The 56,525-nt window shown below is 67.1% G+C and carries 54 protein-coding genes and 1 tRNA gene (1 of these 55 cut by a window edge); 29 read left to right on the top strand and 26 right to left on the bottom strand.

Going from position 1 to position 56,525, the window contains the following annotated elements:
* Positions 1-214: 214 nt before the first annotated feature.
* The gene (locus tag VMT65_RS21390; RefSeq protein ID WP_326310075.1) at positions 215-1,369 is read right to left on the bottom strand and encodes an MFS transporter; all 1,155 of its coding nucleotides are present in this window, start codon (positions 1,367-1,369) and stop codon (positions 215-217) included.
* Positions 1,370-1,496: 127 nt separating this feature from the next.
* Between VMT65_RS21390 and VMT65_RS21385 the strand changes: the two genes are divergently transcribed.
* Complete coding sequence (locus VMT65_RS21385; protein WP_326310074.1) at positions 1,497-3,098, top strand: PKD domain-containing protein; 1,602 nt, start codon at positions 1,497-1,499, stop codon at positions 3,096-3,098.
* A gap of 130 nt (positions 3,099-3,228) precedes the next feature.
* Here VMT65_RS21385 and VMT65_RS21380 read toward each other — a convergent pair whose 3' ends face one another.
* A complete protein-coding gene (locus VMT65_RS21380; RefSeq protein WP_326310073.1) occupies positions 3,229-4,854 on the bottom strand; it encodes a GMC family oxidoreductase in 1,626 nt (541 codons plus the stop codon).
* Between the two features lie 195 nt (positions 4,855-5,049).
* On the opposite strand from VMT65_RS21380, the gene VMT65_RS21375 reads away from it, so the two are divergent.
* Together VMT65_RS21375 and VMT65_RS21370 are read left to right on the top strand one after the other, a co-directional pair.
* Positions 5,050-6,282, top strand: coding sequence for a cytochrome P450 (locus tag VMT65_RS21375; protein WP_326310072.1), 1,233 nt, complete (start codon positions 5,050-5,052; stop codon positions 6,280-6,282).
* A 39-nt stretch (positions 6,283-6,321) separates the two neighbouring features.
* Entirely contained in the window at positions 6,322-6,810 is a 489-nt protein-coding gene (locus tag VMT65_RS21370; protein ID WP_326310071.1) for a glutathione peroxidase, read from the top strand.
* Positions 6,811-6,829: 19 nt separating this feature from the next.
* Here the strand turns inward: VMT65_RS21370 and VMT65_RS21365 are convergent, their stop codons facing one another.
* Together VMT65_RS21365 and VMT65_RS21360 are read right to left on the bottom strand one after the other, a co-directional pair.
* A complete protein-coding gene (locus tag VMT65_RS21365) occupies positions 6,830-8,194 on the bottom strand; it encodes a cytochrome P450 (protein ID WP_326310070.1) in 1,365 nt (454 codons plus the stop codon).
* Positions 8,195-8,293: 99 nt separating this feature from the next.
* Positions 8,294-8,857 carry a TetR/AcrR family transcriptional regulator gene (locus VMT65_RS21360; protein WP_326310328.1) on the bottom strand — a complete coding sequence of 188 codons (564 nt, stop codon included), beginning with the start codon at positions 8,855-8,857 and terminating at the stop codon, positions 8,294-8,296.
* 119 nt (positions 8,858-8,976) lie between these two features.
* Here VMT65_RS21360 and VMT65_RS21355 point away from each other — a divergent pair, with 119 nt between their 5' ends.
* Entirely contained in the window at positions 8,977-9,360 is a 384-nt protein-coding gene (locus VMT65_RS21355) for a hypothetical protein (protein WP_326310069.1), read from the top strand.
* Between the two features lie 22 nt (positions 9,361-9,382).
* Here the strand turns inward: VMT65_RS21355 and VMT65_RS21350 are convergent, their stop codons facing one another.
* On the bottom strand, positions 9,383-10,279 hold the full coding sequence (locus tag VMT65_RS21350; RefSeq protein ID WP_326310068.1) for a hypothetical protein: 897 nt from the start codon (positions 10,277-10,279) through the stop codon (positions 9,383-9,385).
* Between the two features lie 433 nt (positions 10,280-10,712).
* Between VMT65_RS21350 and VMT65_RS21345 the strand changes: the two genes are divergently transcribed.
* A complete protein-coding gene (locus tag VMT65_RS21345; RefSeq protein ID WP_326310067.1) occupies positions 10,713-12,170 on the top strand; it encodes an HNH endonuclease signature motif containing protein in 1,458 nt (485 codons plus the stop codon).
* Positions 12,171-12,352: 182 nt separating this feature from the next.
* Here VMT65_RS21345 and VMT65_RS21340 read toward each other — a convergent pair whose 3' ends face one another.
* The 6 genes from VMT65_RS21340 to VMT65_RS21315 are packed head-to-tail and all read right to left on the bottom strand — an operon-like array spanning position 12,353 to position 18,221.
* A complete protein-coding gene (locus VMT65_RS21340; protein WP_326310066.1) occupies positions 12,353-13,213 on the bottom strand; it encodes an LLM class F420-dependent oxidoreductase in 861 nt (286 codons plus the stop codon).
* Between the two features lie 14 nt (positions 13,214-13,227).
* A complete protein-coding gene (locus VMT65_RS21335) occupies positions 13,228-14,700 on the bottom strand; it encodes an FAD-dependent oxidoreductase (RefSeq protein ID WP_326310065.1) in 1,473 nt (490 codons plus the stop codon).
* 29 nt (positions 14,701-14,729) lie between these two features.
* Positions 14,730-15,110 carry a carboxymuconolactone decarboxylase family protein gene (locus VMT65_RS21330; protein ID WP_326310064.1) on the bottom strand — a complete coding sequence of 127 codons (381 nt, stop codon included), beginning with the start codon at positions 15,108-15,110 and terminating at the stop codon, positions 14,730-14,732.
* Complete coding sequence (locus tag VMT65_RS21325) at positions 15,107-15,991, bottom strand: NAD(P)-dependent oxidoreductase (RefSeq protein ID WP_326310063.1); 885 nt, start codon at positions 15,989-15,991, stop codon at positions 15,107-15,109. Before VMT65_RS21325 ends, VMT65_RS21330 begins: the two co-directional genes overlap by 4 nt.
* Positions 15,988-16,740 carry an SDR family oxidoreductase gene (locus VMT65_RS21320; protein WP_326310062.1) on the bottom strand — a complete coding sequence of 251 codons (753 nt, stop codon included), beginning with the start codon at positions 16,738-16,740 and terminating at the stop codon, positions 15,988-15,990. The genes VMT65_RS21325 and VMT65_RS21320 overlap by 4 nt, the downstream gene beginning before the upstream one ends.
* Before the next feature lie 11 nt (positions 16,741-16,751).
* Positions 16,752-18,221: an aldehyde dehydrogenase gene (locus VMT65_RS21315; RefSeq protein WP_326310061.1), complete on the bottom strand. Its 1,470-nt coding sequence runs from the start codon at positions 18,219-18,221 to the stop codon at positions 16,752-16,754.
* 232 nt (positions 18,222-18,453) lie between these two features.
* Between VMT65_RS21315 and VMT65_RS21310 the strand changes: the two genes are divergently transcribed.
* The 9 genes from VMT65_RS21310 (at position 18,454) to VMT65_RS21270 (ending at position 27,555) form a co-directional block, all read left to right on the top strand.
* A complete protein-coding gene (locus VMT65_RS21310) occupies positions 18,454-19,659 on the top strand; it encodes a cytochrome P450 (protein WP_326310060.1) in 1,206 nt (401 codons plus the stop codon).
* The gene (locus VMT65_RS21305; RefSeq protein ID WP_326310059.1) at positions 19,660-20,460 is read left to right on the top strand and encodes an SDR family oxidoreductase; all 801 of its coding nucleotides are present in this window, start codon (positions 19,660-19,662) and stop codon (positions 20,458-20,460) included.
* Positions 20,460-20,663: a ferredoxin gene (locus tag VMT65_RS21300; RefSeq protein WP_326310058.1), complete on the top strand. Its 204-nt coding sequence runs from the start codon at positions 20,460-20,462 to the stop codon at positions 20,661-20,663. The genes VMT65_RS21305 and VMT65_RS21300 overlap by 1 nt, the downstream gene beginning before the upstream one ends.
* Before the next feature lie 29 nt (positions 20,664-20,692).
* The gene (locus VMT65_RS21295; protein WP_326310057.1) at positions 20,693-21,241 is read left to right on the top strand and encodes a nuclear transport factor 2 family protein; all 549 of its coding nucleotides are present in this window, start codon (positions 20,693-20,695) and stop codon (positions 21,239-21,241) included.
* Positions 21,238-22,491 (top strand): hypothetical protein, encoded by a 1,254-nt coding sequence (locus VMT65_RS21290; RefSeq protein ID WP_326310056.1) that lies wholly within the window; start codon positions 21,238-21,240, stop codon positions 22,489-22,491. The genes VMT65_RS21295 and VMT65_RS21290 overlap by 4 nt, the downstream gene beginning before the upstream one ends.
* Positions 22,492-22,515: 24 nt before the next feature.
* On the top strand, positions 22,516-24,126 hold the full coding sequence (locus VMT65_RS21285; RefSeq protein WP_326310055.1) for an acyl-CoA synthetase: 1,611 nt from the start codon (positions 22,516-22,518) through the stop codon (positions 24,124-24,126).
* Between the two features lie 58 nt (positions 24,127-24,184).
* Positions 24,185-24,895 (top strand): acetoacetate decarboxylase family protein, encoded by a 711-nt coding sequence (locus VMT65_RS21280; protein ID WP_326310054.1) that lies wholly within the window; start codon positions 24,185-24,187, stop codon positions 24,893-24,895.
* Entirely contained in the window at positions 24,892-25,662 is a 771-nt protein-coding gene (locus tag VMT65_RS21275) for an SDR family NAD(P)-dependent oxidoreductase (RefSeq protein ID WP_326310053.1), read from the top strand. The genes VMT65_RS21280 and VMT65_RS21275 overlap by 4 nt, the downstream gene beginning before the upstream one ends.
* Before the next feature lie 111 nt (positions 25,663-25,773).
* Entirely contained in the window at positions 25,774-27,555 is a 1,782-nt protein-coding gene (locus VMT65_RS21270) for an ABC transporter ATP-binding protein (RefSeq protein WP_326310052.1), read from the top strand.
* A gap of 146 nt (positions 27,556-27,701) precedes the next feature.
* Here the strand turns inward: VMT65_RS21270 and VMT65_RS21265 are convergent, their stop codons facing one another.
* A complete protein-coding gene (locus VMT65_RS21265) occupies positions 27,702-28,523 on the bottom strand; it encodes a crotonase/enoyl-CoA hydratase family protein (protein WP_326310051.1) in 822 nt (273 codons plus the stop codon).
* A gap of 136 nt (positions 28,524-28,659) precedes the next feature.
* Here VMT65_RS21265 and VMT65_RS21260 point away from each other — a divergent pair, with 136 nt between their 5' ends.
* Positions 28,660-30,249 (top strand): succinic semialdehyde dehydrogenase, encoded by a 1,590-nt coding sequence (locus VMT65_RS21260; RefSeq protein ID WP_326310050.1) that lies wholly within the window; start codon positions 28,660-28,662, stop codon positions 30,247-30,249.
* 6 nt (positions 30,250-30,255) lie between these two features.
* Here VMT65_RS21260 and VMT65_RS21255 read toward each other — a convergent pair whose 3' ends face one another.
* Positions 30,256-30,861 (bottom strand): YbhB/YbcL family Raf kinase inhibitor-like protein, encoded by a 606-nt coding sequence (locus VMT65_RS21255; RefSeq protein WP_326310049.1) that lies wholly within the window; start codon positions 30,859-30,861, stop codon positions 30,256-30,258.
* Between the two features lie 120 nt (positions 30,862-30,981).
* On the opposite strand from VMT65_RS21255, the gene VMT65_RS21250 reads away from it, so the two are divergent.
* Positions 30,982-31,839, top strand: coding sequence for a helix-turn-helix transcriptional regulator (locus VMT65_RS21250; RefSeq protein ID WP_326310048.1), 858 nt, complete (start codon positions 30,982-30,984; stop codon positions 31,837-31,839).
* Positions 31,840-31,910: 71 nt separating this feature from the next.
* Here VMT65_RS21250 and VMT65_RS21245 read toward each other — a convergent pair.
* The 4 genes from VMT65_RS21245 to VMT65_RS21230 form a co-directional block, all read right to left on the bottom strand.
* A tRNA-Pro gene (locus VMT65_RS21245) sits at positions 31,911-31,984 on the bottom strand.
* A gap of 65 nt (positions 31,985-32,049) precedes the next feature.
* Positions 32,050-33,051 (bottom strand): hypothetical protein, encoded by a 1,002-nt coding sequence (locus VMT65_RS21240; RefSeq protein WP_326310047.1) that lies wholly within the window; start codon positions 33,049-33,051, stop codon positions 32,050-32,052.
* Between the two features lie 37 nt (positions 33,052-33,088).
* The gene (locus tag VMT65_RS21235) at positions 33,089-34,111 is read right to left on the bottom strand and encodes a hypothetical protein (RefSeq protein ID WP_326310046.1); all 1,023 of its coding nucleotides are present in this window, start codon (positions 34,109-34,111) and stop codon (positions 33,089-33,091) included.
* Positions 34,112-34,163: 52 nt separating this feature from the next.
* Positions 34,164-35,126: a metallophosphoesterase gene (locus VMT65_RS21230; RefSeq protein ID WP_326310045.1), complete on the bottom strand. Its 963-nt coding sequence runs from the start codon at positions 35,124-35,126 to the stop codon at positions 34,164-34,166.
* Between the two features lie 83 nt (positions 35,127-35,209).
* Here VMT65_RS21230 and VMT65_RS21225 point away from each other — a divergent pair, with 83 nt between their 5' ends.
* Positions 35,210-35,674, top strand: coding sequence for a GatB/YqeY domain-containing protein (locus VMT65_RS21225; RefSeq protein WP_326310044.1), 465 nt, complete (start codon positions 35,210-35,212; stop codon positions 35,672-35,674).
* Between the two features lie 58 nt (positions 35,675-35,732).
* Here the strand turns inward: VMT65_RS21225 and VMT65_RS21220 are convergent, their stop codons facing one another.
* On the bottom strand, positions 35,733-38,096 hold the full coding sequence (locus VMT65_RS21220) for a penicillin-binding protein (protein ID WP_326310043.1): 2,364 nt from the start codon (positions 38,094-38,096) through the stop codon (positions 35,733-35,735).
* A gap of 300 nt (positions 38,097-38,396) precedes the next feature.
* Here VMT65_RS21220 and VMT65_RS21215 point away from each other — a divergent pair, with 300 nt between their 5' ends.
* Positions 38,397-38,720, top strand: coding sequence for a WhiB family transcriptional regulator (locus tag VMT65_RS21215; RefSeq protein WP_033089817.1), 324 nt, complete (start codon positions 38,397-38,399; stop codon positions 38,718-38,720).
* A 124-nt stretch (positions 38,721-38,844) separates the two neighbouring features.
* Here the strand turns inward: VMT65_RS21215 and VMT65_RS21210 are convergent, their stop codons facing one another.
* Positions 38,845-40,026 (bottom strand): ArsA family ATPase, encoded by a 1,182-nt coding sequence (locus tag VMT65_RS21210; RefSeq protein WP_326310042.1) that lies wholly within the window; start codon positions 40,024-40,026, stop codon positions 38,845-38,847.
* Between the two features lie 2 nt (positions 40,027-40,028).
* Complete coding sequence (locus tag VMT65_RS21205; RefSeq protein WP_326310041.1) at positions 40,029-41,051, bottom strand: ArsA-related P-loop ATPase; 1,023 nt, start codon at positions 41,049-41,051, stop codon at positions 40,029-40,031.
* Positions 41,052-41,218: 167 nt separating this feature from the next.
* Between VMT65_RS21205 and VMT65_RS21200 the strand changes: the two genes are divergently transcribed.
* The 3 genes from VMT65_RS21200 to VMT65_RS21190 all read left to right on the top strand — a co-directional run bounded on the left by VMT65_RS21200 (position 41,219) and on the right by VMT65_RS21190 (position 42,724).
* On the top strand, positions 41,219-41,380 hold the full coding sequence (locus VMT65_RS21200; protein WP_086007868.1) for a DUF4177 domain-containing protein: 162 nt from the start codon (positions 41,219-41,221) through the stop codon (positions 41,378-41,380).
* Between the two features lie 3 nt (positions 41,381-41,383).
* Positions 41,384-41,839 (top strand): RidA family protein, encoded by a 456-nt coding sequence (locus tag VMT65_RS21195; RefSeq protein WP_326310040.1) that lies wholly within the window; start codon positions 41,384-41,386, stop codon positions 41,837-41,839.
* Between the two features lie 78 nt (positions 41,840-41,917).
* Positions 41,918-42,724 carry an MBL fold metallo-hydrolase gene (locus tag VMT65_RS21190; protein ID WP_326310039.1) on the top strand — a complete coding sequence of 269 codons (807 nt, stop codon included), beginning with the start codon at positions 41,918-41,920 and terminating at the stop codon, positions 42,722-42,724.
* Positions 42,725-42,840: 116 nt separating this feature from the next.
* On the opposite strand, the gene VMT65_RS21185 is transcribed toward VMT65_RS21190, so the two are convergent.
* Positions 42,841-43,515: a Crp/Fnr family transcriptional regulator gene (locus VMT65_RS21185; RefSeq protein WP_019044571.1), complete on the bottom strand. Its 675-nt coding sequence runs from the start codon at positions 43,513-43,515 to the stop codon at positions 42,841-42,843.
* A 273-nt stretch (positions 43,516-43,788) separates the two neighbouring features.
* The gene (locus tag VMT65_RS21180; RefSeq protein WP_033089361.1) at positions 43,789-44,031 is read right to left on the bottom strand and encodes a hypothetical protein; all 243 of its coding nucleotides are present in this window, start codon (positions 44,029-44,031) and stop codon (positions 43,789-43,791) included.
* 271 nt (positions 44,032-44,302) lie between these two features.
* On the opposite strand from VMT65_RS21180, the gene nth reads away from it, so the two are divergent.
* From nth to VMT65_RS21160, 4 genes are read left to right on the top strand one after another with little or no spacing between them, the layout of a single operon-like run.
* Positions 44,303-44,983, top strand: a complete 681-nt coding sequence (gene nth, locus VMT65_RS21175; RefSeq protein ID WP_326310327.1) for an endonuclease III — start codon at positions 44,303-44,305, stop codon at positions 44,981-44,983.
* Positions 44,980-45,639, top strand: coding sequence for a TlpA family protein disulfide reductase (locus VMT65_RS21170; protein ID WP_326310038.1), 660 nt, complete (start codon positions 44,980-44,982; stop codon positions 45,637-45,639). The genes nth and VMT65_RS21170 overlap by 4 nt, the downstream gene beginning before the upstream one ends.
* 34 nt (positions 45,640-45,673) lie before the next feature.
* A complete protein-coding gene (locus tag VMT65_RS21165; RefSeq protein WP_326310037.1) occupies positions 45,674-46,402 on the top strand; it encodes an NUDIX hydrolase in 729 nt (242 codons plus the stop codon).
* On the top strand, positions 46,399-47,592 hold the full coding sequence (locus VMT65_RS21160) for a MarP family serine protease (RefSeq protein ID WP_326310036.1): 1,194 nt from the start codon (positions 46,399-46,401) through the stop codon (positions 47,590-47,592). Before VMT65_RS21165 ends, VMT65_RS21160 begins: the two co-directional genes overlap by 4 nt.
* Positions 47,593-47,656: 64 nt before the next feature.
* On the opposite strand, the gene VMT65_RS21155 is transcribed toward VMT65_RS21160, so the two are convergent.
* The 4 genes from VMT65_RS21155 to acs form a co-directional block, all read right to left on the bottom strand.
* Positions 47,657-48,610, bottom strand: a complete 954-nt coding sequence (locus tag VMT65_RS21155; protein ID WP_326310035.1) for an alpha/beta fold hydrolase — start codon at positions 48,608-48,610, stop codon at positions 47,657-47,659.
* Positions 48,611-48,633: 23 nt separating this feature from the next.
* Positions 48,634-49,149, bottom strand: a complete 516-nt coding sequence (locus VMT65_RS21150; RefSeq protein WP_326310034.1) for a phage holin family protein — start codon at positions 49,147-49,149, stop codon at positions 48,634-48,636.
* Between the two features lie 41 nt (positions 49,150-49,190).
* Entirely contained in the window at positions 49,191-50,414 is a 1,224-nt protein-coding gene (gene nhaA / locus VMT65_RS21145; RefSeq protein WP_326310326.1) for a Na+/H+ antiporter NhaA, read from the bottom strand.
* 205 nt (positions 50,415-50,619) lie between these two features.
* Positions 50,620-52,569 carry an acetate--CoA ligase gene (gene acs / locus VMT65_RS21140; RefSeq protein WP_326310033.1) on the bottom strand — a complete coding sequence of 650 codons (1,950 nt, stop codon included), beginning with the start codon at positions 52,567-52,569 and terminating at the stop codon, positions 50,620-50,622.
* A 382-nt stretch (positions 52,570-52,951) separates the two neighbouring features.
* Here acs and VMT65_RS21135 point away from each other — a divergent pair, with 382 nt between their 5' ends.
* The 4 genes in view from VMT65_RS21135 to VMT65_RS21120 are tightly spaced (at most 60 nt apart) and all read left to right on the top strand, a layout consistent with a single transcriptional unit that may run on beyond the window.
* On the top strand, positions 52,952-54,541 hold the full coding sequence (locus VMT65_RS21135) for a peptide ABC transporter substrate-binding protein (RefSeq protein ID WP_326310032.1): 1,590 nt from the start codon (positions 52,952-52,954) through the stop codon (positions 54,539-54,541).
* Between the two features lie 60 nt (positions 54,542-54,601).
* Positions 54,602-55,528 carry an ABC transporter permease gene (locus VMT65_RS21130; protein WP_326310031.1) on the top strand — a complete coding sequence of 309 codons (927 nt, stop codon included), beginning with the start codon at positions 54,602-54,604 and terminating at the stop codon, positions 55,526-55,528.
* The gene (locus VMT65_RS21125; protein ID WP_326310030.1) at positions 55,521-56,495 is read left to right on the top strand and encodes an ABC transporter permease; all 975 of its coding nucleotides are present in this window, start codon (positions 55,521-55,523) and stop codon (positions 56,493-56,495) included. Before VMT65_RS21130 ends, VMT65_RS21125 begins: the two co-directional genes overlap by 8 nt.
* Positions 56,496-56,499: 4 nt before the next feature.
* Positions 56,500-56,525 carry the beginning of an ABC transporter ATP-binding protein gene (locus VMT65_RS21120; protein WP_326310029.1) on the top strand. It continues 1,663 nt past the right edge of the window, so 26 of the gene's 1,689 nt are visible here — the first part of the coding sequence; the start codon lies at positions 56,500-56,502; its stop codon lies off the right edge, out of view.

The raw sequence follows: 56,525 nt of genomic DNA, 5'->3' as shown, positions 1-56,525 counted from the left end.
ATCGAGAACCGATTGGTTGGTTTGCTGTGGTCGACCCGCCACCCCTCGTAGGTGGGTCGACCCCAGCGTCCCCACCCCCGGTGGTGGCTCGTCGGGTCCGCCGGTGTGCTCCGGCGTTGACACAAACGATGCCCAGCCGCGCTTGGCGCGGCCTTAACAAGATCTTGTATTCATGAAAAGCCCTGGAAAATGGCTATTTTCGAGATCGAGAAGGTCAATTGCGAAGCTCGCGACCGAGTCTCAGGGTGTAGAGCAGCACGGCCACCGCGGTCAGGGCGAGCAGCAGGTAGCCGATGGTGTATTCGTCGGTCGCGCTGTAGACCGCTCCCATGACCAAGGGCGGGAAGTAGCCGCCGAGTCCGCCCGCCGCGCCGACCAGACCGGTCACCGTGCCGACCCGGGCGGGTTCCACCAGCCGGGCGATGAGGGCGAACACGCCGCCGGTGCCGAGGCCGAGGAAGAAGGCCATGAGCACCAGGCTGACTCCGGCCGGAATCTCGGGTGCCGGTTGGAAAGCCAGCACAATGGCCATCACGGCCGCGCCCGCGAACGAGATGACCAACACCTTGATCGGTCCCAGCTTGTCCGACAGCGTGCCGCCCAGCGGTCGCGCGAGCACGCCCGCGATGGAGAAGCCCGCGGTGCGCAGCCCGGCCTCGGACTGGGAGAACTCGTAGACGTTCTTGAGCACGGTGGGCAGATAGGTGGAGAAGGCCACGAATCCGCCGAAGGCCAGCGCGTAGAGGATCGAGCCCTGCCAGGTGGCCTTGAGCTTCAACGCGTCCATGATCCGGGGCAGCGCGGGTTCCGTGGCCGGTTTCCACTGTGGCGAGTTGCGGCTGAACAGCCACATGATCGCGCCGAGCACGGCCAGTGCGACGGCCATCAGCACGTGGGTCTGGGCCCGGCCGAGGTGGTCGACCAGGCGCGGGGTGAACAGCGCCGAGAGCGCCGTACCGCCCATGCCGAGGCCGAACATGCCGGTGGCGAAGCCGCGCCGGGCCGGTTCGAACCAGGAGTTGACGAACGGGATGCCCACCGCGAACGAGGTGCCCGGGATGCCCAGGAAGAATCCCCAGATGATCAGTGCCACAAAGGAATTCGACCAGCCGACCAGCAGCACCGGGATGATCGAGACGAAGGCGATGACGGTGAACATGACTCGCCCGCCGAACTTGTCGGTGAGCACGCCGATGGGAATGCGTCCCAGTGACCCGACCAGGACCGGGGTCGCCACGAGCAGTGACTGCTGGCCCGGCGAGAGGCCCAGCTGCTTGGTGTAGCTGCTCGATAGCGGACCAATTAGATTCCACGCCCAGAAGGTGAGGGCGAAGGCCAGTGTTGCGAGTGTCAGATTTCTCGCGTTCATCCCCTTTGTCTAACAGAAATGCAGGTAGAACGGACTAAATTCGGCCATCTCGGCGCGCCTCACCATCCCGTCCCGACCGGTCCGCACCATGTCTGCTGTCAGATTGCGGAACTCTCAGGAGGAGCATGTGAAGTTGTGGCGATCCCGGCAAGGCCGCGCAGCGCTGCTGCCGACCTTGACGGGTGTGCTCGCGGTGGCCGGAACCATCACCCAGGCCGGCGCACCGGCCGTGGCCGACCCCCTACTATCGGACCTACCCCTGATACTCGACGTCAGCACCCCGCACGACGGGCCCTGTGACGGCCCGCTGCACGGCACCACCGCCGTCTACTTCCCACCGGGCGTGCCCGCCCACGCCGAGGTGGAATGGCGAATCCTGGGCGGTGGCCAGCCGATTCGCACCGGCATCGCGGTGGTGCAGAACGATGTGATGACCGTCGGCTTCGACATCCGCCGCGACGAGCTGCCCCCCGACGGCCTGCTCCGCGTGGACGCCCGCGCCCGCGTCCCCGGCGGTGAGGTGAGCGGCTACGGCAAGCCGTGGAACTTCCGGGTGAACACCGAATGCCGTCCGCTGCACGTGATTTCGGTCGGCGACTCGGTGCTGTGGGGGCAGGGGCTGGATCGCGATCGCACCTTCGCGGATCTGTTCGCGCAGGCGCTGGGCACCCGCACCGGCCGCACCGCGCAACTGCACGACTACACCGCCTCCGGCGCGACCCTCGACTCCCCGGCCCAGCACGTCGACGGCTGCCCCCAAGGCGATGACGCCACCCTCGATGTCTTCTGCCAGCTCGAACAGGCCGCGGCCGAGGCCGCCGCGAACGGCTATCGGATCGACCTGGTCCTCATGGACGGCTGCCTCAACGACCTGGACCCCTTCTTCGGCATTCCCGTCGGCGTCACCCCCGGCACCCAGGATCTGGCCGCCGCGGTGCGTCGCGAATGCGGCGGCGTGGGCGCGGAAGCGGTGAATCCGGCCGCCGATCTCCCGTACTTCAGCGGCGCCAAACTCGGCTACGGCGGGCGCGGCATCCGCGAGGCCATGCAGGTCGCCCATCAGCTGCCCGGCGCGCCGAAGGTGTTGGTGGGCGATTACTTTCACGGCTACGACGCGGGCCGGGTACCGCAGGGCCTGACCCAGCGCTGGTCGGAATTCGTGCGACTGTCCTCGGAGGTGTTCCGGCAGGCCGCGGCCGACGCGAACACGGCCGCCGGTGAGACCTTCGCGGCCGCCGCGGACGGCCTGTTCACCCAGGACGCCGTGCCGACGGGGGACCGCAGGCCGGCCATGAACCCGCTCGGCGACGAGGCGATCTCGCTGCGCCAATTGGCCTGTGCCCAGCCCGGACTGCCGCAGTGTCTGACCGTGCCGGTCGCGGCGACGGCGGCCGACGCCGACGGCGCGCGCAAATACGCCGAGGCATTCCTGCTGAATCCGCGCGTCAACGAATGGTTCGGCGGCGGTGGACAACTCGGCGACGGCTTCACCGCCTCCCTGCACAGCACGACCCCCGGCACCCCGGTCGCCTTCGACGCGGCCAAGGCGGGCAGCGCGATCCGCCAATACGACTGGTACTTCGGCGACGGCTCGCACGAGACCACCACCGAGGCCACCACCTCCCACACCTACAACGGCCGCGGCCCGAACCTGCCGCGCCTGGTGGTCACCGACATGACCGGCCACCGCACCCTGTTCGAACTCGACCGTCCGGTCATGGTCGACTGAGCCGGTAGCAATACGACAGCCCCGGGCCGAGAGGAAGAAGGCCCGGGGCTGTCGGGTCATCGGCGGTCGTAAGTCCGATGACCGTGCGAGGAGCCACCAGGGAAGTAGCAGCACTCCTCGCAGTCTCTGGTTATCCGATGAACTCCGCGGCCTTCTCACCGATCATGTAGCTCGGCGCATTGGTGTTCCCGCCCGTGATGCTCGGCATGATCGACGCGTCCGCCACCCGCAGCCCCTCGATGCCGCGCACCTTGAGCGTCGGATCCACCACGGCCCGCTCGTCCACGCCCATGCGGCAGGTGCCGACCGGGTGGTAGATCGAGTGCACGCGGTTGGGCAGTTCGCGCCGCAGCGCGGTCTCGTCCATCAGCGCGGGCCCGGGGGCCAGCTCCTCGGTCCAGTCGCTCGCAATGCTCTTGTGCGCCATGATCTCCCGGATCATCCGGATGCCCTCGACGAGGAATTCGGTGTCGCGGGGGTCGCTCAGGTAGCCCGGGTCGATCAGCGGCGAGGCGAACGGATCGGCGGAGGCCAGCTTCATCTCACCGCGGCTCTTCGGGTAGATGAGGCTGGGGAAGATGGTGAAGCCGGGGCGGCGGTCGACCAGGTGCAGCTTGTCCTCGTCCTGGTTGGGGATCGGGTAGCTCCACGGCAGGGTGTGGATCTGCATGTCCGGGTAGTCGCCCTCGGCGAACTTGGTCTTCACGAAGCCGCACGCCTCGAAGACCGTGCGCCCCATCCACGAGCTGCCCGGGCGGCGCAGCTCCTGCAGGATGCCGCTCGCGAAGTGGGTCGGAATGCCGCGGTGGATGGCCTTCTTGGAGATGAAGGTCATGGGGACGAACAGGTGGTCGTGCAGGTTCTGGCCGACGGGCAGGTCGGCCACCACCTCGATGCCGAGTTCGCGCAGATGCGCGGCCGGGCCGATGCCCGAGAGCATGAGGATCTGCGGCGAGCCGATGACACCGCCGGAGACGATGACCTCCTTGCCCGCCCGAATGACCCGGCGGGTGCCGTTGCGCTCCACGATCTCGACGCCGGTGGCGCGCCCGTTCTCGATCACCACGCGGGTGACGTGCGCGTGTGTGATCACGGTCAGGTTCTCGTTCGGCATATCGGTGATGAAGCCGCGAGAGGAGCTGTAGCGCAGGCCGTTTCGCACGGACTGCTGGAAGATCGAGATGCCCTCCTGCGATTCGCCGTTGTAGTCCTCGATGATCGGCGCGCCGAGGGTGTCGGCGGCGGCGGTCATGAACTCCTGGGCGATCGGGGTGAGGTCCTGCTGCCGGGTGACCTCGATGGGTCCGCCGGTGGCACGGTAGTCGTTGTCGCCGTCCTGCCAGTTCTCCAGGCGCTTGTAGGCGGGCAGCACGTCCTCGTAGCTCCAGCCGGTATTGCCCTCGGCGGCCCAGGAATCGAAGTTGGCCCGGTTGCCGCGCACGTAGAGCATGCCGTTGACGGAGCTGGAACCGCCGAGCACCTTGCCGCGGGTCATCGGGATCCGACGGTCGTTGGCGTGCTTCTGCGGGATGGAGAACTGCTTCCACGTCACGCGCTTCTTCAGCTGGGGAACGGTGTGCACCATGCTGATCGCACCCGGCATGGTGACCATGCGGGTGTTGTCCTTGCGTCCGGCCTCCAGCAGGATGACCCGCGCGCCGCGCTCGGCGAGACGTCCCGCCACGACGGCACCGGCGCTACCCGCGCCTACGACGACGTAATCGGCCTCGTTCGTGGAGCCCGGGGAAGCGGTCATATCAGTTACCTCATCTTCGAGTGCGCCTGGCATCACTGTAGAACAAGTTCTAGTATCTAGGCCCGCCGGACGCAATGTCCAGTAGCAAGATCAACTGGCCGGAAACGCCGCCCTGGCGCAGGTCGACGTGGTTGAATCGGTGTGAAACACGTTCCAATTTCGTGATCATAGCGGCACCTTGCCCGAGGAGGAACAGTGTCTGTTCCGTCATTACCGGCCGGATTCGACTTCACCGATCCCGCGCTGTGGGCCGACCATAGCCCCGCCGAGGAGTTCGCGCTGCTGCGGCGTACCGCACCGGTCTGGTGGAATGCGCAGACCCCCGCGCAGGCGGCGCCCATGGACGACGACGGCTATTGGGTGATTACCCGCCACGAGGACGTCAAGGAGATATCCCGGAAACCGGAACTCTGGTCCTCGAATCGCAAGGGTTCCATCATCAGAATGCCGGCCGACTCCCAACCCGAACAGTTGGAGTTGGGGCGCGAGGCGCTGCTGGTGAATATGGATCCGCCCAAGCACACCAAGATTCGGCGCATTGTCTCCAAGGGCTTCACGCCCCGCGCCATCGAGGGCCTGCGGGCCGCGCTCACCGCCCGCGCGGAAAAGATTGTGCGGGAGGCGAAGGCGAGCGGCGGCGGCGATTTCGTCGCGCAGGTGGCTTGCGAACTGCCGCTGCAGGCGATCGCGGAACTGCTGGGCGTGCCGCAGGACGACCGGCACAAGCTGTTCACCTGGTCGAATCAGCTGCTCAACTACGACGATCCGGAATTCGCGGGCCAGAACATGACCGCCAACGCCGAACTGCTCGGGTACGCCTACAACATGGCCGAACAACGCAAGTCCTGTCCGGCCGAGGACATCGTCAGCCAATTGGTGACCGCGGATGTGGACGGCGAGGCGCTGGGCTCCGACGAATTCGGATTCTTCGTCATCCTGCTGTCGGTGGCGGGCAACGAGACCACCCGCAATGCCATCGCGCACGGCATGAAAGCCTTTGTGGACAACCCGGAACAGTGGGAGCTGTACCGGGAGCAGCGCCCGCGCACCGCGCCCGACGAAATCGTGCGCTGGGCGACCCCGGTGACGGCATTCCAGCGCACCGCCACGCAGGACACCGAACTCGGCGGGCAGAAGATCCTGGAGGGTCAGCGGGTCGGATTGTTCTACAGTTCGGCCAATTTCGACGAGGAGGTCTTCGACGATCCCTTCTCGTTCAATGTGCTGCGCGACCCGAATCCGCACGTCGGATTCGGCGGCACCGGAAACCATTTCTGTGTGGGCGCGAACCTGGCGCGGCTCGAAATCGATCTCATGTTCAATGCCCTTGCCGACGCCATGCCGGGGATCGCCGAGGTCGCGCCGCCGCAGCGGCTGCGGTCGGGCTGGATCAACGGCATCAAACACTGGCAGGTGCGCTACTCCTGAACCGCGCACCCCGCCGAACCCGTTCTAGGATCGGTATTCGTGACCAATCTTCGCGAGATTTCGCTGCGCACCCTGACCGATAAGCCCACGACGCTCGCCGAACTGGCGGGCGACAAGGTCGTGCTGCTGGTCAATGTCGCCTCCAAGTGCGGGCTCACCCCGCAGTACACCGGCCTGGTCGAACTGCAGCAGACCTACGGGCCGCAGGGTTTCACCGTGGTCGGCGTGCCGTGCAATCAGTTCATGGGCCAGGAGCCGGGCACGGCGGAGGAGATCGCCGAATTCTGTTCCACCACTTACGGAGTGGATTTCCCGCTGTTGGAGAAGTCCGACGTGAACGGCGAGGGCCGGATTCCGCTGTACCAGGCCCTCACCACCGTCGCCGACGCCTCGGGTGAGGCCGGGGATATTCAGTGGAACTTCGAGAAGTTCCTGATCGGACGTGACGGAACCGTGCTGGGTCGGTTCCGGCCGCGCACCGAGCCGAAGGATCCGGCGGTGGTCTCCGCCATCGAGGCGGCCCTCTGAGACCGAGGTGGCACTGTAGTCAGCTTGCCGACGGCCGTACGCGGCGGCGGTACCGCACCGCGCACGGCTGTTGCAGCTGGACCACCATCTTCGAGTGGTCGTTGCGGTAGCTGTCCGACGGCTGGGCCAACTCGAATTCCCAGTCCCGCAACAGGATCGAGAAGATCGCCTTGAGCTGCATGAGCGCGAAGGCCGCGCCGACGCAGCGGTGCCGTCCCGCGCCGAAGGGGATCCAGGTCCAGCGATTGGCCAGATCCTCTTGATTGGGATCGATGTAGCGGCCCGGGTCGAAGCGCTCCGGATTCGGGAATGCCTCCGGAATCCGGTTGGAGACAGCGGGACTCGCGGCCACCAGGTCACCGGGATCGATGCGGTGACCGCAGACCTCGAACTCCTCGCGGGCGACGCGCATGAGGATGATGAGCGGCGGGTGTAGGCGTAGCGCCTCCTTGAGCACCGCCTCCAGCGTCGGAATCTGGCGCAGGGCATGGAAACTCACGTCCTTGCCGTCGGCGTAGAGGTCGTCGAGTTCGGTGACGACGCGCTCCAGGACATCCGGGTGCCTGAGCAATTCGATGATCGTCCAGGCGGCCGTTCCGGATGTCGTGTGGTGGCCCGCGAACATCATCGAGATGAAGATGCCGGTGATCTCGCTGGCCGAGAACCGCGGCCGCCCTTGCTCGTCGGGGATGGAGACCAGCACGTCGAGCATGTCCCGGTCGTCCTTGCCCCGCGGCGGGTTCGCGAGCCGCCCGGCCATGATGTGCCGCACCAGTTTCACCAGCTCCCAGCGGGCCTCGTCGCGGCGGCGGAAGCTCTCGATGGGGGCGTAGGGGTCCACGTAGCAGTACGCGTCGGTGCCGCGCTCGAGTTCGTGGTACAGGTGCGCGAAGCGGTCGTCGAGCTCCTCGCGGAACTTGGTGCCGATCAGGCAGGCCGAGGACGTGTAAATGGTGAGTTCGGCGAAGAATTCGAGCAGATCGATCTCGCCCTCGTCACCCCAGCGGGCCAGCATGCGATCCACCTCGCGGGCGATGGTGGTGGCGTGGCCGCGCATCTGCTCGGCGCGCAGGGCGGTGTTGTGCAACATCTCCTTGCGGCGCTCGGGCGGCGCGTCGAAGACCACGCCCTCGCCGAAGATGGGCTTCATGAACGGATAGGCCGCGGCCTGATCCAGCTCGTCATCGCTGGCGCGGAAGAAGAACTCGTTGGCCTGCGCGCCCGTCAGCAGGATGACGTCGCGATCCGCCAATCGGAACGAGCCGATATCACCGCATTCCTCCCGGACCCGCGCCATGAGGGCGATGGGGTCGGTGCGGAACTCCTCGAGGTGGCCGTGCTCATGCTCGCCACCGGATACCGCGCGCGGTTTGACCAGGGTCATCTGTGACCTCCCGGATAGACACCTGTCCAGACGGTACTACGGAAGGCATTGCCCGGCAAGGGATCTCGTGAAATCGCGAGATATTCCGGAATGGTTGTTTCAGGGTTTCAGGATGCGCAGCGCGGATTTCTCCATCCGCTCGGCAATTTCGGCGTAGGACGCGTAACCCATGCCCGCGCGGACCAGTGCGCCCGCGTAGATCATTTCCAGTGTTTCGACGAGTTCGGGATCGGCGTCGCCGCCCAACGCGTCGATCAACCGCCGCCGGATCTCACTGCCGATTCGCAGCCGCAGATGCGCCACATCGGGATCGGTGCCCAGCAGCGCGGCCGTCACCGCACCGGCCAGGGTCGGCTCGTCGGCCATCAGCATGGCGATCTGCCGCAGCACGGCCAAAACCCGCGCGGTCGAATCGGATCCGTCCTCCGGCGGCGGGTCCGTCGCGGCCAGTCGCCGCCAGAACATCTCCGCGACCAGGTGTTCCTTGGAGCTGAAGTAGGTATACGCGGTAGCCGTACCCACCCCGGCCTGCGCCGCCACCATCCGCACGGTCAACCCGGCGAACCCCTCCCGCGACAGCACATCCATGGCCGCCCGCGTCAGCCTGTCCACGGTATCGGCCTGCTTCTCGGTGAGCCGCCGCCGAGTGGCCTCCATGCTCACCGCTGAGCGGGCGGAATAGGGATCAGACACGTGTCCGGATGCTACTATGGTCAAGCCCGCCGAGCAACTCGCGGTATACCGAATCCGCATGAATGAGCATCGTGGAGAAAGGCTTTCGAATGACCTCCCCGATGCTGACTGCCGTGGTTCGCGAATTACCCGCACTCCCCGAGCAAATCGCCGACGCTGTGCGCCCATACATCGGTAACGGCACCATCCTGGAAGTCGCGACCGCCGTCGAATCAGCCGACCCAAATTCCTACCGCGAAGCGGTCGCGGCCTGGCGCACCCCGCTGCGCCTACTCCTCATCCTCGACCCGGACTCCGAATCGACCGCCACCCGCGCCTATGCCGACTGGGGCCATTGGATCGCAGGCGGCGGCCTGCTCGCCCTCCGGAATGCCGACGACCTCCACCGCCGAATCCTGCTCGGCGGCAAATACCGTGACCTCGCCACCGTCGGCCCCGTCCGCATCCTCCAGCGCCTCGCCGCCTGCAACTAGACGAATCCCTCAGCGCCCGTGGTCAGCGTTTGACAACGATGCGCGGGTTCACCGCGCACATGTGTGCGAGGGCATGGTCCGGGATCAGTTCCCGGGGGCACACGGTGGGGCGAGTGGTGGTCACTACGGCGATCGGGCCGCGCAGCGTGATCGAGCGGATTGACGAATAGGGAGTCCTGGTCCAGGCGCCGGCCTGCTGGAAATCGACTGCGTCCGAGCCGTAGCGGACGGTGAGTGGCAGACCGGGTGGCACGGCCAGGCCGTACGACTCGGTTAGCTGGCGCAGGGTTGTCACCGCCACCATTGCCAGGAATCCCGCGATCACCACTAAGAGGGCGAGCACTATCGCGATCCCCAACCGGTTGTGTGCGAGTAGCGCGACTCCGAGGGGCATAGCTGCCAAGGCGAGGGCCGTGCCCAGCAACGGGCGCAGGGCATACGGGGTGTGGGTGCGGGCCATTCGCCCGGCCGTGTCGGTTCGGGCGACGAAGGTTGCGGTCGGCTTTTCGACGGTCGGAATGGGCGGCAGTTCGGTGACCGCCGATTCATTCACGGGTCCGCCGCCGCGCCGGGCGGCGGTGATGAGCCCGATGCTCCACTCGGGGAGCAGCTGCTGGGGGAGTGCTAACAGGCCTCCCCGGTAGCGCAACACCACCGCGCCGGGGTAGCCGGTGTATACGGATCGAATATCGCTGTAGTACATCCTGGTGCGGCCCCGAGAGCTGCTGGTATCCAGGGCATCCGGTCCGAAACGGATGGCCTGCACCTGGCCGGGAACGAAGTTCGCTTTCGCGAGGTTGGTGTATCTCCGGACCACGCTACCTTTACCGGTTAGGCGGGCCACCAGACTCGCCGCGAAGACCATCGCGCCGAGGATCGCGCCGTCGCGTCCAAGAAAAAGCGTGATCACTCCGGCCACTCCGCCCCACAGTAGAACGAACCACACCCATGAAATTGGGCTCCGCTGCCCCCAATTCGCTAGGGCCATCCCTAGGCGTACGGCTGTGTCCGGCTGCGCCGTGAACACGGCGTGCGGCTGTTCCAAGGGTGGAATTGGTGGTAGCGGACCGAATTCCGCCGCCGTGGTGTCGCTCGGATCTCCGGGTGGCACCTGGTCTTGCTCCCAGCCCGGATAACGCATCGGGCTGGCTTCACGTTCATTCACTCGGCGAAGCTTAAGGCTGGCCGGAGTAATTTGCGGACCGGGCAGTCTTATGGTGTCGGCGGACCGAATCAACGCGCGAATTGCCTTCGCGGGCCCGAGTTGAATTCTATTGATAGCCAGTGATTTACGCGGTGTGTTGTGTCGATCATGCTGTTGTGTCGGATGTTTCGAAACTATGATCGATGTTATGAGTGAAATCGCTGATGAATTGGCCGCTGCTGAGGAGGTGGTGGAGCGGCTTCGTGTGGTGCACTCGGAGATTGCTGTGTTGCAGGCTGAGGAGACGGCGTTGATGACGTTGTTGTATGAGACTCGGCGGGCGCAGCAGGTTGAATTGGGGGTGGGGCTGGCGCATGCGGGGGAGGATGCGGCTACCGAGATTGGGGTGGCGCTCAAGGTTTCGCAGCGGTCTGCCGACAATTTGATCGGGTTGGGGTTGGGGCTCAAGCATCGGTATCCGTCGGCGGGGAGGGCGTTCGCGGAGGGGCGGATTGATCTGCCTCGGGTGCGGGCTATCAGCGAGACGCTCACCAATGTGTCCGAGGAGCTGCTTGCGGAACTCGAGCCCAAGGTTGTTGCGTTGGCGGAAAAGGCTGACCCGCAGCGGGTTCGGCGTACTGCTCGGCGGTGGATTGCCGAGGCCGATCCGGAGGGGCAGGCTGTGCGGCGCAAGGAGGCCGAGGCCGAGCGGTATGTCAGTGTCAATGCTGCCGATAACGGGACCGCTGTGGTGGACGCGGTGTTGCCTGCGGCGGGTGGGCGGACACTGTACGAGCGGTTGCGGGAGATGGCTTGCACTCAGGTGTGTGGGGAGGATCCGCGCACTCAGAATCAGCGGCGCGCTGATGCTTTGGTCGCGCTCGCTGATGGCAGTGGGCGGCTGAGCTGCCTGTGCGGACGGGCGGATTGCCCGCGTGCGGACAGTGATGCGGAGCTGCCGGTGGCACGGAAGGCGCTGGTGCAGGTGGGTGTGTCGGCGGAAACCCTTGCGGGGCTGCGGGATAACCCGGGGCTGCTGGCGGGGTTCGGTGCTATTGATGCCGACCTTGCGCGTCAGATCGCGCGGCACGCTCGCTTCGAGATCATCACTGAGGCCAGCGGGACGGACGCTGCTGCTCCCGCACCGGTCGAAAATGCCAGTGAGAACACCGAATTGCGGTACCGGCCGGGTGCTCGGATGGCTGGGCGGGTGCGTGCGCTGGATGGGATTTGTCGGGCGCCGGGGTGTCAGGTTCCGGCGGCGGATACCGATCTCGATCATCAGGATCGGTTCGATCATGACGATCCGGTCAGCGGGGGTCGGACCATCGAAAGTAATCTCGGCGCGCGGTGTCGACGGCATCATCGGCTCAAGACTCTTGCGGATAATCGTCGCAATGGCTGGCAGGTCACACACCATCCCGGGCGGGAGGTGGAATGGCGCACGCCTACTGGGGATTCGGTCACCACTACACCTGAAGGGACGCCGTTCTTGTTTCCCAGTGAGCCCGTCGCGCCGGTGACCGCTGGCGGGGTGCCGGATGCTGAGACCATCAGTCCGTTCATTGATCCGGGGCCGGTGATCAACGGGCTGATGGAGATGGTGCACGTTTATTGCACGCCATCTCAGCGGCGCGCGTTCTGGCGGGCCCGGCGCAATATGTGATTCAGATGCTCGAGGTCAGGTAACCCGGGGGAAGACTACTTGGGTGGATGACTGACGACTGGAATCCTCCCGATGGCAGGTACCGGGAGTGTGGTTGCGTCGCCTGCCCTACCGGACTTGGGCTGACGCCGGGTTGGGAGCCGTAACTCCCATCCCGGCGCACGGACTGCACGGATCACCTTTTAAAGATTCGAAAGACCCAAAGGAGATAGCTTTCCGGCCAAGCGGTCTAGGTAGGCGAGGACCTCCGATTCCGATTTGTCGGGGAGTCCATACAGGACGTCGGTTACGCCTGCGGCTGACCAGGATTCGAGTTGTTCGGCGTTCGGTTTGTAGGCCAGGGCTACGACGCGCGGAGCTCCTGATCGGCCCGCCTCTTCCCAGTGCTTCATGAGCAGAGAAGTCGAGGCGGAGACGTCGGATTCATAAGGAGTCGTGATCCAGCCGTCGCCCGAGCGGGCAATCCACTTGAACGTCTTCTCGGTGCCGCCCGCGCCGATCAGCAGGGGGATGTGAGACTGGACCGGCTTCGGCCAAGCCCAGCTCGGCCCGAACTTGACGAAATCGCCTGCGTAAGAGGCCTCTTCCTCGGTCCACAGAGCCCGCATGGCCTCGATGTATTCCCGGAGAACCGTGCGCCGCTTGTTGCCGGGCACACCGTGGTCGGTGAGCTCGTCGGTGTTCCAGCCGAACCCGGCCCCAAGCGTGACGCGTCCCCCGGACAGGTGGTCCAGGGTCGCGATCGTCTTGGCCAGGGTGATGCAGTCGCTCTCGGTGGGAAGCGCTACCGCTGTGGACAATTCGATCCGCGAGGTGACCGCAGCGGCCGTGCCCAAGGCCACCCACGGGTCCAACGTCCGCATGTAGCGATCGTCGGGCAGGCTCGAGTCACCCGTCTGCGGGTGTGCCGCTTCGCGTTTGACGGGAATGTGCGTGTGCTCGGGAACGAAGAACGAGTCGAAGCCGCGTTCCTCGGCGGCCTTGGCGGCGGCCGCGGGGGTGATGCCGCGATCGCTGGTGAAGAGAACGATGCCGAATCGCATGGGGGTAGGTCCTTTCAGAGCTGCTTGGCAGCGGCGACACCGGCACGACGGCCGTAAAAGCTGCCATCGCCGAGGGAACAGCCGGAGGCGTATCCACCGGCGCAGATGCCGGAGGTGACCCGCCCGGCGGCGTAGAGGCCGGGGATGGGCTCGCCGGAGACGTGCAGGACCCGGGAATCCAGATCGGTGCGCAGGCCGCCGAGGGTGAAACCGCCGGTGTAGCCGCGCAAGTCGTACGCGCCGAGGGGAGTGCGAATGGGTTTGACCCACTCGGCCTTCTTGCCCAGGAAGGGATCCTCGCCCTTCTCGGCGTGATGGTTGTAGAGGTCGATGGTCGACTGCAAGGTGTTCTCGGGCAGCCCCATCTCGCTCTCCAATTCGGCGACCGTCTCGGCCACCCAGGTCGGCGCGACGCGCAGGAACGACAGCGAGGACTGGGTTTCCATGGCCTCCTCCAGCGCGATCTCGTCGATCACCAGGTAGGCCTGATTGTCCTGGTTCTGGAGAACCGCCTGGCCCATGCGACCGGCGTAGGTGTCCTCGGTGATGAAGCGCTGGCCGCGGCCGTTGACCAGGATGCCGCGGGCTACCAACTGCGGGTCCACCACCAAGGCGACCTCGGTGGCATCCATGTGCGCGAGGTCCGCACCCAGCGCCTGCGCCACCTGGATGCCGATGCCGTCGTGTTCCTCGACGGTGGCGGTGGGGCGTCCGGCGATCTTGGGCGCGAAGCGTTCCACCATGGCGTGGTTGTAGGCGAAGCTGCCGGTGGCCAGGACGACGCCGCGTTCGGCGCGCACGTGGACGGGCTTGCCGTAGCGGGTGGCGGCCACGCCGACCACGCGGCCGGAGTCGTCGGTGATGAGGCGTCGCATGCGGACGTCGTATTCGTGGCGGACTCCCAGTTCGTCCGCCTTCTGGGCGAGCGGCTCCATGAGCATGTAGCCGCCACCCTTCTCGCCCAGCTTCTTGTCCTTGGTCCAAGCCAGGTGGCCGCGCGGGGCGGGTGGAACGAGGTCCTTGAAGGGTGCGGCGTTCTCGCCGCCGGAGTACATGAGGCCCTGGTCGGCGGGCGGCTCGTAGCCGGGCTCGCCCCAGAATTCCTCCTTGAACGGGACACCCTGGGCGACCAGCCAATTGAAGTGCTCCACGCTGCCCTGGCAGTAATCGTGGATCTTGGCCTTGTCCACGCCGGGGCCGAGGGCGGCGGTCAGGAATTTCTCCATGTTCTCGGCGGTGTCCTCGAAGCCCAGCTTGCGCTGCAGCGCGGTGCCGCCGCCGAGGTAGATGAATCCGCCGGACATGGCGGCCGCGCCGCCCCAGCCGCCGGTGCGTTCGAGCACCAGGACGTCGGCCCCGGAGCGGGCCGCCTCGATGGCCGCGCACACCCCGGCGATGCCGAAGCCCACGACCACCACATCGGCCTCATGGTCCCAGGTCTCGACCTCGCTCGCGGGGAGCGGGCGGACGGTAGGCGATTCCGCCATATCTGTGAATTCCTTACTGCGGGTAGGGATTACTTCTTCTTGTCCTTGGCGAGCGTCTTGCGAATGACTCCGTCGAGTTTGGTGGCGGCGGGCCAGCCCACGTAGTGGGCCAGGAAGACCGCGATCTCGCGCAGCTGGTCGGCGTCGAGTTCGCCATTGCGCAGGGCCGCGCCCACCTGGATCTCGGCGATTTCCGAATGGCCCTGTGCGGTAATGGCTCCGAGCAGCAACAGCCGACGATCGCGCATCGACAGGTCGCTGGGCCGGTTCCAGATGTCGGCGAAGAGGTGGTCGACGGTGACCTCGTAGAACGGATCACCGGTCAGGTTCGGGAGATCGAAGCCGTATACCTCCGACATCGTCTTCAATCCCCGCTGCCTCGTCTCGGACGGCAGCTGTTCGTCGGTCATGAGTTCTCCTTCGCGATCGGGCCGGGTCCCACGCCGAGTCCGGTGCCCAGGTCGTGCAATGCCCGTTGTGCCAGTGGCAGATCCACATCCAGTCGGCCGGCCAGGTCGAGGGCCAGGGCAAGATCCTTCTCGCCGAGGTCGCGGACGTGGCCGAGGATGGGGAACCAGAAGTCGTCGGCGGCGACCGGGGCGGTGGTCTTGCGCAGCATGATCGCGCCGGGGCCGCCGGTGTGGGAGTCGGAGTGGCGGACCACCTTGCCGAGGGCGGTGATGTCCAGGCCCGCGGCCTCGGCCAGGCGCTGGGCCTCGGCGGCCGCGGTGAAGGCGACGAAGTGGAGGAGGTTGCGCGCCAGCTTCATTCGAGTGCCCGCGCCGACGTCGCCGGCGTGGATGACGAGCGAGCCGAAGCGGGCGAATGGGTCGCGGACGGTTTCGAAGGCGGTGTCACTGCCGCCGACCATGATCGCCAGTGCGCCCTTTTGCGCGGCGGGTGCGCCGCCACTGATGGGGGCGTCGACGAATTCGACACCCTGCGAGGCGCATTCGGCGGCGAGCTCGACGGCGGTGGTATCGGAGATGGTCGAGTGGACGGCGATGACGGTGCCGGGTTTGGCGGTCATCAGTACTCCGTCCGGCCCGGTGACGACCGAGCGGACCTGCTCGTCGTCGAGGACCGCGATGGAGATGACGCGGCAGCGTTCGGCCAGCTCGGCGGGGGAGTTCGCGAGCGTGGCTCCCGCATCGGCGAACGGCTGCAACGCATCCGGGCGCATGTCGCAGACGACCAGCCCGCCCGGCCAATCGACCAGACGCTGTGCCATCGGCGCGCCCATATTGCCCAGGCCGATGAAACCTACCGAGAATTCCGGAGTTTCGCTCATGGCCGGAAGACCTGCCCGCCATCGACGTTCAGAACCTGCCCGGTCACCCACGCGGCATCGTCGGACAGCAGGTACAGGCACGCCCCGACCATGTCCTCGGTCGTGCCCAGCCGTTTGAGCGCCATCTGGTTCACCAGCTGATCCACGAACTGTTCCGGCACGATGCTGCGGGTGGCCTCGGTATCGGTCGGGCCGGGCGCGATGGCGTTCACGCGGATCTTGGAGTGACCCAGCTCGTGCGCCAATTGCTGTGTCAGGCTGTTGATTCCGGCCTTGGCCAAGCCGTAGAAGCCGGAGTAGGTCCACGCCGCGGTAGAGGACTGGTTGACGATCGAACCGCCGCCCGCCTTCGCCATGTGCTTGTACACCGCGCGGGTCATGTTCAGCGCGCCGTCGAGATTCACGGCCATGAACTTCTTGTAGTAATCCCACGGCACGGTCAGCAGGATGTCGAGCTTCATATCGCCGTAGATGGCGGCATTGTTGACCAGGTGGTTGATGCCGCCGAACTCGGCGACGGTGAAGTCCACGACGGCCTTGGCCGAGGCCGGATCGGCCACGTCGAGCTGGGCGAAGACGGCACGGCCGCCATCGGCGGTGATCTCCTTGGCGACGGATTCGCCCAGTTCGCTATTCAGGTCGGCGACAACGACTTTCGCGCCCTCGGCGGCCAGGGCCCGGGCGTAGGCCGCGCCGATGCCGCGGGCTGCTCCGGTGACGATGATCGTCCTGTCGGTGAAACGGCTCATGTCAGTGCTCCTCAGCAGCCGGTCGCGATGAGTTTGGTCTCGGTGTATTCCTCGAAGCCGAGGACGCCCATTTCCCGGCCCAGGCCGGACTGCTTGTAGCCGCCGAAGGGGGCGTCGGCGGAATACCAGACGCCGCCGTTCACGCTGAGCGTTCCGGTGCGGACGCCGGCCACCACGGTGCGCAGTCGCTCCGGGTCGCGGCCCCACACCGAGCCGGACAGGCCGTAGGGCGAATCATTGGCGATACGAACGGCATCGGCGTCGCCGTCATGGGGGATGACGGTGAGGACGGGACCGAAGATCTCCTCCTGTGCGACACGGGAGCTGTTGGGCAGGCCGGTGATCAACGTCGGTTCGATGAACCAGCCGGGCCCGTCGAGGCGGTTGCCGCCGGTGACGATGGTGCCGCCTTCCGCGCGGGCGATATCCAGGTAGCGCTCGATGCGGGCCAGTTGGCGCTCGGAAATGACGGGGCCGCAGACGGTTCCGGGCTTGGCGGGATTACCGGGCTTGATATTGGCCAGGGTTCGCGCTGCCGCCTCGACCGCCTGGTCGTGAAGTTCCCGCGGTACCAGCAGCCGCGTGCTGATCGCACAGCCCTGCCCGGCATGCACGCAGACCCCGAAGGCCGCGTAGCTGGCCGCCGCCGCGATATCCGCGTCGTCCAGCACGATGAACGCGGACTTGCCGCCGAGTTCCAGGAAGACCTTCTTCAGCGACGCCGCCGCCGCGGCCATGACCGTCTTGCCGGTGGCCGTCGACCCGGTGAACGAGATCATGTCCACCCGCGGATCGGTGACCAGCTGCGCGCCCAGCCCGTGATCGTCCGAGGTGACGATATTGACTACACCGGCCGGAATGTCGGTCTCCTCGGCAATGATTCGGCCCACCGCCGCCGCGACCCAGGGGGTGTCGGGCGCGGGTTTCAGCACCACCGTGGTGCCCGCCGCCAGCGCGGGACCCAGCTTGGCGAAGTTGATCTGATGCGGGAAGTTCCAGGGCGTGATCGCCCCGACGACGCCGATGGGTTCGCGGCGCAGCGTGCGCGAGCTCTTGATGCCCATGGGCGAGGCGATGCCGAGATCGGTTTCCCACTCGTAGTTTTCGGCCAGGTCCGCGAAGTAGCCGAGATCGGTGATCGGGCCTTCCAGCTGCGGCCCGGAGGTCAGCATGCGCGGTGCGCCGACCTCGGCGATGGTGATTTCGCGCAGTTCCTCGAGGTGGTTGCGCAATGCGTCGCGGAGTTGCCGGAGGCTGGTCGCGCGAAAACCCGGGTCGCGCGACCAGTCCGTGGTGTCGAATGCCGTGCGGGCCGCGGCGATGGCCGCGTCCATATCGGCGGCGTCGGCATTGGCGGCGTGGCCGAGGGGTGCCCCGGTGGCCGGGTCGACGGTGGTGAACACACCGCCGCCGCCGGGCGTCAGTTTGCCGCCGATCAGCAACTGCGAACCGCCGTCGGGGACGAGATCGCTCGGGCTCATAGGTAGCTCCCATGCTGTCCGGACACGTGTACGGACTATAGGTTCGTGGCTCGTGGACGCGCAAGAACCTGTTTCAGTTTGTCGCCCCGTCGCCATATCGGATTCGGGATTCCGTTGTCAGGTGATCCCGTCGCTAGTACCGTACAGACACATGTCCAGCTATGTGTCTCCGTTGCTGGAAATCGTTCGTCAGAGCAGATGAACGCGTTATCGAATACGAGGTGCCGACACGATGACCGCAGCCTCCGTCGAGCCGCTGTTGTTCGACCCCTACGACTACCGCGTGCACGAGGATCCGTATCCCGTGTATCAGCGGCTGCGCACCGAGGCCCCGCTGTACCACCATCCGGATCTCGACTTCTGGGCGCTGTCGCGGCACGTCGATGTGGCCGCCGGATTCCGCGACAATGTGCGGCTCTCCAGCGCCAACGGGGTCTCCCTGGATCCCGCCGCCTGGGGGCCGCACGCGTGGCGGACCATGTCGTTTCTGGCCATGGACGATCCGCGGCACCTGCGGCTGCGGAAGCTGGTCTACCAGGGCTTCACCCCGCGCCGCGTCACCGAGATGAGCGAGCGGATTCGGGCCATCACGCTGCGATACCTCGAACCGGCGTTGGCCGCTGGCGATTTCGACTGGATCGACGCGGTCGCCGGGCAGGTGCCGATGGATGTCATCTCCGAGCTGCTGGGCGTGCCGGAATCCGATCGGGCCGAATTGCGCAGGCTCGCGGACCTGTTGGTGCACCGTGAGGAGGGCGTGCTGGATGTGCCCGTCGCGGCGATGGAGGCGGCGCTGCAGTTGGCGGGGTACTACAACGACATGCTCGCGGCGCGTAAGCGGCGGCGCACCGACGATCTGACTTCGGCCTTGCTCGACGCCGAGGCGGACGGTGACCGACTCGCCGACGAGGAGATTCTCGGCTTCATGTTCCTGATGGTGGTCGCCGGGAACGAGACCACGACCAAACTGCTTGGGAACGCCTTGTATTGGGCCGGACGCAATCCGGAGCAGTACGCGAAGGTGGCGGCCAATCCGGAACTGGTGCCGGATTGGGTGGAGGAGACGCTGCGGTACGACGCGTCGAGTCAGATCCTGGCCCGGACCGCCGCCGCGGACCTCGAGTATTACGGCCGCACTATCCCGCGGGGAGCGAAGGTGCTGCTGCTCGTCGGGTCCGCCAACCGCGATACCGATGTCTTCCACGATCCGGACCGCTATGACATCGAACGTCCCGACAAGGGTGGGTTGATCAGTTTCGGTCGCGGCGTGCACTTCTGCCTGGGCGCGCATCTGGCCCGGCTGGAGGCGTCGATCGTGTTGCGGGAGTTCGCCACTCGCGTGGCTGCGTACGGGATCGGCGACTCCGGGATTCAGCGTGTGCATTCGGTGAACGTGCGCGGGTTCGCGCATTTGCCCGTCGGCGTGGAGGTTCGGTAGATGGCTCGCTTCGCACCGCATCCCGATCGTCGTCCGGCGATTGTCGCGGGTGCCTCGTCCGGCATCGGGGCGGCGACGGCGGAAGCTCTTGCGGCGCTCGGACATCCGGTGGCGCTGGGGGCGCGTCGCGTGGAGATCTGCGAGACGCTCGCCGAGAAGATCAGGGCCGAGGGTGGTGAGGCCTTCGCCGGACGCTTGGACGTGGCCGATACCGGCTCGGTGAACGAATTCGTCACCGCCGCCGAGGAGGCCCTGGGCCCCACCGAGATCCTTGTGTCCGGTGCCGGTGACCTGGAATTCGGCAAGGGCTGGGAAATGGATCCCGACCTGTTCGAATCTCAGGTCCGCGTCCACCTGGTCGGTGCGCAGCGCCTGGCGCACCGGGTCCTCCCGGGCATGATCGAACGCCGTCGCGGTGATTTCGTCATCATCGGCTCCGACTGCGCGGTGCGGGCCCGGCCGGGCGCGGGGGCGTACAACGCGGCCAAGACCGGTGTCGAGGCCTTCGCCACCCAGCTGCGAATGGAGTTGGAGGGCACCGGGGTTCGCTCCTCGATCGTGCGACCCGGCCAGACGCTGACCGGCATGGGCATGCAGGCCACGCCCGAGGTCGTGGGGCCGCTGCTGGAGAACTGGGTGAAGTGGGGATTCGCGCGGCATGCGCATTTCCTGCGGCCCGCCGATCTCGCCGCGGCGGTGACGGCGGTCGTCTCGACGCCGCGTGGTTCGCACCTCGTGTTGGTCGAGGTGCAACCCGAAGCTCCGTTGACACCCGAAGCTCCGTTGACAGGAGATGCCTGATGCGACTCGTCGTCGATCTGGACCTCTGCCAGGGCCACGCCGTCTGCCAGGACGAGGCCCCGGAACTCTTCGAGGTGCCGAAACAGGGGCAGGTGCGGATTCTGCGCGCCGATCCCGGCGCCGATCTCGAGGCGGCGCGCGCCGCCGTCCGCTACTGCCCGACCCAGGCGCTGTCGCTGGTCGACGACGACGCCGATTCATGACACCGCCTATTCCCTGACAGGAGGCCGAGATGGCCTGGTCCCGCGATGAACTCGACGAGATGATCCGCCGCTGGGTGGACGAGAACAAACAGTGTGAGGCCCAAGGGGATTGGAAGCCCCTGGAGCACTTCTACACCGAGGACGCCAGCTACGGCTGGAACTACGGGCCGCAGCAGGAGTTCATGGCCGTCGGGCGCGACGAGATCCGGGAGATCGCGCTCGGCCAGGAGATGTTCGGGCTGGAGGGCTGGACGTATCCGTACCAGGAGTTCGTGGTGGACGAGCGCAGCGGCTCGGTCATCGGCTTCTGGAAGCAGGTCAACGAAAAGCATCGGCCGGACGGACGCCCCTACAGCCCGGAGGGCATCGGCGGCAGCTGGTTTCGCTACGCCGGTGACTTCCAGTGGAGCTGGCAGCGGGACTTCTTCGACTTCGGCAATGTGACAGCGCTTTTCGTGGAGATGATCTCGAACGACGCCCTCTCGTCCGGCATGCGCAAGCGTATGGAGCGGGCCATGTCGGGTCAACCGCTGCCCGGCTGGTACCCGGTCGGAAAGGGGCCGGTGCCCCTGTGGTGAACAGCAGGTACGAATCACTGACCAGATCCGAGCTGGCCCGGCTGGTTCCGGAACTGCTGCTGTGCGGGCACCTGATCGACCGGTCGGGGATGGCGCATGTGCTCGGCGCGCTGGGCCGGGAGGGGATGACGGCGGTCGCCATCGACGAGTGGCGACTGGCGAGTCCGGTGTACACGCGGCGAATCCGCAAGGCGCTCAACATCACCGGGAACGGCGTGGACGCCATCTTCAAATGCTTCCAGCTGGATATCGGCGCGCCGCCGCAGTTCATGGACTTCCGGTACCGGGTGATCGATCACGATCACGGGGAGTTCCATTTGGACCACTGCGGGGCGCTGGCCGATGTGGAGCCGATGGGGACGGAGTTCGTGGTGGCCATGTGCCACGATATCGAGGATCCGACCTTCGACGCGACGGCGCTGGCGACCAATCCGTTCGCGCAGGTGCGGCCGGTGCACCGCCCGCCGCGTGAGCCCGCCGACCGGAAGCCGGTGTGCGCGTGGACCGTCACCATCGACCCGGCCAACGAGCCGCCCGACCCGCATCCGGACGCACAGGTGGTGGCCGGATCCGAGGCGGCCGGGGTGGTGCTGCCGCCCATCGACCCGGAAGACCCTGGGCAGCAAGACTATTCGGGGCCCCTGTTGAGCGATCTCCGATTCGAGGACTTCTCCCGCTCCGCGCTCGTCCGCATTGCCGACGAGGTGAGCCTGCAACACCATCTGCTCACCCTCGGCTATCGCAGTGCGGTCGAATCCCGGACGAAACCCGAAGTGGCCCTGGATATTCTGCGCAAACAGTTCGCCGGTATCGCCGGGCTGACCTCGGAACGCCTGCGCGCCGCCCTCGGGCTCGGTGACGATTTCGCGGCGCTGGCCAAGGTGCTGCGGGTGCATCCGGCCTTCAATCCGGCCGCCTATGTCGATATCGACGTGACCAGCGCGACCGCCGGCGGCGAGCGCTCGGTGGAGTTGCGGATCGGGCGCGGCTGCGGTGCCGTCGACGACGGCGCGTGGGCGTCCCTGCTCGACCCCGAGCATCTCGAGCCGCTCGACGCGCTGGTGCGCGGGGTCGACCCGCGCTTCTACTGCCGGGTGCTCGAGGTCGACGACTGTGCGCTGACCATCGAAATCCGCTGCGCCGACCTGCCTTTCCGCACCGCCGACGAGGTCGCCATCACCCGGTTCAGCTCCGGGGCGGGCTTCAGCTTCGCGGACCGGGGCACACCGCTGCCGCTCACCGTTCTATAGCCGCAACCATCAGGAGAAACGGCCATGGCGTGCAACTTCGCCGACCTCTACGAACACTGCGCCGACGTCGTGCCGGACCGGACGGCCGTCATCGAGGGCGGGCGGCGGCTCACCTTCGCCGAACTCGACGCCCGCGCCAACCGGCTGGCCCACCACCTCGCGGCGGCCGGGGCCGGGCCGGGGACGCATATCGGATTCCACATGCACAACAGCATCGAGTCGCTGGAAACGCTGTTGGGCTGCTACAAGATTCGGGCGGTGCCGGTCAATATCAACTATCGGTACCGGGCCGAGGAACTGCGCTACGTCTATGACAACGCGGACCTGGAAATGTCGGTGCACCACCGCTGCTACGCACCGCTGATCGAGGAGATCCGGCCGCGGCTGCCCAAGTTGCGGCACACGCTGGTGGTCGAGGACGATCAGGGCGGGGAGGGGCTGGCCAGCGATTCGGTGCCGTATGAGCAGGCACTCGAAAGTGGTTCTGACGAGCGCGATTTCGGTCCACGCAGCGCCGACGACCACTTCATCATGTACACCGGCGGCACCACCGGCCTGCCGAAGGGTGTGATCTGGCGGCAGGAGGACATGTGGCGGGTGCTGGGCGGCGGCATCGACTTCTATACCGGTGAACCCGTCGCCGATGAATATCAGCAGTCCCGTATGGCGGCTCAGAACCATTGGCCCATGACCTGGTTCGTGCTGCCGCCGCTGATCCACGCGGCCGCCATGATGCCCACCTTCACCGCCCTCTGGTCGGGCAATGCCGTGCTGTTCCAGCCGCGATTCGATCCGGACGAGGTCTGGCGGGTGGTGGCGCGGGAGCGGCCCCAGGTGCTGGTCGTCACCGGTGACGCCATTGCCCGCCCGCTGGTGGACTCCTATCGCGCCCACCCGGTGGACGCGTCGTCGCTGGTCTCCATTGGTTCGGGGGCCGCCCAGCTCACCCAGCCGGTGAAGAACGCGCTGCTGGAGCTGTTTCCGAGCGCGCTGGTCACCGAATCCATCGGCTCCTCCGAAACCGGTTTCGGCGGTATCGGATTCGCGCAGAAGGACGACGATCCGGCGCGTGCGCCCCGGGTCACCACCGGGCGCGGGGCGCTGGTGGTCGATGACGCCGGACATCCGGTCGCGCCGGGCGGCGAGGGGTGGGTGGCCAAGACCGGGAACATCCCGCTGGGCTACTACAAGGATCCGGTGAAGACCGACAAGCTGTTCCGGACGGTGGACGGCGTACGGATGGTCATTACCGACGATCGCGCGCGGGTGGAATCCGACGGGTCGGTCACGCTGATCGGGCGCGGCAATATGGTCATCAACACCGGTGGCGAGAAGGTCTTTCCCGAAGAGGTCGACGCGGTGCTGAAGGCCCATCCCGAGGTGTACGACGCCGTCGTCATCGGTGTGCCGCACGAGCGCTGGGGGCAGCAGGTGGCGGCGGTGGTGTCGGCGGCCGGAGCGGCGATCGACTTCGAGGCGCTGACCGAGCACGTGCGGACCCATCTGGCCGGATACAAACTGCCGCGTCGGATCTGGTTGGCGTCGGCCGTGTCCCGTACGCCCAGCGGCAAGCCCGACTATCGATGGGCCAAGTCCTATGCCGCGTCCCGGGAACCCGATCACGAGGCCCGGTGAGTGGGAAAACTCGATGAAACCATCCGCCAACCCCAGTGAAACCTGTTCTAATTTCGACATGGTGGACGCGCATTCCATACTCGGCGAACAGGTCCGCATGCCGGTGGAGATCCGCCACGCGGACGCCTGCTCGGCCTTGTTCCTGGCCGATACCGCGGCGGCCCGCGCGCTGCTGGCCGACGCCGGGCTGGAGCCGGTCACGGCGTTCGGAAAGGCCGTGCTCTCACTGGCTTTCGTGCGATACGTCGACGGCGACCTCGGGCCGTATCACGAGTTCGCCTTCTCGTTCATGGCCAAGCAGCGCGGGCGCAAGAACAGCACCGGGGCCTACATTCACTGGCTGCCGGTGAATCAGAGCTTCACCTGCGAAGCGGGACAGTCGATCTGGGGCTTTCCGAAGCTGATGGCCGATATCGACATCACGCCCGACGGCCACGGCCAGCGCTGCGCGGTGCGCATCGACAACGAGCTCGTGATCGAACTGCGCGTCGCCGACGGTTTTCCCATGCCGGGCGGGGCCGGGGGTGCGTCCATCGACGCCTACACCTGGCGCGACGGCATCCTGCGTCGCACACCGTGGGTCATGAATCCCGGTGGCGTGCGCGGACGTCCCGGCGGCGCGCGGGTGCGGCTCGGCACCCACCCCGTCTCCGACCAGTTGCGCGCCCTCGGCCTGCCCAAAGGCGCGCTGTTCTCCAGCCGAATCGGCGCGCTCCGCATGACCTTCGAGGACGCCGCCACGGTCCTGCAAACCCGGGAGGTCCGATGAACCGGACAGCACTCGTTACCGGCGCGGCCAGCGGCATGGGCCGCATTGTCGCGCAACGCCTCGCGGCCGCGGGCTGGAACGTGGCTGCCGTCGACCTGAACGGCGAGGGGCTCGCCGACACCGCGCGGCGGTCACCGAACACGCACACCTATACCTGCGACGTCTCCGATCCCGCGCAGGTCCGGGCGGTCGTGGACAAGGTGCGCTCGGAGCTGGGGACCATCGACCGGCTCGTGCACGCCGCCGGCATGTGCCACGTGCACGCCTCGGTGCTGGACCAGGACGTGGCCCAGATCCGAAAGATGATGGACGTCAACTACATCGGCACCGTGAACCTCTGCCAGGCGGTCATTCCCGCCATGAAGCAGGCCGACGCCGGGACCGTGGTGCTGTTCGCCTCGCTGGCGGGCTGGCTGCCCTCGCCGGGCCTGACCGGCTACACGGCCTCCAAGCACGCGGTGATCGGATTCGCCGACAGCCTCTCCTACGAACTGCACGACACCGGGGTGCGGCTGCTGGTGCTGTGCCCGCCCATGGTGGAGACGCCGTTCCTGGACGCGGTGCGCGCCGAGAACGCCAGCGTGCTCGGCGGCACCGGCGGGGAGAGCCCCGAAAGCATTGTCGACGCGCTGGAAAAGGCGCTGGCGAAACCGAAGACACCGCTGTACGTGTTCCCGGGGCAGGCCCGGCCCGCGTATTTCATGCGGCGATTCCTGCCCGGCGTGGCCCGGGCCATCATCCGGCGCTCGATCCATCCGACCGAGTAGTCGCGAACGCCGGCCAGCTACCGAGCCGCAATAATTCAGTGGCGTGAACCCTCCCCACCAGGCACTCTGGGCTGTCTGCACTGCTCGAAGTACTGATTCGAGAGGGGATGGATGAGTTCGCGCACCTCCGCTGTGATGCTGGTTCTGCGCTATTACGGCCGGGAGATGAACCGGCGCAAGGCGATCACGGCCCTGGGCATGCTGGGACCGGCCCTCGGCAACACCTGTCAGCTCTACATCGCGCCGCTGCTGGTGGCGCTGGTGGTCGGCAAGGTCGCCGCCACCGGTGACTCCTCGTTCGGCACGCTGGCACCGTACGTGCTGGCCTTCGCGGGCGTCCTGCTGCTGTCGGAGGTGTTCTGGCGCATCGGGATTCACTTCCTGAACCGGCTCGACGCCTACGGTATCGAGAGTCTCTACACCATCGCCATGGACGAGCTGCTGGCCAAGGACGCGGCGTTCTTCCACAACAACTTCGCGGGCTCGCTCACCAAGCGGTCGCTGAGCTTCGCCACCCGATTCGAGGAGTTCGCCGACACCTTCGCCTTCGAGATCGTCTCCGCGCTGGTGCCTTTGACCTTCGCCTCTGTGGTGCTGTGGCGTTATGACCCGATGCTGGTCGTGACCCTGCTGGGGCTGATCGCCCTGTGCGGGGTGGTGGTCGCGCCGCTCATCCGGCGACGCCAGCACCTGGTCGACGAGCGGGAGGCCGCCGTGGCGCTGGTCTCCGGTCACGTCTCCGACAGCCTGTCGAACATGCAGGCCGTGCGGGCCTTCGCGGCCGAACCGCAGGAGGCGGCCGAGCATCGGCGGCGGGTGGTCGGGCAGCGGCGCAAGACGCTGCGGTCGTGGGACTACAACAACCTGTACATCGACACCGCGGTCATGCCGCTCATGGTGATCGTGAATGTGCTGGGGCTGCTCATCGCGCTGGGCATCGACGGCGGGCACGCCTCGGTCGAGGTGATCATCGTGGCGTTCACCTACTACTGGAACGCCACGGGAATCATGTTCCGGTTCAACCAGATCTACCGGCGGCTGGAGAGCTCGGTCACCGAGGCGGCCCAGTTCACCGAACTGCTGCTGGAATCGCCGACCGTGCTGGATCCGGTCGAGCCGGAACCGCTGCGGCCCAACGGCTTCGGGATTCGGTTCGAGCGGGTGGACTTCGCGCACGCGGGTGCGCCGCCGCTGTTCCGCGGTCTGGACCTGGACGTGCCCAGCGGCTCGCGGATCGGGTTGGTCGGGCGCTCCGGCGGCGGCAAGAGCACCATCACCCAGCTGCTGCTGCGCATGATGGACATCGACGGCGGTGCGATTCGCATTGGCGGGCAGGACATCTCGCGGCTGCGCCAGAGCGACCTGCGGAGTTTGCTGGCGTACGTGCCGCAGGATCCGGCCATGTTCCACCGGACGCTGAGCGAGAACATTCGCTTTGCCCGGCCGGATGCCACGGACGAGGAGGTGCGCCGGGCCGCCAAGGCGGCGCACGTCACCGAGTTCGCGGACGGCCTGCCCGACGGCATGGAGACGCTCATCGGCGAGCGCGGCGTGAAACTGTCGGGCGGACAACGGCAACGGGTCGCGCTGGCCCGCGCCATCCTGCGCGACGCCCCGATCCTGCTGCTGGACGAGGCTACCAGCGCCCTCGACTCGGAGAGCGAAATCCTGGTGCAGCAGGCGCTCTGGGAGTTGATGGAAGGGCGCACGGCGCTGGTGGTCGCCCACCGGCTGAGCACGGTCGCCGATATGGATCGGCTGGTCGTGCTCGATCGGGGGCGGATCGTCGAACAGGGCAGCCACGAGGAGCTGCTGCGCGCCGAGGGCACCTACGCGCAGCTGTGGCGGCATCAGTCGGGCGGATTCTTGGGCGAGGAGCTCGCTACCAGGTAGCGCGGGGTTGGGGGGGGGGAGCCCCCCCCACCCGCACTTGACGGGGGAGGTGGGGGGGGGGGGGGCGGCATCAGTCGGGCGGATTCTTGGGCGAGGAGCTCGCTCCCCGGTCGCGCGGGGTTGGGGGGCGTACGCCCCCGAACCCCTTAGTTCCCTTGGAAGTTCGGCTTGCGCTTCTCCGCGAACGCCCGCGGACCTTCCTTGGCATCGTTGCTCCGGAAGACCGGCAGCCCGACCTTCGCGTCGATCTGGAACGCCTCTTCCTCGTGCATCCCCTCGGTGTCGCGAATGACCTTCAAAATCGCCTGAACGGCCAACGGCCCATTGTTGTTGATCAACTCGGCGATCTCGAGCGCCTTGTCCAGCGCCGTCCCGTCCGGCACCACGTGCCCGATGAGCCCGAAGTTCAGCGCCTCGGCCGCGGTGATGTGCCGACCGGTCAGCAGCAGTTCCGCCGCCACGGTGTACGGGATCTGCCGCGGCAGCCGCACCGCCGAGCCGCCCATCGGGAACAGGCTCCACTTCGCCTCGGACACACCGAATTTCGCGCTCTCGCCCGCGATGCGGATATCGGTGCCCTGCAGGATCTCGGTGCCGCCTGCGATGGCCGCGCCCTCGACCGCGGCGATGAGCGGCTTGGTCAGGCGGCGGCCCTTGAGCAGGCCGGGCATGCGGGCCGGGTCGAAGGCCGATCCCTCGGCCATGCCGTCGCTCGGGTTCCGCTTGTTCATCGCCTTCAGGTCCGCGCCCGCGCAGAACGCGCCGCCCGCACCGGTGAGGATGCACGAGCGGATCTCCGGGTCGTTGTCGACGGTGTCCCAGGCCTCGGTCATGATGGCCAGCATCTCGCCGGTCAGGGCGTTCTTGGACTTGGGCCGGTTCATGGTGACGATCAGCGTCGCGCCGCGCTTCTCGACCAGAGCGTGCGGTTCGGTGTTGCTACTCGTTTCAGCAGTCGCTGCGGTCATCGCCGACCCTTCTTTCCACTTTTTCCGGGCTGATTCCGGCACGAAACTACCCCGCGCCGTTGTCCTGAACAATAACGTGTTCTAGTTTGGATCATGGTGACCGCCGTCACGGGCGGCAAGTAGTGGAGAGAGTCCCATGAGCACAACGAGCAAGGCGAAGCTTCCGCCGCGCGTCACGGAATCCCTCATCGATCGGCTGACCGCGATGGTGACCGCGGGCAAGGCGGGCGAGGCCCGTGAGCCCTTCGAAATGGTCGAGGTCTACACCGGCGATGTCGTCGGCTACCTGCCGCAATCCTCGCCCGAGGACGTGGTGGCCGCCGCCGAGATCGCACGCGCCGCCCAGAAGGAATGGGCCGCACGGCCGCTCAAGGACCGGCTCGCGGTGTTCGAGCGCGCGCACGAGCTGATTCTCTCCGAGATCGAGACCATCGCGGACCTGATCCAGATCGGCTGCGGCAAGGCCCGGCGCATGGCCATCGAGGAGGCCTGCGACACCCCGATGGTCATCGCGCACTACCTCAAGACCGCCGAGAAGACGCTGAAGCCGAAGAAGCGCTCCGGCCCGATGCCGGTCATCACCTCCTCCACCGAGGAGCATCGGCCCAAGGGCGTGGTCGCGGTCATCGCGCCCTGGAACTTCCCCTTCGCCATCTCCATGTCCGACTCCACCCCGGCGCTCATCGCGGGCAATGGCGTGATCATGAAGCCGGACAACAAGACCGCGCTGTGCACGCTCTACGGCATCGAACTGCTGCACAAGGCGGGCATGCCGCGCGGCCTGGTCCAGGTCGTGTGCGGCGGCGGCCCCGATGTCGGGCCGACCCTCATCGACAATGTCGACTTCGTCATGTTCACCGGCTCCACCGCCACCGGCCGCACCATCGGCGAACAGGCCGGACGCAATCTCATCGGCTGCAGCCTCGAACTCGGCGGCAAGAATCCGATGATCGTGCTCGACGACGTCAACCTCGACGAGGCCATCCCGTCGGCCATCTTCGCCGTCTTCGGCAATACCGGCCAGGCCTGCATGCACATCGAGCGCATCTACGTGCACGAGCGCATCTACGACGAGTACCTGCGCCGATTCGTCGCCGCCGCAGAGGAACTCGGGAAGAAGATGGGCGCGAGCTACGACTTCGAGCCCGAGATGGGTTCGCTGGTCTCGGTGGACCACATGAAGCGCGTCGCCGCCCATGTCGACGAGGCCCGCGAGAAGGGCGCGACCGTCGTCACCGGCGGCAACCCGCGCCCCGATATCGGCCCGGCCTTCTTCGAGCCCACCGTGCTCACCGGCGTCACCAAGGACATGGCCCACGCCACCATGGAGACCTTCGGACCCGTGGTCAGCATCTACAAGTACGCCACCGTCGACGAGGCCGTCGCCCTCGCCAACGACACCGCCTACGGCCTCAATGCCAGCGTCTGGACCGGAAACATCGACCGCGCAACGGCTTTGGCCGAGCGTATCGAGGCCGGTGCCATCAATATCAACGACGGCTTCGTCACCAGCTACGCCGCCAAGGGCACCCCGTCCGGCGGCGTCAAACAGTCCGGCGTCGGCACCCGCCACGGCGCGGCCGGACTGCTCAAGTACACCGACACCATCAACGTCGGCGTCCAGAAAAAGCAGATCATGGCCGCCCGCGCTTCCATGCCCTACGAAAAGCAGCTGAAGTCCACCCTGGTCACCCTGCGCCTGATGCGCCGCCTCCACCTGGGCTGAGCCGGCTCAGCGTCGCGCGGTCAGGTTCAGCCGCGCGACGCCGATGATGTGCGAGCCCATGGAGAACGAGGCGACCGTGGGTGTGGTGGTGGCGGGCAGGTTCAGGGTCGGGGTGTCCAGGGCCAGGACCGAGATCTGGTAGGTGTGCGGCTTGTCGCCCGCGGGCGGGCAGGGGCCCAGGTAGCCGGGGGCACCGGCGTCGTTGGTGCCTGCCACGCCCGTCGATCCAGCGGTGAAATCCGTTGCGGTGGAAGGGATATCCCAGGTCATCCAATGCCAGAACCCCGCACCCGTCGGGGCGTCGGGATCGAACATGGTGACGGCGAAGCTCTTCGCGGCGGCGGGCGCGCCGGACCATTGCAGGTGCGGGGCGTGGTTGGCGGCGGTGCAGCCGAACGTGCCCGCGTAGAAGTCGGCGGGGAAGGTGTCGGTGGCGTCGGGGGTCGTCACGGTGAACGATGCGGCGGACATTGGGACCACCGGGCGGACCTGAACCGAGGTCGGGGTCGGGCTCGTCGTGGCGGTGGTCTCCTTGTCGCTGCCGCAGCCAGCGATTCCGGCCAGGGCCGCTACGGCGGCGGTCGCGGAGACGATGCGTGCGGTCCGGTTCATGGCGGTCCTCCTCGGTATTTCGAATGGCAGGACCAGAATCCCGCGATTCGGGACGGGCAGGGAGATCGTCCGGACCCTGGTATTCCGCGTACCACCCGGTGCGGGGCCTAGGCTGGCCTGGTGGACGGTACGGGATCCGGTAGGGAGCTGGGCGCGTTCCTGCGCGCGATGCGAGAGCGGTTGTCGCCGCAGGACGCCGGACTGCCGAGCGTCGGCACGCGGCGCACGCCCGGGCTGCGGCGGCAGGAGGTGGCCCAGCTGGCCGCCGTCAGCATCGACTGGTACATCCGGCTCGAGCAGGGCCGGGTCGGCACGCCGGGGGCCGCGATCCTGGACGCGCTCGCGGACGCGCTGCGGCTCACCGACGCCGAGCGCGCGCATCTGCATCTCATTGCCCGCGGCGCGCAGCCGCCCAGCCGCCGGACCTCCGAGCCGCCGGCGTCGCTGCGCGCCATCCTCGACGGCATGCCCTCGCTCCCGGCCTATCTGAGCGATTTCCGGCTGGATGTGCTGGCCCGCAACACCGCCGCCGCGGCCCTGTTCGGCCCCGGCTTCGAGCCCGGCATCAATGCCGCCCGCCTGACCCTGCTGGATCCGGGCACCCGGGCCACCCAACTGGACTGGCAGCGGGTCGCCCGCGAAACCGTCGGCAATCTGCGCCGCAACTCCGCCCGCCACCCCGACGACGCCCGACTGCGCGAGCTGATCGCCGAATTACGCACGCAGAGCCCGGAATTCGCGACCTGGTGGGATGACCACACGGTCCAGGACCGCAGCCACGGCAGCAAACGCATCCGCCACCCCCGGGCCGGTGACCTGACCGTCTGCTACGACAACCTCACCGGTCCCGACGGCGCGGACCACACCCTCACCGTCCTCACCCCCGCCGACGAGCCATCCGCCGCGGCCCTGCGCACCATCCTCACCGACCACGCGAATCGCCTGGGCGGCACCCGCCTTCGCCCCGTCGCGGGCTGACCTGGCCCGAAATACACAAAACCCCCGACTCTCGAAAGAGTCGGGGGCCGAGTTGTGTCTCAACCACACAGTCGGGGTGACAGGATTTGAACCTGCGACCTCTTCGTCCCGAACGAAGCGCGCTACCAAGCTGCGCCACACCCCGTGAAGCGAACCTGCAGTAGCTTAGCGCACGGTCGTGCCAGACGTTAAATCGGCTGGTCAGGCGGTCTAAAGCAGCCGAAAAGTGGCGAACAGTTTACGGGCGAAATCGGCGGTGACCGAGCGATCCACGCCCGTGTCGGAGACGAGTGTCAAGACCAGTGAGCCCTTGCCGGTGCCGACGCCGATGGCGAAGGTGTAGACGGAGTAGGTGGTGGCGCAACCCGCGGGAGCGGTGAAGCCGCCCTTGGTCTCGAGGAAGACGCCGTGCAGCGGTCCGTCGGTGGTGTCGAGGGGTTGGGCGGTGCCCGCGGTCAGCGAGGTCTTGGTGGAGTAGCCGATGCGCGCGGCGTGCGCGCCCACATCGGTGGCCGCCGCGGTCGCGTCATCGATGTCCGAGGTGGTCAGAAACATGGTGGTGCGCACATTGTTCGGGCAGTATTCCTCGCCCTCCTGCGCGTAGCCGACCGCCGGAATGTTGTCGTCGTTGGTGCCGAAGATGGTGGTCGACTGGTCGATGCTCCAGTCCTTGGGAATGTCCCACGCGGCCTTCAGGTTTTTGGGCACGTCGACCTGATAGCCGGGGATCTGGGGCGTGAGCGTGGAGGTGGCGGGCGCGGTCGTGCGCGGTGCCGATGTGGTCGCTCGGCTCGTCGAGGTTGCCGCCGCCGAACTGGTCGGCGCGGCGGAATTGCCGGAATCGTGCACCACCACCACGATCGCGATGACCGCGGCGATCACCACCACCAGCGCGCCCGCGCCGACCAGCAGCCACGGGCCGCCCCGGCCGCCGGACGGCGGCGGGGGATAGCCGCCGGTTGCGTTGGGCGGGACCATGTTCGGACCGGTGGCATAGGGATTCTGCACCGGCGGAATGGGATTCGGGCCCGACTGATACGGCGCGTACGGATTCGGGCTCGGATGCGGATAGATCGGCGGCGGCGGATTGTTGTACGGCGCGGTGTATCCCCGGCCGGGCACGCCCTGCCACCAGTCGCCGCTGGACGTGGTCTTCTCCGGATCGATGTCCCGATCGTGGTTGATGTCCCGATCGTTGTTGCCACTGCTCATCGTCGGACCCCCTGTCTGACGAGTTGTCTTGTCGCCCTTATTGAATCGGGCGGATACTGGCGAGGATCTTCTTCGCCAGGGTCGCGTCCACCGCCTGATCCACCCCGGTGTCCGCGGCGATGGTGAACACGAACGCGCCATTGTCGCCCGGGAAGGCGAAGGTGTAGACGGAGTACGTCGAGGCGCAGCCCGCCGTGGTGGCCGGGGCGGTGCCCTTGGTCTCCACGAAGACGCCCTGCAGCTGTCCGTCGGAGGACTGGAACGACTCGGGCGCGCCGGGCGTCGCGCCGGTCGAGGCCGACCAGCCGATGCGGCCCAGTCGGGTCCCGATATCGGCGGCGGCCTTGGCCGGATCCGACTCGTCGGACTGGGTCAGAAAGACATTGGTGCGCACGTTCTGCGGGCAGTAGTCGACGCCGTCCTGCGCCAGCCCGGCCACCGGAATCGTGTCCGCGCCGCTGCCGAAGGCGGTCTGCCCGCTGTGGTCCACCTGCCAGGTCCGCGGAATGTCATAGGCCGCACCGTTGTCCGGGATCGTCACCACCTGATAGCCGGGGATGACGGCGGTGGGCGTGGAGGTCGGTTTCGCGCCGGTCGTCTTGGTGGTCGTGGGCTTGGACGCGCTGGGCTTGGCGGTGGTCGAGGTGAGCGCGCTGATCAGGGAGGGCGTGGTGCTCGACTTCGCCGAGGTGTCTTGGGAATTCCGGTTCACCAGCACGACCGCCACGACGGCGGCGACGATCACCACGACCAGACCGGCGAGGGCCACGAAGAGCCAGGTTGGGCGCTTGCCGCCGGGTGGAGGGGGATAAGGCGGCTGCTGGCCGCCGTAGCCGGGCGGCGGGCCGCCGAAGGACTGTGTCGGCGGGTACTGCTGCTGGCCATACGGCCCGCCCGGAAACGGCGTGGTGGGCTGCGGCTGTTGCCATGTCGGATTCGGTTGTGGGGCAGGCGTGTACGGCTGCTGCCAGGTCGGCTCCTGCGCAGGCGCGCCCTGCCACCAATTCGGATTCTGTTCCGACCGACCCGGCTCGTTGCTGTGGTCGTTTCCACTGGTCACGGTTGCCCCCTGACTGAAAACTACATACCGCGCTGTATATCGCGGCGGGCGCTCACCGCGCGACAGCCTCCGACGCGGTACGGCCGCGACCCGACTCGGCGATCGGCTTCTTCGGCGGCGCGCCGACCAGCGTCAGCAGGGTGGCCTCCGGGCGGCAGCAGAACCGGTACGGCGCCCACGGCGAGGTGCCCAGCCCGGCCGACACGTGCAGCCGGGTGTGCGCGCCCCAGCGCGAGGGACCCTTCACCCGCGCCCGGTCGATGCCGCAGTTGGTCACCAGCGCGCCGAAGCCCGGCACGCACAGCTGCCCGCCGTGCGTATGGCCCGCCATGACCAGGTCGTAGCCGTCGGCCGCGAACCGGTCCAACACCCGCGGCTCCGGCGAGTGGGTCAATCCGATGCTCAAGTCCGCCAAGGGATTCGGCGCACCCGCCACCGTGTCGTAGCGATCCCGCTTCAGGTGCGGATCGTCCACGCCCGCGGTCGAGATCTTCACCCCGGCGACCTCGAGATCGCGGCGCACGTGGGTCAGGTCCAGCCAACCCCGCTCGGTGAACGCGGCCCGCAGATCCTGCCAGGGCAGCGGATCGCCGTAGACGCGCTTGTGGTCCTTCTTGAAGTACTTGAGCGGGTTCTTGGGCACCGGCGCGAAGTAGTCGTTCGAGCCGAAGACGAAAATGCCGGGGCGCGCGAGCAATCCACCCAGCGACTGCACCACGGCGGGCACCGACTTCTGATGCGAGAGGTTGTCCCCGGTGTTCACCACCAGATCCGGCTCCAGCCGGTCCAGCTCGCGCAGCCACGCCTGCTTGAGCTGCTGGCCGGGCATCATGTGCAGGTCGCTGATGTGCAGCACCCGTAGGGAGGGCTTGCCCGGCTCGAGCACCGGTAGCGTCGCTTCCCGCAGCGTGAAGGCATTGCGCTCGATGAGCGTGGCGTATCCGATTCCGGCGACCGCGACCCCGGCGGCTCCGAGTGCGGCACGGCTGAGGGTGGAGGTCGAGAAGACGGGCATTTGCCCAGAATAGGCGACCCGGCGGAGAAACATCGAGTCAAATGAGCTGGACCACGCTAGAAGTCCCTCGTACCGTGTCGCTCATGTCGGAACTCAAAACCAAGCTTCGTTCGGATATGACCGCCGCGATGAAGAGCAAGGACGCGCTGCGCCTGGGCACCCTGCGCATGCTGCTGTCGGCGATCCAGAACGCCGAGGTCGCCGGACCCGAGGCGCGGGAGCTGTCCGACAACGAGGTCATCGCCGTCCTGCAGAAGGAGGCGAAGAAGCGCAACGAGGCCGCCGTCGTCTACGAGCAGGCCGGGCGTGGCGAGCTGGCCGCCAACGAGCGCGCCGAAGAGCAGATCATCGACGAGTACCTGCCGACCCAGCTCACCGACGCCGAGGTGGGTGACATCGCCGACACCGCCATCGCCGACATCGCCGAGCAGCTCGGCGAGCGGCCGGGGATGAAGCAGATGGGGCAGGTCATGAAGGCCGCGACCGCGCTGGCGGCCGGACGCGCGGACGGGTCGCGCATCTCGGCGGCGGTGAAGGCCCGGCTCTGAGCCCCATATAGACGAAAGCCCGGAGTGAATGTTTCACTCCGGGCTTTTTCCTGCCTGCCTACCGCGGGATCGGAATCGGAATCGGGATCGGCGGCAGCGCCGGGATGGTGATGTTCGGCAATCCGGGCGCCGCGGGCGGCGCGTTCGGCGCCGGCGCGGGGATCTGGCTGCCGTCGCTGACGTAGAGCGTGATCACCGAGCCCGGAATGGCCGACCCATTGGGCGAGACGTTCATGACCGTCCCCTTGGCCGCGCCCGGCTGGGTCGTCACCGACACCTGGAAGCCCGCCGCCACCAGCGTCGAGGTGGCCTCGGCCTGGTTCATGCCGATCACGTCCGGAATCTGCGAATTATTCGACCCGCGAACGTATTTGTCGTCGGTCGGCGGCAGCGCCGCGGGCGGGAAGCGGTCCAGCACGTTCTTCATCGCGCTCAGATACGTTTTGGCCGGTTCATTACCGCCGTACAGGTTTCCGCTGCCGCAGCTGCGCAGTGGGAACGAGCAGATCTCGCCGGGGGTCGGGCTGTCGCCGTAGATGTAGGCCGATCCGGCGAAGGAGTTGGTGAAGGCCAGGAAGGCCGAGGACCGGTGGCTCTCGGTGGTTCCCGTCTTCGCGGAGGTCGGGATGTTCCAGCCCACCGAATGCGCCGACGCGGCCGCGGTACCGCTCACCACGTCCTGGCTCAGGGCATTGGCGAGGGTATTGGCCAAACCCGGATCCACCACCTGCTCACACGCCTGCTGGGTCAGCGGCACCGACTTGCCATTGCGGTCCACCACCTCCTTGATCGGAGTGGGCGGGCACCACTTGCCGCTGGAGGCCAACGTGGCGGCCACATTCGACAGCTCGAGCGGATTGATCGCGACCGGACCCAGCGTGAACGAGCCCAGGTTCTGGTCCTTGATCATGTCGGCCAGGCTCTGGTTGCCGTGCCCGGAGGTGCCGGGCTGGGTGTAGGAGCGCATGCCCAGGCGCACGGCCATGTCCACGGTCGGGGACACGCCCACGGCCTGAATCAGCTTGACGAAGGCCGTGTTCGGCGAGGTGGCCAGCGCCTCGGTCACCGACATGGAGCCCTTGTAGTTGCCCGCGTTCTTCACGCAGTAGGTCTCCGGCGGGCAGCCCGGCGTGCCGGAGTTACCCATGCCCTTGGCCTGGAAGTTGGCGGGCACGTCGAGGGTGGCGTTGATGCCCAGGCCCTTCTCCATGGCCGCGGCCGTGGTGAAGATCTTGAAGATCGAGCCCGCGCCGTCACCGACCATCGAATACGGCTGCGGCTGCACGGTTTGATGCGCGTTCGCGTCCAGGCCGTAGACGCGGCTCGAGCCCATGGCCAGCAGCGGATGCGAATCCTGGCCGGGGGCCACGATATTCATGACCTCGGCGATATCGTCCAGATTCGGATTGGTGTTGGCCGCCAGCGAATCGCGCACCTGGTCCTGGACCGCCGGGTCCAAGGTGGTGCGAATCAGGTAGCCGCCCTTCTCGATCTGGTCGCGGCTGATGCCCGCGTTGTTCAGGTACTGCAGCGCGTAATCGCAGAAGAAGCCGCGGTCGTTGGCGGCGATGCAGCCGCGCGGCAGGCTCTTGGGCTCGGGCAGCACGCCCAGCGCCGTCTCCTTGGCCTTGCGGTACTCGTCCGCGCGGTTGGGCACGTTCTGGATCAAGGTGTCCAGCACGGTGTTCCGGCGCTCCAGCACGCCCTGTGGATTGGTGTACGGGTTCAGCTTGGAGCTGGACTGCACCATGCCCGCCAGCATCGCCGACTGTGGGACGTTGAGGTCCTTGGCGTCGACACCGAAGTAGGTCTGCGCGGCGTCCTGAATGCCGTAGGAGCCGTTGCCGAACGGCACCAGGTTCAGATACCGGGTGAGGATCTCGTCCTTGGTGAGCCGCTTGTCCAGCGTCAGCGCCATGCGGATCTCGCGGATCTTGCGCGCCGGGGTGGTCTCGGTGGCGGCGCGGCGTTCGGCGTCGGTCTTGGCGACCACGAGCAGCAGGTAGTTCTTCACGTACTGCTGGTCGATGGTCGAACCACCCTGGGAGACCTGGCCACCCGAGGTATTGGTCAGGAAGGCGCGGAAGGTGCCCTGCCAGTCCACCCCGTGGTGATCGGCGAAGCGCTTGTCCTCCACCGAGACCAGGGACAGCTTCATGTCATTGGAGATCTTGTCGCTCGGGACCTCGAACCGGCGCTGCTCGTACAGCCACGCGAACGGAGTCCCGTTCGCGTCCACCATGGTCGAGACCGCGGGCACGGTGCCCTCGACCAGCTCGGCGGAGACATTGTCGACGGCGTCGGCGGCGCGGTTCGAGATGAACCCGAAGCCACCGGCGAGCGGGAACAGCAGCCCGGCGAGCAGGACGGCGGCCAGGACGCAGCTACCGGCCAGTCTCCAGAGCGTTCGTGTGATGGGCACGGGCCCTAGCCTAATTGGCCTTTCGGGCGCTCGGTGTTCGCCCGCCGGGGTGTCCATTCGTCCCATAAGAGACGGACTGTCCGGTTCCGTGCAACGAATGCGTGGACGGACGTACCAGAAAATCTCGGGACGGTCTTGCGCAGGCCATGCACCTTTACCTAGATTGAGAACCCAGTGTGATAGAGCTAACACTCAAAGTGGAATGTGGTGCAGAACGCAGTGGGGTTGGGTAACTGCGCGCTGCACTCGCGATTCTGGAGCGCCGTGACCCGGTGTTCGGACTGCAAAGGGGCACACCAAATGCACATGACTACCCCGATCGCTCGATTGGACGTGGAGCAGGCCGAAGCGAGAATCGCCTGGGTTTCCCAGGCCCGATGCAAGGAAGTGGATCCCGACCAGCTGTTCGTGCGTGGCGCCGCGCAGCGTAAAGCGGCAACCATCTGTCGGCACTGCCCGGTTCTGATGGAGTGCGGGGCGGACGCCCTGGACAATCGTGTCGAGTTCGGTGTGTGGGGCGGCATGACCGAGCGGCAGCGCCGTGCGCTGCTCAAACAGCATCCGGAGGTGACGAGTTGGGCGGATTTCTTCCGCGTCCAGCGATCACAGAAGGTAGCGATGTAACCGAGTATCCCTTACCCAGATCCCCCCTATAAGCAGAACGGATCGAGCCCGCGGTAGCGGGCTCGATCCGTGTCCGGGGTCGGATCGGGCAAAGGGCGCGGATGGGTCGAAAGACCCAGCTGTGTCAGGCGGACTTGGCAGCCGCTGCTTCGACGAGCTGATCGCCGACCGCGCGTAGCGCTTCCAGGTCGGCGACCTCGAACGGCAACGCGGTGACCGCCACGATCGGGACGCTCGGGTGCGCGCCGGTAAAGCGATGCAGCAGATGCTGTTCCCGCTTCGCGGTGGCGGCCCGGTGGGCATGGATGCGCAGCACCGCGGCCGCGAGCGCCTCCGGGGTCTCCGAGACCGGTTCGGCGCCACTGCCGTTCGGCGACGTCAGGGGGGCTAGACGGTCCGCCGCGACCTGAGCCTGCTCGGCCGACAGGGAGCTCAACACCGGATGCGTCCGATTGAGCACCAGACCCGCCAGCGGCATCTTGTCGGTCGAGAGCCGATCTACGAAGAAGCTCGCCTCGCGCAGCGCGTCCGGCTCGGCGGCGGCCACCACCAGGAAGTGGGTGCCGGGCCGCGACAGCATGGCGTAGGTGCGGTCGGCGCGATCCTGGAAGCCGCCGAACATGGACTCCAGTGACTGCAGGAAGACACTGGCGTCTTTGAGCAACTGCCCGCCGACAATGGTCGAGACGCCGCGCAGCGCCAGGCTCATGGCGCCCGCCACGAATTTGCCGACCCCGCGGCCCGGGGCCATGATGACGCGAATCATCTTGCCGTTGAGGAAGTTGCCCAGCCGCTTGGGCGCGTCCAGGAAGTCCAGGGCATTGCGCGAGGGCGGGGTGTCGACCACGATCAGGTCCCACTCGCGCTTGGACGCCAGCTGCCCGAGCTTCTCCATCGCCATGTACTCCTGGGTGCCACCGAAGGAGGACGCGACGGTCTGGTAGATCGGGTTGGCGAAGATCTGCTCGGCCTTCTCGGGGCTGGTGTGCTCGAGCACCATCTCGTCGAAGGTGCGGCGCATGTTCAGCATCATGGCGAACAGCTCGCCCTTGGCCTCCGGCCCGAGTTCCACCTTCTGGGGCACGTTTCCGAGGTCGCTCACGCCCAGCGACTGGGCCAGTCGGCGCGCCGGGTCGATGGTGAGCACCACGACCTTGCGACCCGACTCGGCCGCGCGCAGCGCGATGGCCGCGGCCGTGGTGGTCTTGCCGACGCCGCCGGAACCGCAGCACACCACGATGCGGGCCGCCGGATCGGCGATGATCTTCGAAATGTCCAGGGGCACGGTGCCTGCCGGAACGACCATGACTAGCGAACCCCCTGCGCGCTCAACACTTCGGCCAGCTCGTAGAGCCCGCCCAGATCCATGCCGTCGGTGAGGGACGGCAGGTACAGCCGCGAGATGTCGACCGCCGACAGCTCCGCGGCGCTCTCGTCCTGGGCGGCCAGGCGGCGCGAATGCTCCACGGCCTCGGTCACCAAGCCCTGGAAATCGGCCTCGGACAAGGTGATTCCGGCCTCGGTGAGACCCGCCCGCAGGGCGTCCACGTCGATCTCGCCCGTCGCGGCGCGTTCGCGCGTCTCGCGCGCCAGATAGCCCTCGCTGGCCCGATTCACGATCACCGTGCCGATATTCAGGTCATTGGCCGTGAGTTCGGCGATAGCGTCGGCGGTTTCCTGCACCGGCAGCGCCTCGAGCAGGGTGACCAGGTGAATCATGGTCTGCGGCGAGTGCAGCAGCTTGGACACGCCCTCGGCCTGCGAGGCGATCGGGCCGCCGCCCGCGATCTCGGCCATGGCCTGGGTGACGTCCAGGAAGCTGGCGATGCGGCCGGTCGGCGGTGCGTCGATGACGATCTCGTCGTAGACCGGCCTACCGGTCTTCTTGTCGACGCGCACCGCGCATTCCTTGATCTTGCCGGTGAGGATGACGTCCCGCAGACCCGGCGCGATGGTGGTGACGAATTCGATCGCGCCCACCCGGCGCATGGCGCGACCGGCGAAGCCCAGGTTGTAGAACATGTCGAGGTATTCCAGGAAGGCGTGCTCGACGTCCAAGGCCAGCGCGATCACCTCGCCGCCCCCGTCCGCGGTGGCGATGCGAGTTTCGGTGGGCGGCAACGGCGGCAGGTCGAACAGCTGCGCGATGGACTGTCTGCCCTCGACCTCGACCAGCAGTACGCGACGCCCACCCGCCGCGAGTGCCAGTGCCAAGGCCCCGGCGACCGTCGACTTACCGGTCCCACCCTTGCCGGATACATAGTGCAAGCGGGCTTTGTCCGCGCGCTCCGGCCACCCTGCTTCGACCCCCGGCTCAACCGAAACGGGCACTGCTATCGGTACTCCCACGCTCGCGAGCCTATAACTCGTTCCGGATTCCTGCCCACAGGACTTGTCAACTGTCTGATACACCACTTCGGGCTTGTATTTCCCAATCCCGCAGCGTAGTCGGAGGGCCTGGGGAACTGGGGGAACTGCGCCGGGGCTAGTCTCAGCCCATGAGTGATGTGACCGTGTGGGAGTACGCCACCGTGCCCCTGCTGACCCATGCCACCAAGGCCATTCTCGACCAGTGGGGTTCCGACGGCTGGGAACTCGTCACCGTGCTGCCCGGGCCGACCGGCGAACAGCATGTCGCTTACCTCAAGAGGAGGAAGTAGCTGATGGGTTGGGCTGAGAACCTGAAAGAGCTCGGGCTCGAACTTCCCCCGGCTCCGAAGCCGGTCGCGGTGTACGTGCCGGGCGTCCGGTCCGGCAATTACGTCTACACCTCCGGCCAGCTGCCGTTCGTCAACGGTGAACTGCCGCTGACCGGAAAGCTCGGTGCGGAGATCAGCGTCGAGCAGGGCGCGGAAATGGCCAAACTGGCCGCGCTCAACGCGCTTTCGGTCGTGCACGACCTGGTCGGGCTCGACAATGTGGTGCGCATCGTGAAGGTCGTCGGCTTCGTGGCCTCCGCCGCCGGTTTCAACAGCCAGCCGCTGGTCATCAATGGCGCGTCGGAGCTGCTCGGCGCGGTGCTCGGCGACGCCGGAGTGCACGCGCGCTCGGCGGTCGGCGTCAACGAGCTGCCCCTGAACACCCCGGTCGAGGTCGAACTGATCGCCGAGGTTCGCTGACCGGAAGGTGTTGCGGCACACAGCTTGCCGGTGCGTTCAACCCTGGACGCACCGCGCCCCGTGCACTAGGACGAGAAGATGACGCTCACCCATCCCGCGTATGAGCAACTGCGGCAAGTGACTCCGTCCGCCGCCGTGGTGCTGGCCGACAATCCCAACGGAATGACGTTGCAGGGCACCAACACCTGGCTGCTGCGCGCCCCGGGAGCCACGGAATACGTTCTGGTGGACCCGGGTCCGAAGGATCGCAAGCACACCGAGGCCCTCGTTCGCGAGACCGGTGGCGACATCGCTCTCACCCTCATCACCCATCATCACGCCGATCACACCGGCGGCATCGACCATCTGGTCAAGGCCAGCGGAACTCCGGTGCGCGCCAAGGCATCCGAATTCCTGCGCGGTTCGGGCACGATCCTGACCGACGGCGAGGTCATCGAGGCCGCGGGTCTGCGCATCACGGTGCTCGCCACGCCGGGCCACACCGAGGACTCGCTGAGCTTCCTGGTCGACGGGCCCGACGGCGAACGGGTCCTGCTCACCGGCGATTCCGTCCTGGGCAGCGGGACGACCGTCCTGGAGTCCCGCGACGACGCGCTCGCCGACTACCTGGATTCCCTGAACCGCCTGGTGGCTGTCGCGCCGGGCCGCCACCTGCTCCCGGCCCACGGGCCCGATCACGCCGATGCCGAACCGGTTATCCGCTACTACATCGCCCACCGCGAGGAGCGCCTGAACCAGGTGCGTGCCGCGCTGGAGAAGCTCGGCCCCAAGGCCGGATCGCTGCGCATCGTCGCCGAGGTCTACGCCGACGTGGACAAGCGGCTGTGGCCCGCGGCCCAAAGCTCCGTCAAGGCCCAGCTGGCCTACATTCGTTCCCGCGGTTAGGGGGTTCGGGGGCGAAGCCCCCGAGAATCCAAAGAGTTTGGCCCCAGACGCGCCGAGGCGTGTCGTCACCGCTACGGGGGTGACGACACGCCTCGTGTCGTATATGTGATCGCTGCCTAGCGAGCCCGGCGCGCCAGTCTCTCCGAGTCGGAGATCAGCACACTCTTGCCCTCGAGCCGGAGCCAGCCGCGGTGCGCGAAGTCGGCCAGCGCCTTGTTCACGGTTTCGCGGGAGGCGCCGACCAGCTGGGCGATCTCTTCCTGGGTCAGGTCGTGGGTCACGCGCAGCGCGCCCGCCTCCTGGGTGCCGAAGCGCTGGGCCAGCTGCAGCAGCGCCTTGGCGACACGACCCGGCACGTCGGTGAAGATCAGGTCGGCCAGGTTGTTGTTGGTGCGGCGCAGGCGGCGGGCGAGGACCCGCAGCAGCTGTTCGGCGATCTCCGGCCGCTGGTCGATCCACGCCTTGAGGGCGTCCCGGTCCATGGTGACCGCGCGGACCTCGGTGACGGTGGTGGCCGTCGAGGTGCGCGGACCCGGATCGAAGATCGACAGCTCGCCGAACATGTCCGACGGACCCATGATCGTCAGCAGGTTCTCACGACCATCGGGCGAACGGCGGCCGATCTTCACCTTGCCGGAGGTGATGATGTACAACCGATCGCCGGGCTCACCCTCGTTGAAGATGACGTGGCCGCGCGGGAAGTCAACGGGCTGCAGCTGTTTGGCGAGAGCCGCCACCGCGGTGGGCTCTACGCCTTGGAAGATGCCTGCTCTGGCGAGGGCCTCGTCCACGAATGTGCTCCTTATGGGAAATGGCTCTGTCCTGGACCGAAACGACTCGGCCGACAGTGCAGTCTACTTTGCAATACCGTCGGGTAGTGATAGACACCACGCGCCGAGCTCATTCTCGGACCCGCGTGGCCCCAGTACGCGACACGCAACGACGGTTTCGCGACACGCTTCCCTACGAATCTACGACACGCCGTGAGACCGGCGTCATGAAGATCGTAAAAAGTGGTCCGGAGCCCCAGGCTGCCGGACCACCCGACCAGAGATCCCGGTGGATCAACTGGCTTGCGCGACGTCCATTCCCTTGGCCGCGGGCCGGGCGCGCCGCGGACGCGCCGCCGCCGCGGGCAAACCCAGCTTGGTCAGATCACTGACCTCGGCATTCGTGGCTCGATCGAGGTACTGCTGGACTTCGGGGTCGGGTTCGAGAAGCTTGCGAAGTCGATTCTCGACCCGTTCCATCACCAACGCGAACAGCATCAGCGCTATCGGAAACAGCACCACAGCGAGTCCTTGCATAGGCAGCAGTAAACACGCCGAAGGTCTCAGATGGAACACGGCGGGTACTCAGCCCGGTTGTGGGGCAGGGGTGGTTCCGTAAGGTGGACGCGTGCGTGTCTCTGAATCCAACGCGGCCGTGAGCGGGGCAGACCCGGATAAATCGGGCGTGCCAACAGCTGCTGACGAAGCAACGGCCGATGTCTCGGATGCGCCAGCCTTTTCGCGGCCCGGCAAAGCCAACAAGCGCGCCAAAGAGACTCGAATCGGGCTGGTCCGGCGGGCGCGGCGGATGTATCGGGATATGACCCTGGAGTTTCCGGACGCGCACTGTGAGCTGGATTTCACCACCCCCCTCGAATTGGCGGTCGCCACAATTCTTTCCGCGCAGTGCACCGACGTGCGGGTCAACATGACCACCCCGGCGCTGTTCGCGAAGTACCGCGGCGCACGCGATTACGCCGAGGCCAATCGCGCCGAGCTCGAGGAGTACATCCGGCCGACGGGCTTCTACCGCAACAAGGCCAATTCGCTCATCGGGCTGGGTCAGGAGCTGGTGGAGCGCTTCGACGGCGAATTGCCCAACACCCTCGACCAATTGGTGACGCTGCCCGGCATCGGACGCAAGACGGCGAATGTCATCCTCGGCAATGCCTTCGATGTGCCGGGGATCACGGTCGACACCCACTTCGGCCGTCTGGTGCGGCGCTGGAAGTGGACCGCCGAGGAGGATCCGGTCAAGGTCGAGCACGCGGTCGGCGAACTGATCGAGCGCCGCGACTGGACCATGCTCTCGCATCGGGTGATCTTTCACGGCCGTCGCGTCTGCCACGCCCGCAAACCCGCCTGCGGCGCCTGCTTCCTCGCCAATGACTGCCCGTCCTTCGGCGCGGGTCCGACGGATCCGACCGAGGCCGCCAAACTCGTCAAGGGCCCGGAGACCGAGCATCTGCTCGGGTTGGTCGGGCTGTGAGCGCCGACGCGGCGACGGGTAGGACCTGGTGGCGCTGGGCGCTGGCCGCGGTCATCGTCGCGGTGGCGGCGGCGGTCGCACTGTGGCCGCAGTTCACCCGGCACGATGACGGGAACGCCGCGACCGGCTCGACGCCGGCCGCGCCGACCGAACCGGCTGTCGCCGAGGCGGATCGGGCCGCGGCCGCGCTGGCCGCCTGCCCGCAGCCGACCGGCGCGCCCGTCGGCGACAGCCCGCTGCGCGGCCTCACCCTGAACTGTCTCGCCGACGGCAAGCCCGTGGATCTGGTTGCGGCACTGGCCGGTAAGCCCGCCCTGCTCAACCTGTGGGCGTACTGGTGTGGGCCGTGCGCCGAGGAACTGCCGCTGCTGCAACGGTTCTCGCAGCAGGCCGGGAACGCGCTCACGGTGCTGACCGTGCACAGCGATCCGGGGACTTCCAGGGCGCTGTCCCGGCTGATCGACCTGGGCGTTCATCTGCCCGGCGTCGAGGATTCGAATGCCAAGGTGCGCACCGCCGTTCACGCGCCCGCCGTGTTGCCGATCTCGGTGCTGTTGCGCGCGGACGGCACCGTTGCCAAGGTCGTGGTGCGACCGTTCACCAGCGTCGAGGACATTTCCGCCACCGTCGCGGCTGAATTGGGAGTGAAGGCGTGACGGACAGCGTGAGTGTCGGGGTGAGGGTGCGGTGATGAGAGTGAACGCGTCGACGAACGGGATTCCCGAGTGGTTGCGCGGTGTGGCCGAACACGATCCGGCCGATCCGACCGGGGTGAATCCGGTGCTGCGGCGAAGTGCCATGCGGCGCTTCGCGGCCGCGGCGACCCGGCCCAGGGATGCGGCGGTGCTGGTGCTGTTCGGCGGGTCCCCGGAGGCGGATTCGACCGCGCCGGGCGGCCTTCCGGCCGATGCCGATGTGCTGCTCACCCAGCGCGCCGCCACCCTGCGCCAGCACAGCGGTCAGGTCGCGTTCCCGGGCGGCGGGGTGGAGCCGCAGGACGACGGCCCGATCAGCACCGCGCTGCGCGAGGCCCAGGAGGAAACCGGACTGGATCCGGCGAGCGTGGAGCCGATCGCGGTGCTGCCCAAGATCTTCGTGCCGCCCTCGCGGTTCGATGTGACGCCGGTGGTCGCCTATTGGCGCACCCCCGGCGAGGTCGGTGTGGTGAGCGAGACGGAGGCCGCGCGCGTGGCGCGGGTGCCGATCAGCGAGCTCATCGATCCGGCCAACCGTTTCGTGGTGCGGCATCCGCTGGGCTATATGGGTCCCGCGTTCGCCGTGGACGGAATGCTGGTGTGGGGGTTCACCGCCGGTGTGCTTGCGGGGCTGCTGGCGGTGTCGGGGTGGGAAACCGAATGGGATCATCACGATGTACGTGATCTGCAGGCCTCGCTGGCCGCGGTAGGGATGACATTATGAGCGCCTCTGGCTGGCTCGACCTCGGGATCATCATTCTGGCGCTGCTGGCCGCCACCTCCGGGTGGCGGCAGGGCGCGGTCGCCTCGGCACTGGCCTTCCTAGGCGTGATTCTCGGTGCGGTGGCGGGCATTCTGATCGCCCCGCACATCCTCAAGCACCTCAGCGAGGGCCGCACCCGGGTACTGGTGGGTGTGCTGCTCATCGTCGCGCTGGTGATCGTCGGCGAGGTCGCGGGCATGGTGCTGGGGCGGGCCGCGCGCGGCGGCATGCGGGATCCGTTCACCCGCAGCGTGGACAGCGTGGTCGGCGCGGGCCTGCAGGCGGTGGCGGTGCTGGCCACCGCGTGGCTGCTGGCGCTGCCGCTCACCAACTCCTCGCAGCCGGGCATCGCGGCCGCGGTCACCAACTCCCAGGTGCTGCGCAATGTCGACCATGTCGCGCCGGACTGGCTGCGGCGGGTGCCGACCGACTTCTCCAACCTGCTCAACACCTCCGGGCTGCCGGACGTCATCGGCCCGTTCGGCCACGTCCCGATCACCGCCGTGGAACCGCCCGACGGCAGCGTGCTGCAGTTGCCGGTGGCCCAGCAGCTGCAGTCCAGCGTGCTGCGCATTCGCGGCATCGCGCCCAGTTGCCAACGGCAGCTGGAGGGTTCGGGCTTCGTGGTGGCTCCCGAGCGCATCATGACCAACGCGCACGTGGTCGCGGGCACCAACAGCGTGAGCGTGGACACCGCGCGCGGGCCGCTGCCCGCCACGGTGGTGCTGTTCGATTCGTCCAAGGACGTGGCGATCCTCGCGGTGCCCGGATTGAACGCGACGCCACTGGATCTGGCTCCGGCCGACGCCACCTCGGGTGAGAGTTCCATCGTGCTGGGCTATCCGGGCGGCGGGCGCTACACCGCCAGCGCGGCCCGGGTGCGCGAGACCTTGAATCTCAAGGGGCCCAATATCTACCGCGACGCCGACGTCAAGCGCGAGGTCTACACGATTCGCGGTTCGGTGCGGGCCGGCAATTCCGGCGGACCGCTGGTGGACACCGACGGTCGGCTGCTCGGCGTGGTGTTCGGCGCGGCCGTCACCGACGACGATACCGGGTACGTGCTGACCCTCGACGAGGTGCGGCCGGAGTTGAACTCGGCGGCAAGTCAATCGGCGGCGGTCGGCACGGGTAGCTGTGTCCTGAGCTGACTTCGGGCTGGGCTGGGCCGTCGTGCTCAGCCCAGCACAGTCCTGCCCAGCCCAGCAGCCTCGCTCAGCCCAGCAGCTTGGCGATCTCCGCCGTCACCGGCTCCGGATTCTCCTGATGCGCATAGTGACCCGCGTCGGGAATCGACACCAGCTGCCGCTCGGGTGCGAGCAGCTGGCCGCGGCGCACGGTGCTCGCCAGGATGTACCGGTCCTGGTCGCCGTACATGGCCAGCGTCGGCACCCGCACCGGCTCGCTCATGGCGGCCATGAAACGCCTACCGTCGGGCCGCCATTGGCTTCGGAAGGCCCAGCGCTGGTATTCCAGGGCACAGTGCGCCGCGCCGGGAATCCGGATGGCCGTGCGCATGCGGCGGGCGGTGTCGGTGAATTCCTGGGTGGCCGACCACTGTTCGCCCACCCGCGCGCGCAGCATCAGCTCGATGGCGATGCCGTCGTCGCGGGTGAGCCGATGTTCGGGCCGCCGCGGCAGCTGACAGTTCAGGAAACTCGGCAGCCAGGCCGAGCGCTGTCGCCGATCGCGCAGCACCGCCCGCTTCAGGGCCACCGGATGCGGGGAGCTGATCAGGGCGATGGAGCGCACCACGCGCGGGTGCAGCACCGCGGTCGCCCAGCACACCAGCCCGCCCTCGGCGTGGCCGACCAGGGTGGCCTCGGTGTGCCCGAGCGCGCGAATCAGCCCGGCCACATCACCGGCGAGGGTCCAGCCGTCGTAGCCGCGTGGCGGTTTGTCGGAGTCGCCGTAGCCGCGCAGGTCCACCGCCACCGTGCGGTAGCCGCGCGCCGCCAGGCCGGTCAGCTGATGCCGCCACGTCCACCAGAAGTCGCCGAAGCCGTGCAGCAGCACCACCAGCGGCGTGTCGGGGTCGGCGTAGGCCGTGGTCCCCGCGGGCGCGGCCTCGACCACGTGGAAGCGAATGCCATTGGCGTGCACATCCCGATGGGTCCACGGTCCGTCATAGCGGACGGTGGACGGATCGGGATGCGTATTCGACGACACGCCGATGGAGCGTAATCGAAGGTCTACGTCCGAGGCTTGCCGAGTTCGAGCGTGGCGCTCGGGGCCGGCTCGTCGCTGTGGCCGAAACCGCTGGGCAGCACGGTCTTCGCCTCCTTGAGCGACTCGATGGTCTTCTCCGGGGCGCGCAGCTTGCGCACCTTCAGATAGCCCAGCAGCGCGAAGGCCGCCACCGCGGCGATCATGAGCAGGAACACCACCAGGAACGCGGCCCAGCGGTACAGCCAGATGTCGAGCAGCTCGGCGAGGAAGAAGAAAAAGAAGAAGGAGCTGAACAGCAGGATGGTCAGCGCCAGGATGAAGTAGACGCTGCCCTGCAGGCCCTTCTTGATCTCACCGGTCACCTCGGCCTTGGCGAGCTCCACCTCGGCGCGCACCAGGGTCGACATCTGCTCGGTCGCGTCGCGGACCAGCGTGCCGAAGGTGGCCGACTGATGGGCGTCGACATCGGACAGCGGAATCGAGGTGACGGTGCGGGTGCGGTTCCCGTCGTAGCCGTTACCGCCCTGTGTGAAGCTCAATTGCTCGACCCTTCTCCATGTCCCGGTAGTACTGTCCGGTGTCACTCTTGACTTTGCAGCGCTCGCGCGTCCCGTCGTGCCTGATGAGCACGTCCACGACGCAACAGTAGCGCCGAACCGGCCAGGGAAGCCGCCAAAGACGTGAGCAACACCGCCGCTTTTGCGAGTTCTGCCGCCGACCCGTCGCCGACGCCTTCCAGTGCCAGTTCTGCCACCAAGAGGCTAACGGTGAAGCCGATCGCCCCAAGTACCGACAGGGCGAACATGTCCCGATAACCGAGATCGGCCGGTCTCTCCGCTATACCCAATCGCACCGCGAGCCAGCTGAATCCGAAGATTCCCACGGTCTTGCCGACCAGCAGGCCCACGATGACGGCCAGCGCCAGCCGGTTGGTGAACATCTGCGAGAGCACCTGCGAATCCAGCGGCACGCCCGAGGCGAACAACGCGAACAGCGGCACGCAGATGGCCGCGGAGATGGGCTGGAAGAAGTGCTCGAGCCTGGCCGCGGGCACGCAGTGCTCGTCCTCGTCGTCGTCCGGGCGCACCCGGGTCAGCAGTCCGCACGCCACTCCGGCGAGGGTCGCGTGAATACCGGCCTCGTGCAGGGCATACCAGGACAGCAGGCCCAGCGGCACATAGATCAGGGGACTGCCGAGCCGGAACTTCTGGCCCAGCGCCCAGACCGCGAAACACAGCAGCGCGATCAACAGCCACAGCATCTTCAGCGTGGTGGTGAACAGCACCGCGATGAGAATGATGGCGATCAGATCGTCGACCACCGCCAGGCTGAGCAGGAACACCCGGGCGCTGGCCGGAATCCGCGAACCGGTCATGGCCAGCACCGCCAGCGCGAAGGCGATATCGGTGGCCACCGGAATGGCCCAGCCGCGATCCATGCCCTCGATGCCGTGGCCCACCACCATGGCGATGAGCGCGGGCATGAGCACGCCGCCGACCGCGGCCACGATGGGCAGGGTGGCGCGTTTGCGGTCGGCGAGTTCGCCGACCACCAGCTCGCGTTTGAGCTCGAGTCCGGCCACGAAGAAGAAGATGGCGAGCAGGCCGTCCTTGGTCCAGTCGGCCAGCGTCAGATCCAGATGCAGCGCGGGAATCGCCAGCTTGGTGTCGACCATGGTCGTGTAGCTCGCGCCCCAGGGCGAGTTGACCCAGATGAGCGCGGCCGCGGCCGCGATGAGAAGCAGTGCGCCGCCGAAGGTTTCGGTTCTCAGGTAGCGGGCCAGCTCCGAACGGACCTGAGTGATCACGGCGCAGCCTTTCGGTCGTAACGGTCGACTAGAAAGCGGCGTGCGACACCACTGCAGGGACCTCGGCACAACCGCATGCCGACCAGACTTCCCGGCACACCTTTTGCGCAATTCTAACGGTTTGCCCGGAGAAACTTTTCACCCCACACGCGCGGCGGCCCCGCGACCATCGGTCGCGGGGCCGCCGCATCGGCGTGCGCGTTTACGCCTTCCCGGCCCGAATCGCCTCGAAGACGTTGGGGTCCACCAGGGTTGAGGTGTCGCCCAGTTCGCGGCCCTCGGCCACATCGCGCAGCAGGCGGCGCATGATCTTGCCCGAGCGCGTCTTGGGCAGCTCCGGCACCACGTGGATCTCGCGCGGGCGGGCGATGGGGGAGATCTCGCGGGAGACCTCGGCCTTGAGCTCGGCGACCAGATCCGCGCCGGTGTCCTTGCCTTCGGCGGTCAGGATGACGAACGCCACGATGCCCTGACCGGTGGTCTCGTCGGACGCGCCGACGACCGCGGCCTCGGCCACGTGCGCGTGGCCCACCAGCGCGGACTCGACCTCGGCGGTCGAGATGCGGTGGCCCGAGACGTTCATGACGTCGTCGACGCGGCCGAGCACCCACAGATCGCCGTCCTTGTCGAGCTTCGCGCCGTCACCGGCGAAGTACCAGCCCTGTTCGGCGTAGCGCGCCCAGTAGGTGTCCTTGTAGCGCTCGTCGTCGCCCCAGATGCCGCGCAGCATGGACGGCCACGGCTGATCCAGCACCAGGTACCCGTTGGCTTCGGTCTCGCCCAGGGTGACCGGATTGCCCTCCTCGTCAACGACTTTCGCCGAGATGCCCGGCAGCGGGGTCATGGCCGCGCCCGGCTTGGCGGCGGTGACGCCCGGCAGCGGCGAGATCATGATCGCGCCGGTCTCGGTCTGCCACCAGGTGTCCACGATGGGAGTCCGGTTGCCGCCCACCACATCCCGGTACCAGCGCCAGGCCTCCGGGTTGATCGGTTCGCCGACCGAACCCAGCAGCCGCAGGCTCGACAGGTCGTGCGCCTCGGGAATCTCGCGGCCCCACTTCATGAACGTGCGGACCAGCGTCGGCGCGGTGTAATAGATACTGACGCCGTACTTTTCGATGATCTGCCAGTGCCGGTGCTCGTCGGGGAAGTTGGGGGTGCCCTCGTAGACGACCTCGGTGGCGCGGTTGGCCAGCGGGCCGTACACGATGTAGCTGTGCCCGGTCACCCAGCCGATGTCGGCGGTGCACCAGTACACGTCCTGGCCGGGCTTGTGGTCGAACACGTAGTGGTGGGTGTAGGCGGCCTGGGTCAGGTAGCCGCCGGTGGTGTGCAGGATGCCCTTGGGCTTTCCGGTGGTGCCGGAGGTGTAGAGGATGAACAGCGGGTGCTCGGCGTCGAAGGCCTGCGCCTCGTGCTCGGGGGAGGCCAGCGAGACGGTCTCGTCCCACCACAGGTCGCGGCCCTCGGTCATCGGGGTGTCGATGCCGGTGCGGCGCACCACGAGCACGTGCTCGACGGTCGAATCGCCTTCCGCGAGCGCCTCGTCCACGGCCGTCTTGAGCGGGGCGGGCTTGCCGCGCCGCCACTGCCCGTCGGTGGTGATGACCAGCTTGGCCGCCGCATCGTCCACGCGCTGGCGCAGGGCGCTGGGGGAGAAGCCCGCGAAGACCACCGAATGGGTCAGGCCCAGACGGGCACTGGCGAGCATGGCCACGATGGCCTCGGGGACCATCGGCATGTAGATGGCGACGCGGTCACCGGCCACCAGGCCCAGCGCGGTCAGATAGTTGGCCGCCCGCGACACCTCGGCCAGCAGTTCGGCATAGGTGATGGCGCGCGAATCGCCGGGCTCGCCCTCCCAGTGGATGGCGACCTGATCGCCGTGCCCGTCGAGCACGTGCCGGTCCACGCAGTTATAGGCGACATTGAGCTTGCCGTCGGCGAACCACTTGGCGAACGGGGCGTCCTCCCAATCCAGCACCTGGGTGAAGGGCTGGTGCCAGTGCAGGCGCTTGGCCTGTTCGGCCCAGAAGCCTTCCCGGTCGGCGGCTGCCCGATCGTAGAGCGAGGCGTCGCCATTGGCGGCTGCCGCGAACTCCGCGCTGGGCGGGTACGCGTCCAGGTGGTCGGCAGAGGATTCCGTGGTCATCTCGTCTCTTCTTCTCTCGCTTGCTGGCCGCGGCTGGGGTGACGGCGGCCACGTTCGACCCTAACCGACTGTGACCTGCGTCGTGTTTCGCCGTCTCGATCGGTGGGCGGTCGTGACGAACCTGTCAGAACGGGTATGAGCGAATCATGAACGCGAGGTTCGGACAGCTGTGCACTGTGCCACTCGGGGTCCCGTCCGCGTATGACCCATGTTGCCGGTTTGCTAACAAGCTGAACATTCATGTTTCGATCCGCTGACAACACCGGCCGGGACGTTTACTGTCCGATTCACCCAAGGTGGATTGTTATAACCACCGGTGATCCCGCGTGGTTGTCCGGTCCGCCTTCGCACCCTTCCTGGACACGGGAGAAAAGCGTTGAGAATGAAGACGATTACCGCGCTGGCCGCTGCGGCGATACTGGCGACCGGCCTGGCGGTGACAGGTTGTTCCTCCGGAGGCGGCGACGATTCCGGCTTCGTGACGGTCAACGGCGGTGAACCGCAACGGCCCCTGGTACCCACCGACGTCAACGAGAACATGGGCGGCCGCGTGGTCGACCGGCTCTGGGCGGGTCTGAAGTACTACGACGCCGCGGGCACCGCCCACAATGAGGTGGCGCAGTCGATCGAGTCGACCGACCGGCAGCACTACAAGATCACCCTCAAGGACTGGAAGTTCACCGACGGCACCCCGGTGACGGCGAAGTCCTTCGTGGACGCCTGGAACTACGGCGCGCTCTCCACCAACGGCCAGCTGCAGAACTGGGCCTTCGACGGCATCGCCGGATACGACGACGTCCAGGCGAATCCGCCCAAGGCGCAGACCATGTCGGGTCTGAAGGTGGTCGACGACCACACCTTCACCGTCGATCTGACCAATCCCTCGATCGACTTCGAGCTGAAACTCGGCTTCGCGCCGTTCTATCCGATGCCGGATGCCTTCTACAAGGATCCCAAGAAGTTCGGTGAGAACCCGGTCGGCAACGGCCCCTACAAGTTCTCGACCTGGCAGCACAACGTCAAGATCGAGGTGGTGCCGAATCCGGACTACCACGGCGGACGCCCCGCCAAGAACAACGGTCTGCGGTTCGTGATGTACCAGTCCTACGACACCGCCTACGCGGATCTGTTGCAGGGCAACCTCGATGCGCTCGACATCATCCCGGACACGGCGCTGGCCACCTACGAGAAGGACCTGGGCGACCGGGCCATCCACAAGCCCATCGCCTACAGCCAGCACATCGGCATCCAGCCGACGGTGCCGCACTTCGCGGGCGAGGAGGGCGTGCTGCGGCGCAAGGCCATCTCGATGGCCATCAACCGGGAACAGATCGCGCAGAACATCTTCCACGGCACCCGCGTGCCCTGCCAGGACTTCACCGCGTTCACCCTGCCCGGTTTCCGCAAGGATCTGCCCGGCTCGGATGTGCTGAAGTTCAATCCGGACGAGGCGAAGAAACTGTGGGCGCAGGCCAATGCGATCTCGCCGTGGTCGGGCACCTACCAGATCGCCTACAACGCCGACGGCGGTCACCAGGCCTGGATCGAGGCCGTGGCCAACAGCGTCAAGAACACCTTGGGCATCGACGCGGTCGGCGTGCCGTACCCGACGTTCAAGAACATTCGCGACGAGATCACCAACAAGACCATCGGCAAGGCGTTCCGCTACGGCTGGCAGGGCGACTACCCGTCGATGTTCGAGTTCCTGACCGCCCTGTACCTCACCGGATCCGGCACGAACAACACCCAGTACTCCAACCCGGACTTCGACAAGCTGCTGACCCAGGCGCAGGGCGCCGCGACCCCCGAGGCCGCCTACGACATCCTCGCCCAGGCACAGCAGTTGCTGTTCAAGGACATGGCCGACATCCCGATCTTCGACTACAACGTCGCGGCCGGGCGCTCGGACAAGGTCAAGAAGGCCGAGGTCGCCTGGTCGGGCCTGTTCGACTTCGAGAACATCGAGAAGTAAACCGCCACACGGGGGCCCGCCGCACCGGCGCGGCCCCCGCTCTCATATAGGAGCCGAAACATGGCTTGGTATGTCGTGCGGCGGTTGCTCCAGATGATTCCGGTCTTCATCGGAGCGACGCTGCTCATCTACGCGATGGTGTTCCTGATCCCGGGCGACCCGATTCAGGCGCTGGCCGGTGACCGACAGATGACACCGGCGATCGAGGCGACGCTCAAGGCGCGCTACCACCTCGATCAACCCTTCTACATCCAGTACCTCGAATACCTGAAAGGCATTGTCACCCTGGACTTCGGCACCTCGTTCTCCGGACGTCCGGTGCGCCAGGAGCTGGCCCGCGCCTTCCCGATCACCTTCAAGCTCGCCATCATGGCGGTGTGCATCGAATTCTTCTTCGGTGTCGCCTTCGGACTGGTCGCGGGACTGCGCAAGGGCAAACTGTTCGACTCCACCATGCTGGTGCTGAGCCTGATCATCATCGCCGTGCCGATCTTCGTGGTCGGCTTCCTGGCGCAGTATCTGCTCGGCATCAAGTGGGGTGTCGCGCCGGTGACGGTCGGCGGCAAGGCGAGTTTCAGCGATCTGCTGGTGCCCGCGTTCGTGCTCGGGTCGCTGTCGTTCGCCTATGTGCTGCGGCTGACCCGAAACGCGGTGGCGGAGAACATGAGTGCCGACTACGTGCGCACCGCGACCGCCAAGGGCCTGAGTCGTCGGCGGGTCATCGTGGTGCACATTCTGCGCAACTCGCTGATCCCGGTGATCACCTTCGTCGGCACCGATCTTGGCTTCCTCATGGGCGGTGCGGTCGTCACCGAGGGCATCTTCAACATCCCGGGCGTGGGCGGCACGCTGTACCAGGCCATCACCCGGGGTGAGCCGCCCACCGTGGTGGCCTTCGTGACCGTGCTCATCGTGATCCTGCTGCTGACCAATCTGATCGTCGATCTGCTCTACGCCGCACTCGATCCGAGGATCCGCTATGCCTGAGCCACAGACCGAAATCCGGGCAGAGTCAACCAACGAGATCCATCCCGGGCAGGAGCATTTCGTGGCCCCGCCCGACGAGGTCGAGGTGCTGGCCACCGACCGGGTCGACGAGGCCGCCGCGCCGACCAGCGTGTGGCGCGAGGCCTGGCAGCAGCTGCGTCGCAATCCGATCTTCCTGGTGGCGGCGCTGCTGATCCTGTTCATCCTGCTCGTCGCCATCTGGCCGTCGCTGTTCAGCGGTCAGGATCCGCGGTACTGCAGTGGCGATTTCAGCATGCGTCCGCCGTCGTCGGGGCATCCGTTCGGCTTCGACAAGCAGGGCTGCGACATCTACACCCGGACCGTGTACGGGGCGCGCGCCTCGGTCGAGACGGGTCTGGGCGCGACCCTGCTGTTCGTGTTGATCGGCGGCACGCTCGGCGCGTTCGCCGGATACTACGGCGGGCTGCTCGACTCGGTGGTGTCCCGCATCGCGGAGATCTTCTACGCGCTGCCGCTGACCCTGGCCGCCATCGTGCTCATGCAGCTGTTGCACACCCGCACGGTGTGGACCGTGATGATCACGCTGGCCTCGTTCAGCTGGCCGCAGGCGGCCCGTATCGCGCGCGGGGCGGTGATCCAGGCGCGCAACAGCGAGTACGTCACGGCGGCAAAGGCCTTGGGGGTCTCCAGATTCCGGACCCTGATCCGGCACGTGCTGCCCAACTCGACCGGACCGCTGATCGTGGTCAGCACCATTTCGCTGGGCGTCTTCATCGTCACCGAGGCGACGCTGTCCTACCTGGGCGTCGGGCTGTCCCGGCAGATCGTGTCCTGGGGTTCGGATATCGCCGCGGACCAGAAGGAGATTCGCACCTCGGGGATCCTGTTCTATCCCGCCACGGCGCTGGCGCTGACGGTGCTCAGCTTCATCATGCTCGGCGACGCGGTGCGAGACGCGTTGGATCCCAAGGCCCGGAAGAGGTGACGACATGACCGAACCACTGCTCGACGTCCG

Origin of the sequence: Nocardia sp. CDC153 (assembly GCF_035818515.1) — a bacterium.
Taxonomy (GTDB): Bacteria; Actinomycetota; Actinomycetes; order Mycobacteriales; family Mycobacteriaceae; genus Nocardia.
Note: the sequence above shows the minus strand (reverse complement) of the source record. Positions and strands in the feature narration are given on the sequence as shown.

Coding starts and splice junctions, on each gene's coding strand:
- VMT65_RS21305 (WP_326310059.1), top strand. CDS start 19,660: ATGGCTCGCTTCGCACCGCATCCCGATCGTCGTCCGGCGATTGTCGCG.
- VMT65_RS21165 (WP_326310037.1), top strand. CDS start 45,674: ATGAGAGTGAACGCGTCGACGAACGGGATTCCCGAGTGGTTGCGCGGT.
- VMT65_RS21365 (WP_326310070.1), bottom strand. CDS start 8,194: ATGACCCTGGTCAAACCGCGCGCGGTATCCGGTGGCGAGCATGAGCAC.
- VMT65_RS21240 (WP_326310047.1), bottom strand. CDS start 33,051: ATGAGCAGTGGCAACAACGATCGGGACATCAACCACGATCGGGACATC.
- VMT65_RS21135 (WP_326310032.1), top strand. CDS start 52,952: ATGAAGACGATTACCGCGCTGGCCGCTGCGGCGATACTGGCGACCGGC.
- VMT65_RS21330 (WP_326310064.1), bottom strand. CDS start 15,110: ATGACCGACGAACAGCTGCCGTCCGAGACGAGGCAGCGGGGATTGAAG.
- nth (WP_326310327.1), top strand. CDS start 44,303: ATGTATCGGGATATGACCCTGGAGTTTCCGGACGCGCACTGTGAGCTG.
- VMT65_RS21390 (WP_326310075.1), bottom strand. CDS start 1,369: ATGAACGCGAGAAATCTGACACTCGCAACACTGGCCTTCGCCCTCACC.
- VMT65_RS21195 (WP_326310040.1), top strand. CDS start 41,384: ATGGGTTGGGCTGAGAACCTGAAAGAGCTCGGGCTCGAACTTCCCCCG.
- VMT65_RS21180 (WP_033089361.1), bottom strand. CDS start 44,031: ATGCAAGGACTCGCTGTGGTGCTGTTTCCGATAGCGCTGATGCTGTTC.
- VMT65_RS21355 (WP_326310069.1), top strand. CDS start 8,977: ATGACCTCCCCGATGCTGACTGCCGTGGTTCGCGAATTACCCGCACTC.
- VMT65_RS21255 (WP_326310049.1), bottom strand. CDS start 30,861: ATGAACCGGACCGCACGCATCGTCTCCGCGACCGCCGCCGTAGCGGCC.
- VMT65_RS21300 (WP_326310058.1), top strand. CDS start 20,460: ATGCGACTCGTCGTCGATCTGGACCTCTGCCAGGGCCACGCCGTCTGC.
- VMT65_RS21265 (WP_326310051.1), bottom strand. CDS start 28,523: ATGACCGCAGCGACTGCTGAAACGAGTAGCAACACCGAACCGCACGCT.
- VMT65_RS21225 (WP_326310044.1), top strand. CDS start 35,210: ATGTCGGAACTCAAAACCAAGCTTCGTTCGGATATGACCGCCGCGATG.
- VMT65_RS21325 (WP_326310063.1), bottom strand. CDS start 15,991: ATGAGCGAAACTCCGGAATTCTCGGTAGGTTTCATCGGCCTGGGCAAT.
- VMT65_RS21190 (WP_326310039.1), top strand. CDS start 41,918: ATGACGCTCACCCATCCCGCGTATGAGCAACTGCGGCAAGTGACTCCG.
- VMT65_RS21335 (WP_326310065.1), bottom strand. CDS start 14,700: ATGGCGGAATCGCCTACCGTCCGCCCGCTCCCCGCGAGCGAGGTCGAG.
- VMT65_RS21275 (WP_326310053.1), top strand. CDS start 24,892: ATGAACCGGACAGCACTCGTTACCGGCGCGGCCAGCGGCATGGGCCGC.
- VMT65_RS21295 (WP_326310057.1), top strand. CDS start 20,693: ATGGCCTGGTCCCGCGATGAACTCGACGAGATGATCCGCCGCTGGGTG.
- VMT65_RS21345 (WP_326310067.1), top strand. CDS start 10,713: ATGAGTGAAATCGCTGATGAATTGGCCGCTGCTGAGGAGGTGGTGGAG.
- VMT65_RS21200 (WP_086007868.1), top strand. CDS start 41,219: ATGAGTGATGTGACCGTGTGGGAGTACGCCACCGTGCCCCTGCTGACC.
- VMT65_RS21340 (WP_326310066.1), bottom strand. CDS start 13,213: ATGCGATTCGGCATCGTTCTCTTCACCAGCGATCGCGGCATCACCCCC.
- VMT65_RS21215 (WP_033089817.1), top strand. CDS start 38,397: ATGCACATGACTACCCCGATCGCTCGATTGGACGTGGAGCAGGCCGAA.
- VMT65_RS21130 (WP_326310031.1), top strand. CDS start 54,602: ATGGCTTGGTATGTCGTGCGGCGGTTGCTCCAGATGATTCCGGTCTTC.
- VMT65_RS21310 (WP_326310060.1), top strand. CDS start 18,454: ATGACCGCAGCCTCCGTCGAGCCGCTGTTGTTCGACCCCTACGACTAC.
- VMT65_RS21260 (WP_326310050.1), top strand. CDS start 28,660: ATGAGCACAACGAGCAAGGCGAAGCTTCCGCCGCGCGTCACGGAATCC.
- VMT65_RS21125 (WP_326310030.1), top strand. CDS start 55,521: ATGCCTGAGCCACAGACCGAAATCCGGGCAGAGTCAACCAACGAGATC.
- VMT65_RS21160 (WP_326310036.1), top strand. CDS start 46,399: ATGAGCGCCTCTGGCTGGCTCGACCTCGGGATCATCATTCTGGCGCTG.
- VMT65_RS21270 (WP_326310052.1), top strand. CDS start 25,774: ATGAGTTCGCGCACCTCCGCTGTGATGCTGGTTCTGCGCTATTACGGC.
- VMT65_RS21380 (WP_326310073.1), bottom strand. CDS start 4,854: ATGACCGCTTCCCCGGGCTCCACGAACGAGGCCGATTACGTCGTCGTA.
- VMT65_RS21320 (WP_326310062.1), bottom strand. CDS start 16,740: ATGAGCCGTTTCACCGACAGGACGATCATCGTCACCGGAGCAGCCCGC.
- VMT65_RS21210 (WP_326310042.1), bottom strand. CDS start 40,026: ATGGTCGTTCCGGCAGGCACCGTGCCCCTGGACATTTCGAAGATCATC.
- VMT65_RS21230 (WP_326310045.1), bottom strand. CDS start 35,126: ATGCCCGTCTTCTCGACCTCCACCCTCAGCCGTGCCGCACTCGGAGCC.
- VMT65_RS21315 (WP_326310061.1), bottom strand. CDS start 18,221: ATGAGCCCGAGCGATCTCGTCCCCGACGGCGGTTCGCAGTTGCTGATC.
- acs (WP_326310033.1), bottom strand. CDS start 52,569: ATGACCACGGAATCCTCTGCCGACCACCTGGACGCGTACCCGCCCAGC.
- VMT65_RS21285 (WP_326310055.1), top strand. CDS start 22,516: ATGGCGTGCAACTTCGCCGACCTCTACGAACACTGCGCCGACGTCGTG.
- VMT65_RS21280 (WP_326310054.1), top strand. CDS start 24,185: ATGGTGGACGCGCATTCCATACTCGGCGAACAGGTCCGCATGCCGGTG.